The organism is Sinorhizobium sp. 22678 (genome assembly GCF_052044265.1).
Taxonomy (GTDB): domain Bacteria; phylum Pseudomonadota; class Alphaproteobacteria; order Rhizobiales; family Rhizobiaceae; genus Sinorhizobium; species Sinorhizobium meliloti_A.
On record NZ_JBQEMS010000016.1, the window covers coordinates 57,672 to 113,676 of the forward strand.

At 62.8% G+C, this 56,005-nt stretch carries 54 protein-coding genes (2 of these 54 only partly in view); 21 read left to right on the forward strand and 33 right to left on the reverse strand.

Annotated elements, in window-relative coordinates; genetic code table 11:
* The 3 genes from ACTJKL_RS22050 to ACTJKL_RS22060 all read left to right on the forward strand — a co-directional run.
* Positions 1 to 753, forward strand: partial view of a tagatose kinase gene (locus ACTJKL_RS22050; RefSeq protein ID WP_324763693.1) — the 3' portion only. The gene continues 189 nt to the left of window position 1, outside the view; the window shows 753 of its 942 coding nt (coding positions 190–942); its start codon lies off the left edge, out of view; the stop codon is at positions 751 to 753.
* Between the two features lie 2 nt (positions 754 to 755).
* Positions 756 to 2,036: a D-tagatose-bisphosphate aldolase, class II, non-catalytic subunit gene (locus ACTJKL_RS22055; RefSeq protein ID WP_440853794.1), complete on the forward strand. Its 1,281-nt coding sequence runs from the start codon at positions 756 to 758 to the stop codon at positions 2,034 to 2,036.
* A gap of 106 nt (positions 2,037 to 2,142) precedes the next feature.
* On the forward strand, positions 2,143 to 3,201 hold the full coding sequence (locus ACTJKL_RS22060; RefSeq protein ID WP_275599136.1) for a LacI family DNA-binding transcriptional regulator: 1,059 nt from the start codon (positions 2,143 to 2,145) through the stop codon (positions 3,199 to 3,201).
* 3 nt (positions 3,202 to 3,204) lie between these two features.
* Here the strand turns inward: ACTJKL_RS22060 and ACTJKL_RS22065 are convergent, their stop codons facing one another.
* From ACTJKL_RS22065 to ACTJKL_RS22090, 6 genes are read right to left on the reverse strand one after another with little or no spacing between them, the layout of a single operon-like run.
* Entirely contained in the window at positions 3,205 to 3,576 is a 372-nt protein-coding gene (locus ACTJKL_RS22065) for a hypothetical protein (protein WP_440853795.1), read from the reverse strand.
* A 7-nt stretch (positions 3,577 to 3,583) separates the two neighbouring features.
* Entirely contained in the window at positions 3,584 to 6,106 is a 2,523-nt protein-coding gene (gene ctaD / locus ACTJKL_RS22070) for a cytochrome c oxidase subunit I (RefSeq protein ID WP_440853796.1), read from the reverse strand.
* Positions 6,106 to 7,179, reverse strand: a complete 1,074-nt coding sequence (locus tag ACTJKL_RS22075) for a sodium:calcium antiporter (protein WP_100670263.1) — start codon at positions 7,177 to 7,179, stop codon at positions 6,106 to 6,108. Before ACTJKL_RS22075 ends, ctaD begins: the two co-directional genes overlap by 1 nt.
* A gap of 3 nt (positions 7,180 to 7,182) precedes the next feature.
* Positions 7,183 to 8,166, reverse strand: coding sequence for a cytochrome c oxidase subunit II (locus ACTJKL_RS22080; RefSeq protein ID WP_440853797.1), 984 nt, complete (start codon positions 8,164 to 8,166; stop codon positions 7,183 to 7,185).
* Complete coding sequence (locus tag ACTJKL_RS22085) at positions 8,163 to 9,287, reverse strand: c-type cytochrome (protein ID WP_440853798.1); 1,125 nt, start codon at positions 9,285 to 9,287, stop codon at positions 8,163 to 8,165. The genes ACTJKL_RS22080 and ACTJKL_RS22085 overlap by 4 nt, the downstream gene beginning before the upstream one ends.
* A complete protein-coding gene (locus ACTJKL_RS22090) occupies positions 9,278 to 9,859 on the reverse strand; it encodes a cytochrome c oxidase assembly protein (RefSeq protein WP_440853799.1) in 582 nt (193 codons plus the stop codon). Before ACTJKL_RS22090 ends, ACTJKL_RS22085 begins: the two co-directional genes overlap by 10 nt.
* Positions 9,860 to 10,110: 251 nt before the next feature.
* Between ACTJKL_RS22090 and ACTJKL_RS22095 the strand changes: the two genes are divergently transcribed.
* Together ACTJKL_RS22095 and ACTJKL_RS22100 are read left to right on the forward strand one after the other, a co-directional pair.
* On the forward strand, positions 10,111 to 10,560 hold the full coding sequence (locus ACTJKL_RS22095) for a DUF2231 domain-containing protein (protein ID WP_440853800.1): 450 nt from the start codon (positions 10,111 to 10,113) through the stop codon (positions 10,558 to 10,560).
* Positions 10,553 to 12,106 (forward strand): PQQ-dependent sugar dehydrogenase, encoded by a 1,554-nt coding sequence (locus ACTJKL_RS22100; protein ID WP_440853801.1) that lies wholly within the window; start codon positions 10,553 to 10,555, stop codon positions 12,104 to 12,106. Before ACTJKL_RS22095 ends, ACTJKL_RS22100 begins: the two co-directional genes overlap by 8 nt.
* An 8-nt stretch (positions 12,107 to 12,114) precedes the next feature.
* Here ACTJKL_RS22100 and ACTJKL_RS22105 read toward each other — a convergent pair whose 3' ends face one another.
* From ACTJKL_RS22105 to ACTJKL_RS22130, 6 genes are all read right to left on the reverse strand, one after another.
* Positions 12,115 to 13,101, reverse strand: coding sequence for a YihY/virulence factor BrkB family protein (locus ACTJKL_RS22105; RefSeq protein WP_440853802.1), 987 nt, complete (start codon positions 13,099 to 13,101; stop codon positions 12,115 to 12,117).
* Positions 13,102 to 13,640: 539 nt separating this feature from the next.
* On the reverse strand, positions 13,641 to 14,081 hold the full coding sequence (locus ACTJKL_RS22110; protein ID WP_100670255.1) for a DUF421 domain-containing protein: 441 nt from the start codon (positions 14,079 to 14,081) through the stop codon (positions 13,641 to 13,643).
* Positions 14,082 to 14,091: 10 nt separating this feature from the next.
* The gene (locus tag ACTJKL_RS22115; protein WP_100670254.1) at positions 14,092 to 14,592 is read right to left on the reverse strand and encodes a hypothetical protein; all 501 of its coding nucleotides are present in this window, start codon (positions 14,590 to 14,592) and stop codon (positions 14,092 to 14,094) included.
* Between the two features lie 262 nt (positions 14,593 to 14,854).
* Positions 14,855 to 15,373, reverse strand: coding sequence for a DUF2231 domain-containing protein (locus ACTJKL_RS22120; RefSeq protein WP_275599140.1), 519 nt, complete (start codon positions 15,371 to 15,373; stop codon positions 14,855 to 14,857).
* A gap of 98 nt (positions 15,374 to 15,471) precedes the next feature.
* The gene (locus tag ACTJKL_RS22125; RefSeq protein WP_440853803.1) at positions 15,472 to 16,464 is read right to left on the reverse strand and encodes a YihY/virulence factor BrkB family protein; all 993 of its coding nucleotides are present in this window, start codon (positions 16,462 to 16,464) and stop codon (positions 15,472 to 15,474) included.
* Positions 16,465 to 16,558: 94 nt separating this feature from the next.
* A complete protein-coding gene (locus ACTJKL_RS22130; RefSeq protein ID WP_440853804.1) occupies positions 16,559 to 17,578 on the reverse strand; it encodes a Gfo/Idh/MocA family protein in 1,020 nt (339 codons plus the stop codon).
* A gap of 157 nt (positions 17,579 to 17,735) precedes the next feature.
* Here ACTJKL_RS22130 and uxaC point away from each other — a divergent pair, with 157 nt between their 5' ends.
* From uxaC to ACTJKL_RS22170, 8 genes are all read left to right on the forward strand, one after another.
* Entirely contained in the window at positions 17,736 to 19,145 is a 1,410-nt protein-coding gene (uxaC, locus tag ACTJKL_RS22135) for a glucuronate isomerase (protein WP_324763684.1), read from the forward strand.
* Between the two features lie 31 nt (positions 19,146 to 19,176).
* Entirely contained in the window at positions 19,177 to 20,154 is a 978-nt protein-coding gene (locus ACTJKL_RS22140) for a TRAP transporter substrate-binding protein (protein ID WP_100670249.1), read from the forward strand.
* Between the two features lie 203 nt (positions 20,155 to 20,357).
* Positions 20,358 to 20,918, forward strand: coding sequence for a TRAP transporter small permease (locus ACTJKL_RS22145; RefSeq protein ID WP_379942372.1), 561 nt, complete (start codon positions 20,358 to 20,360; stop codon positions 20,916 to 20,918).
* Positions 20,919 to 20,922: 4 nt separating this feature from the next.
* The gene (locus tag ACTJKL_RS22150; RefSeq protein WP_100670247.1) at positions 20,923 to 22,206 is read left to right on the forward strand and encodes a TRAP transporter large permease; all 1,284 of its coding nucleotides are present in this window, start codon (positions 20,923 to 20,925) and stop codon (positions 22,204 to 22,206) included.
* Between the two features lie 8 nt (positions 22,207 to 22,214).
* Complete coding sequence (locus ACTJKL_RS22155) at positions 22,215 to 22,964, forward strand: FadR/GntR family transcriptional regulator (RefSeq protein WP_100670246.1); 750 nt, start codon at positions 22,215 to 22,217, stop codon at positions 22,962 to 22,964.
* 133 nt (positions 22,965 to 23,097) lie between these two features.
* The gene (kduI, locus tag ACTJKL_RS22160) at positions 23,098 to 23,946 is read left to right on the forward strand and encodes a 5-dehydro-4-deoxy-D-glucuronate isomerase (RefSeq protein ID WP_018098824.1); all 849 of its coding nucleotides are present in this window, start codon (positions 23,098 to 23,100) and stop codon (positions 23,944 to 23,946) included.
* A complete protein-coding gene (gene kduD, locus ACTJKL_RS22165; protein WP_440853805.1) occupies positions 23,943 to 24,707 on the forward strand; it encodes a 2-dehydro-3-deoxy-D-gluconate 5-dehydrogenase KduD in 765 nt (254 codons plus the stop codon). Before kduI ends, kduD begins: the two co-directional genes overlap by 4 nt.
* Before the next feature lie 9 nt (positions 24,708 to 24,716).
* Complete coding sequence (locus ACTJKL_RS22170) at positions 24,717 to 25,052, forward strand: cupin domain-containing protein (RefSeq protein WP_100670244.1); 336 nt, start codon at positions 24,717 to 24,719, stop codon at positions 25,050 to 25,052.
* A 95-nt stretch (positions 25,053 to 25,147) separates the two neighbouring features.
* On the opposite strand, the gene ACTJKL_RS22175 is transcribed toward ACTJKL_RS22170, so the two are convergent.
* Positions 25,148 to 26,260: a LacI family DNA-binding transcriptional regulator gene (locus ACTJKL_RS22175; protein ID WP_324763680.1), complete on the reverse strand. Its 1,113-nt coding sequence runs from the start codon at positions 26,258 to 26,260 to the stop codon at positions 25,148 to 25,150.
* A gap of 163 nt (positions 26,261 to 26,423) precedes the next feature.
* On the opposite strand from ACTJKL_RS22175, the gene ACTJKL_RS22180 reads away from it, so the two are divergent.
* From ACTJKL_RS22180 to ACTJKL_RS22200, 5 genes are all read left to right on the forward strand, one after another.
* The gene (locus ACTJKL_RS22180) at positions 26,424 to 27,407 is read left to right on the forward strand and encodes an ABC transporter substrate-binding protein (RefSeq protein WP_100670243.1); all 984 of its coding nucleotides are present in this window, start codon (positions 26,424 to 26,426) and stop codon (positions 27,405 to 27,407) included.
* Positions 27,408 to 27,507: 100 nt separating this feature from the next.
* A complete protein-coding gene (locus ACTJKL_RS22185) occupies positions 27,508 to 29,001 on the forward strand; it encodes a sugar ABC transporter ATP-binding protein (protein ID WP_100670242.1) in 1,494 nt (497 codons plus the stop codon).
* A gap of 1 nt (position 29,002) precedes the next feature.
* A complete protein-coding gene (locus tag ACTJKL_RS22190; RefSeq protein ID WP_275599148.1) occupies positions 29,003 to 30,007 on the forward strand; it encodes an ABC transporter permease in 1,005 nt (334 codons plus the stop codon).
* 12 nt (positions 30,008 to 30,019) lie between these two features.
* Positions 30,020 to 31,012 (forward strand): ABC transporter permease, encoded by a 993-nt coding sequence (locus ACTJKL_RS22195; RefSeq protein WP_018098831.1) that lies wholly within the window; start codon positions 30,020 to 30,022, stop codon positions 31,010 to 31,012.
* Positions 31,013 to 31,061: 49 nt separating this feature from the next.
* On the forward strand, positions 31,062 to 31,910 hold the full coding sequence (locus ACTJKL_RS22200) for a phytanoyl-CoA dioxygenase family protein (RefSeq protein WP_018098832.1): 849 nt from the start codon (positions 31,062 to 31,064) through the stop codon (positions 31,908 to 31,910).
* Positions 31,911 to 31,938: 28 nt separating this feature from the next.
* Here the strand turns inward: ACTJKL_RS22200 and ACTJKL_RS22205 are convergent, their stop codons facing one another.
* From ACTJKL_RS22205 to ACTJKL_RS22220, 4 genes are all read right to left on the reverse strand, one after another.
* Positions 31,939 to 34,224 carry a xanthine dehydrogenase family protein molybdopterin-binding subunit gene (locus ACTJKL_RS22205; protein WP_440853806.1) on the reverse strand — a complete coding sequence of 762 codons (2,286 nt, stop codon included), beginning with the start codon at positions 34,222 to 34,224 and terminating at the stop codon, positions 31,939 to 31,941.
* A 22-nt stretch (positions 34,225 to 34,246) separates the two neighbouring features.
* Complete coding sequence (locus ACTJKL_RS22210; RefSeq protein WP_440853807.1) at positions 34,247 to 35,233, reverse strand: FAD binding domain-containing protein; 987 nt, start codon at positions 35,231 to 35,233, stop codon at positions 34,247 to 34,249.
* A 3-nt stretch (positions 35,234 to 35,236) separates the two neighbouring features.
* The gene (locus tag ACTJKL_RS22215) at positions 35,237 to 35,896 is read right to left on the reverse strand and encodes a 2Fe-2S iron-sulfur cluster-binding protein (protein WP_440853808.1); all 660 of its coding nucleotides are present in this window, start codon (positions 35,894 to 35,896) and stop codon (positions 35,237 to 35,239) included.
* Between the two features lie 125 nt (positions 35,897 to 36,021).
* Positions 36,022 to 36,906, reverse strand: coding sequence for a helix-turn-helix domain-containing protein (locus ACTJKL_RS22220; RefSeq protein WP_411923669.1), 885 nt, complete (start codon positions 36,904 to 36,906; stop codon positions 36,022 to 36,024).
* Between the two features lie 296 nt (positions 36,907 to 37,202).
* On the opposite strand from ACTJKL_RS22220, the gene ACTJKL_RS22225 reads away from it, so the two are divergent.
* The gene (locus ACTJKL_RS22225; protein WP_440853809.1) at positions 37,203 to 38,282 is read left to right on the forward strand and encodes an AI-2E family transporter; all 1,080 of its coding nucleotides are present in this window, start codon (positions 37,203 to 37,205) and stop codon (positions 38,280 to 38,282) included.
* Between the two features lie 97 nt (positions 38,283 to 38,379).
* Here ACTJKL_RS22225 and ACTJKL_RS22230 read toward each other — a convergent pair whose 3' ends face one another.
* From ACTJKL_RS22230 to ACTJKL_RS22250, 5 genes are all read right to left on the reverse strand, one after another.
* Entirely contained in the window at positions 38,380 to 39,162 is a 783-nt protein-coding gene (locus tag ACTJKL_RS22230) for a DUF1236 domain-containing protein (protein ID WP_411923670.1), read from the reverse strand.
* Between the two features lie 155 nt (positions 39,163 to 39,317).
* Positions 39,318 to 39,677, reverse strand: a complete 360-nt coding sequence (locus tag ACTJKL_RS22235; RefSeq protein ID WP_440853810.1) for a hypothetical protein — start codon at positions 39,675 to 39,677, stop codon at positions 39,318 to 39,320.
* 54 nt (positions 39,678 to 39,731) lie between these two features.
* Entirely contained in the window at positions 39,732 to 40,229 is a 498-nt protein-coding gene (locus ACTJKL_RS22240; RefSeq protein WP_440853811.1) for a BON domain-containing protein, read from the reverse strand.
* 309 nt (positions 40,230 to 40,538) lie between these two features.
* Complete coding sequence (locus ACTJKL_RS22245) at positions 40,539 to 40,826, reverse strand: DUF2934 domain-containing protein (RefSeq protein ID WP_440853812.1); 288 nt, start codon at positions 40,824 to 40,826, stop codon at positions 40,539 to 40,541.
* Positions 40,827 to 41,033: 207 nt separating this feature from the next.
* Complete coding sequence (locus tag ACTJKL_RS22250) at positions 41,034 to 41,243, reverse strand: CsbD family protein (RefSeq protein WP_003528984.1); 210 nt, start codon at positions 41,241 to 41,243, stop codon at positions 41,034 to 41,036.
* A gap of 241 nt (positions 41,244 to 41,484) precedes the next feature.
* On the opposite strand from ACTJKL_RS22250, the gene ACTJKL_RS22255 reads away from it, so the two are divergent.
* The gene (locus tag ACTJKL_RS22255) at positions 41,485 to 41,628 is read left to right on the forward strand and encodes a hypothetical protein (protein ID WP_198516656.1); all 144 of its coding nucleotides are present in this window, start codon (positions 41,485 to 41,487) and stop codon (positions 41,626 to 41,628) included.
* A gap of 47 nt (positions 41,629 to 41,675) precedes the next feature.
* On the opposite strand, the gene rfbD is transcribed toward ACTJKL_RS22255, so the two are convergent.
* From rfbD to ACTJKL_RS22310, 11 genes are all read right to left on the reverse strand, one after another.
* A complete protein-coding gene (gene rfbD / locus ACTJKL_RS22260) occupies positions 41,676 to 42,578 on the reverse strand; it encodes a dTDP-4-dehydrorhamnose reductase (RefSeq protein WP_440853813.1) in 903 nt (300 codons plus the stop codon).
* The gene (gene rfbB, locus ACTJKL_RS22265) at positions 42,575 to 43,645 is read right to left on the reverse strand and encodes a dTDP-glucose 4,6-dehydratase (RefSeq protein ID WP_440853814.1); all 1,071 of its coding nucleotides are present in this window, start codon (positions 43,643 to 43,645) and stop codon (positions 42,575 to 42,577) included. The genes rfbD and rfbB overlap by 4 nt, the downstream gene beginning before the upstream one ends.
* A gap of 11 nt (positions 43,646 to 43,656) precedes the next feature.
* Positions 43,657 to 44,220, reverse strand: coding sequence for a dTDP-4-dehydrorhamnose 3,5-epimerase (gene rfbC / locus ACTJKL_RS22270; RefSeq protein WP_275599159.1), 564 nt, complete (start codon positions 44,218 to 44,220; stop codon positions 43,657 to 43,659).
* The gene (rfbA, locus tag ACTJKL_RS22275; RefSeq protein WP_100670226.1) at positions 44,213 to 45,094 is read right to left on the reverse strand and encodes a glucose-1-phosphate thymidylyltransferase RfbA; all 882 of its coding nucleotides are present in this window, start codon (positions 45,092 to 45,094) and stop codon (positions 44,213 to 44,215) included. Before rfbA ends, rfbC begins: the two co-directional genes overlap by 8 nt.
* Before the next feature lie 22 nt (positions 45,095 to 45,116).
* Positions 45,117 to 46,208, reverse strand: a complete 1,092-nt coding sequence (locus ACTJKL_RS22280; protein WP_411923676.1) for a glycoside hydrolase — start codon at positions 46,206 to 46,208, stop codon at positions 45,117 to 45,119.
* A gap of 67 nt (positions 46,209 to 46,275) precedes the next feature.
* Positions 46,276 to 47,448 (reverse strand): galactoglucan pyruvyltransferase, encoded by a 1,173-nt coding sequence (gene wgaE / locus ACTJKL_RS22285; protein ID WP_411923677.1) that lies wholly within the window; start codon positions 47,446 to 47,448, stop codon positions 46,276 to 46,278.
* Positions 47,449 to 47,490: 42 nt separating this feature from the next.
* Complete coding sequence (locus ACTJKL_RS22290; RefSeq protein WP_440853815.1) at positions 47,491 to 48,669, reverse strand: polysaccharide pyruvyl transferase family protein; 1,179 nt, start codon at positions 48,667 to 48,669, stop codon at positions 47,491 to 47,493.
* 34 nt (positions 48,670 to 48,703) lie between these two features.
* Positions 48,704 to 51,385, reverse strand: a complete 2,682-nt coding sequence (locus ACTJKL_RS22295) for a glycosyltransferase (RefSeq protein ID WP_411923679.1) — start codon at positions 51,383 to 51,385, stop codon at positions 48,704 to 48,706.
* Complete coding sequence (locus ACTJKL_RS22300; protein WP_440853816.1) at positions 51,372 to 52,844, reverse strand: DUF6212 domain-containing protein; 1,473 nt, start codon at positions 52,842 to 52,844, stop codon at positions 51,372 to 51,374. The genes ACTJKL_RS22295 and ACTJKL_RS22300 overlap by 14 nt, the downstream gene beginning before the upstream one ends.
* Positions 52,845 to 53,025: 181 nt before the next feature.
* The gene (locus ACTJKL_RS22305; protein WP_440853817.1) at positions 53,026 to 54,279 is read right to left on the reverse strand and encodes a glycosyltransferase family 4 protein; all 1,254 of its coding nucleotides are present in this window, start codon (positions 54,277 to 54,279) and stop codon (positions 53,026 to 53,028) included.
* 139 nt (positions 54,280 to 54,418) lie between these two features.
* On the reverse strand, positions 54,419 to 54,991 hold the full coding sequence (locus ACTJKL_RS22310; protein ID WP_440853818.1) for a MarR family transcriptional regulator: 573 nt from the start codon (positions 54,989 to 54,991) through the stop codon (positions 54,419 to 54,421).
* A gap of 208 nt (positions 54,992 to 55,199) precedes the next feature.
* Between ACTJKL_RS22310 and ACTJKL_RS22315 the strand changes: the two genes are divergently transcribed.
* Positions 55,200 to 56,005, forward strand: the 5' end (the start) of a protein-coding gene (locus ACTJKL_RS22315) for a type I secretion system permease/ATPase (protein WP_100670222.1). The gene runs 964 nt beyond the window's last position; only the first 806 of its 1,770 coding nucleotides appear in the window; it begins with the start codon at positions 55,200 to 55,202; the stop codon falls past the right edge of the window.

Sequence of the window (56,005 nt, forward strand, 5' to 3'; positions counted from 1 at the left end):
GGCACGGTCAACCTCCAACGTCTCGAGGGCGACGGCGTCGACATTTCCGGCGTCGAGGTCGATCCGCTCGCCACGACCGGCAGCGCCTTCGTCCGCTACCGGCCCGATGGCAGCCGCGCTTTCGTCTTCAACATCCGCGACAGCGCCTGCGGCAAGATCATGCTCGACGCGCGAATGACCCGGCTCGTCGGCGAATGCAGCCATATCCATGTCATGGGCTCGTCGCTCTACGCGCCGAGCGTGGTCGAAAGCATTCTCGCCGCGATCGGGATCGTCAAGGCGGGCGGGGGCACCGTCTCCTTCGATCCGAATCTTCGCCCGGAGATCCTCAAAAGCCCCGGCATGCGCGAGGCGCTGCTTACGGTGCTCGCCGAGACAGATCTCTTCCTGCCGAGCGGAGACGAGCTATTCCTCTTTACCGAAGCCAAGACGGAAGGTCAGGCGGTCGCGGAGCTCCTCGCATCCGGCATCAAAGCCGTCGTCGTCAAACGCGGCGCAGCAGGCGCCAGCTATTTCGATACCGTGACGGCGCTATCCCTGCCGGGCTTCCCTGTCGAGGAGATCGACCCGACCGGGGCCGGCGATTGTTTCGGCGCCACCTTCGTCAGCTTCTGGCTCAACGGGGCGAGCCCCCGCGAGGCCCTTGAATTCGCCGCCGCTTCCGGCGCCCGCGCCGTCATGCACTTCGGCCCCATGGAAGGCGCTTCGACACGCGCGGAACTCGAACGATTCATCAGCGAGCAACAGGCCTGATCATGCAAGAGAACTATCTCATCGACATCGCCCGGTGGAGCAAGCGTCCCGGTCCGCGCGGCATACCGTCGATCTGTTCCGCGCACCCGCTCGTCATCGAAGCCGCCATGCTGCGCGCGCGCCGGGAGAATACGCCGGTGCTGATCGAGGCGACCTGCAACCAGGTCAATCAGGACGGCGGCTATACCGGAATGACGCCTGAGGATTTCACCCGCTTCGTCGGCGCCATCGCCGACCGGATCGCGTTCCCCCGGGAGAAGATCCTGCTCGGCGGCGACCATCTCGGCCCCAATCCCTGGAAGCATCTGCCCGCCGCGGAGGCGATGGCCAAGGCAGAGGCGATGATCGCGGCCTACGCGAAAGCTGGATTCAACAAACTGCATCTCGACACCAGCATGGGATGCGCCGGCGAACCGACGGCCTTGCCCGATGCCACGACGGCGGCCCGCGCGGCGCGGCTCGCGGCCGTCGCCGAAGACGCCATCGGCGGCTGCGGGGGCGTACTCCCGGTCTACATCATCGGCACCGAAGTCCCGATACCGGGCGGCGCGCTCGAAGAGCTGGACACGCTCGAGGTGACTGCTCCCGAAGCCGCCATAGAAACCGTGCGCGTCCATCGCGCGGCATTCGAGGAAGCCGGCGCCGCCGGTGCCTTCAGCCGCGTCGTGGGCGCCGTCGTCCAGCCGGGCGTGGAATTCGGCAACGAGAACGTCATTGCCTATGATCGTGCCAGGGCCGAAAAGCTCAGCGCCACGCTGGGCCGACTTGACGGGATGGTCTTCGAGGCCCATTCCACCGATTACCAGATGCCGGATGCGCTTCGCCAACTGGTCGCCGACGGCTTCGCGATCCTGAAGGTCGGACCCGGCCTCACCTTTGCTCTTCGTGAAGCCCTCTACGGCCTCGACCAGATCGCTGCCTTTCTCTTTCCGGCCGCGCGCGAGCGGACGCTTGCCGAAGTCACGGAAGCGGTGATGCGCGAGGAACCGGCGAACTGGGGCAAATACTATCACGGCTCGGCGGACGAGCAGCGCCTTCAGCGGCACTTCTCCTATAGCGACCGCATACGCTATTACTGGCCGCATCCGAAGGCCGCTGCAGCCGTGGACGAACTCATGTCTCTGCTCGACGGCGTTGCGATCCCGGAAACGCTGATCAGCCAGTTTCTCGCCGGCAGCTACGAGCGCGTTCGCAATGGCGAGGTCGCGCCGCAGGCCAAGCCGTTGGCGCTTGCCGCCGTCGACGCCGTTCTGCAGGACTATTTCGCAGCGTGCCGGGTCTAGATCATGACGTCAGAGCGGGATGCGGGCGGAAAGCCGCGCACACTTTTCCTCAACCCGCTCTAGCGGAAGCGCCGTGATCGGTGAATATTCCGAAAGACCAAATCAGATGAGCGGGGACGCTTCGACCGTGACCAGACAGATCAAGACGATGGAGGATTTTTCGGAGTTCGTCGGACTGTCGCGCCCCACCGTCTCCAAATATTTCAACGACCCCTCATCGGTGCGCAAGAAGACACGCGACGCCATCGAGGCGGCGATAAAGCAATCGGGCTTTCGCCCGAACATCTTCGCCGTCAACCTGAACCGCCGCCGCACCAATATCCTCGGGGTCATCGTCCCCAACTCGACGGACCCGTTCTACATGGCGCTGACGCGGCGCATCGAGCATATTGCCGATCAGGCGGGGTTCCTCGCCTTCGTCCTTTCCTCGGACGGCAGGCCCGAGATGGAAGAACGGGCGATCGAAACCTTCAAGTCGATGAACGTCGCCGGCGCGATCATCGCGCCGCTCGGCGTCCAGTCGCATCACCAGAAGCTGAGCGCGCTCGGACAAAGCATACCGCTGATCTATGTCGACTCGCCGCTCGACGACAGTTCCTCCTTCGTCGGAACCGACAACCGGCAGAGCTTCAGGCTGATGGTCGACTATCTCTGCCGTTCGGGTGGCCCGCCCTGCTATCTCGGCATGCCCCCGGTCAACAACAACGCCATGGCGCGCCAGGACGCTTATGTCGAAGCCATGCGGCAGCTGAAGATGAAGCCGGCGGTCGTAGAGACGACGGCATATGCCTCCTGGGACTTCGAGAAGTTCGGCTTCGACGAGACGCTGCGCATCCTGTCCAGTGGCGGTTTCCCGACGCAAACCGTTCTTTGCGCGAACGACCGCGTCGCCTTCGGCGTCATTGCCGCCGCGTTTCAGTCCGGCCTGAAGGTCGGGCGGGATGCCGACAGCGATCTGAGGGTCGCCGGGCACGACGACCATCCCTTGTCCCGCTACACCTGTCCGCCACTGACCACGGTCGCGCAGAACTACAACGAAATCGGCAGGCTGGCGATCGAACTTCTCCTGTTCAAGCTCGGCGAGGCTTCCGGTAACGGTGAAGCCTTTCGCGACGACGAACGCATTTTGCTGAGCGCGGAGATCATGTTGCGCGGTTCGGCTTAGAACTCACCTGAACTGTGCGCATGGCGCAAGCGCGAGCGCCCCAGAGCCGGTCCACAGGACGCCCGTCAGGGCCAGGACCGTCAGAAGGCGCCCCGCGCGGATCAGGAAGGGCTGGTCGTCTCCCGGATCGGCGCAGCGAAGCGTTTGCGCGAGCTTTCCCGGAAAAGAGAAGACCAGCAAGAGTGCTCCGGCCGCGGCGAGTGTGGCCACGACGATGGATCCCGGAACGATGGTGGTCGCCCACGGCCCCGCGGCGGCGCATGCCACGGCGTGGAAAGTATAGACGGCAAGCAGATGTCCACCCCAAAGAATCGGCCCGGCCAGAAGGAAGAGAATTGCGCCGGCAATGGGTGGTTCGCGGACGGGATCGTTCATGACGCACCTATCCGATCAGTCGCGGGAAGCCGTGAATTAGTCCGAGGCCCAGCAGCGACTGGGCGACGGCGTAGTGATAGAGCAGCGCGTAGCTGTCGTAGGTCACCCGCCGTACGGCATCCAGCTTCCCGGCCAGATGCCGCGCCATCGCGAACAGTCCCATGATCAGCAGGGCGAAGACGAGTTGAGCGAAGAGAACGGCGCCGAGATAAACCATGGCTCCGTAAGCGTTCCCATTGGGGCTCAAGCCGGTCGCCAAGTGTCCCCGGAGTTCAAGTGCGAACGCACCCGTCAGGCAGGCGAGCGAAAGAAGCAGGGCGGCCGCCATTGCCAGGCGCGATGCCGAGAACATCCCCAGCCTGCGGCTGACAAGCCATAAGATACCCGAGCCGGTAAGAAGCAGCGCCGCGGACCCCAAGGGCCAGCGAAGCGGCGGTGGTTCCGGAGAACCTGCCGGGGCCCAGACCTCCGGCGAGACGACCCAGAGGAAAAGGTAGGAAAAGACATAGGCGAGATAGAGGGACGCCGCAACGAACATCAGGACCACCATCGCCCACCAGGAATGCGACGTCGGTCCGCTCATATAGGTGGGAAGGCGAACGCCCTTGGCGATTTCGATCATGCCTTTCGAAGGCCCGGGGTCGAGCCCCCAGGCCCAGACGAGGATGAAGGCGATGGCGAGGACTCCGCAGATCGTTGCGATCGTCACCATCTTGACCGTCAGCAGCAGGAAGAACGCCGCCGTGAAGACGGCCGCGAGGAAAGGCGGCCAGCCGGGGCCGGGCATCTGGATGACATATTGCGGACGGGCATGGATCGGCGAGGTCACGATCGTTTCCCGCCAGCCGGTCGGAGCGTTTGGAAGATAGTGATGGCCGTCGCGTACCTCCTGAGGGAGGCTCGGCCGATCCCAGAGCGGTTCGCGACTGGTGATGTGAGGGATGCTTCGGGTGGAGTAGACGTCGTTCGGCAGCCATTCGAGCGTGCCCGCTCCCCAAGGGTTCTCGTGAGGTCCGTTGCCGGGGCGGAACTTCGCGGCGAGATCCACCAGAAACACGAGTACGCCGGCGGCAAGCACATAGGTCCCCACGGTTGAGATGAGGTTCAGCGTGTCCCAGCCCATGTCGCCGGGATAGGTCCAGATCCGCCGCGGCATGCCTCTGAGACCGGTCAGATGCATCGGCAGAAAGGTGACGTTGAAGCCGATGAAGATCAGCCAGAAGACCCACCGGCCCAGCCGTTCAGAGAGCATCCGGCGGCTGAAGAGCGGCATCCAGTAATAGATCGCCGCAAACAGCGGGAAGACGAACCCGCCGATCAGCACGTAGTGGAAATGTGCAACCACGAAGTAGGTGTCGTGTACCTGATGGTCGAAGGGCACCATCGCCACCATGACGCCGGTAAGCCCGCCAAGGGTGAAAATGAACAGGAAGCCGAGAATGAACAGCGATGCGGTCGTTATCCGGAAGCGCTCCCTTCCCGCGGCGATGGTCGCGATCCACGAAAAGACCTGGATGCCCGAGGGAACGGCGACCGCCATGCTGGCGGCGGAGAAGAAGGCGAGGCTCAGCGCCGGAATGCCTGTCGTGAACATGTGGTGCACCCAGAGCCCGAAGCTGAAAAAGCCCGTGCCGATCAAGGCGACGACGATCAGGTGATAGCCCACGAGCGGCGTGCGGGCCATGGTCGGTACCATCATCGAGACGAGGCCCGCGGCCGGAAGGAAGATGATGTAGACTTCCGGGTGCCCGAAGAACCAGAAGAGATGCTGCCAGAGCAGCGGATCTCCCCCCAGCGCGGCGGTGAAGAAGGGCCAGCCGAACGCCCGCTCGATCTCCAGCATCATCGTCGCCAGGATCACTGCCGGGAAGGCGAACATGATCATGCTGGCGAAGATCAGCATCGTCCAGGCGAAGATCGGCATCTTGGCGAGCGACATGCCCGGCGGCCGTGTCCTCAGCGCGCCAACGACGATCTCCACCGCCCCGGCGATCGCCGAAATCTCGATGAAGCCGATGCCGAGCAGCCAGAAATCGGCGTTGTCACCCGGCGAATATTCCATGAGCGTCAGCGGCGGATACATGAACCAGCCGCCTTTCGGCGCGAGGTCGTAGAAGATGGTCGAGAAGAAAACGAGCCCGCCGACCACATAGGCCCAGATGGCGAAGGCGCTGAGGCGCGGAAAAGGCAGATCGCGCGCCGCCAGCATCTGCGGCAGCAGCATGACGCCGAGCGCCTCGACCGCCGGCACGGCAAAGAGGAACATCATCGTCGTGCCGTGGACCGTGAACATCTGATTGTAGAGGTCCTGGTCTATGAGGCGATTGTCGCCGAGGGCGAGCTGCGTGCGCATGACGACGGCGAGCAGACCGGCCATGAGGAAGAAGAGAAACGCGACGCCGATGTAGAGAAGACCGATCACCGTATTGTTGACGGCCGTCACCAGCCGCCAACCGCGCGGCGTCGCCCAGATGCGCTCCAGTTCACGGACCTCGCCTTCGGGCCGGGTATCGGGATTTGGCAGTTCCATCATCCGCCTCCGCCGCCAGTGTCGCGCAGGAAATAGAGGACGACCAGCCCCGCCAGGTAAACGCTGAGGACCGCGAAGGAGTCGTAACCCATCCTGAAGATCGTCCGGTCCCGCCGTTCGACCAGCCCGATGAAGAAAATCGCCGTGACCGTGATCGCGATCAGCGCTGCAAAGGCTTCGAAGCGCCCGGCGCCGTTCATCACCGCGTCGGCACCTCCGGTGATATCGACGATGAAAAGAAGGAAGAGATCAATGAGGTTCGTACCGAAGATATCCGACATGGCCATGGTATAGAGGCCGGCACGCGTGGCGCTGAACACCGTGCTGACTTCCGGCAGCGACGTCGCAATCGCCACGAGGACCGCGCCGATGAAGCTCTGGCCGAGTCCGGTCGCTTCGGCGATCGCATCTCCCGAACGCGACAGCAGATAGCCCGCGACGATGATGACGGCGCCGCAGCCGGCAGTCGCCCAGCCCACCTCGCGCAGCGATTTCTTCTTGCTGTCTTCGGCCTCCTTCCGCGCCCTCTCTTCCTCCTTTTCGGGCGTAACCTCCTCGTCATTCGCGATCCAGGGCTTGTCGCGCTTCGAGCGTGACAAGACCCACATGCCGAAGCCCGTGACCGCTGCAAGCAACCACATCCACACGCCCGAGAAAAGCACCGGCACGTCCCCCACCACGATCGAGGCGGCGACGATCGACAGGAGAAGGATCTTGAAGCCGCCCTGCAGCATGACGACCGGGTCGGGAATGACCGAAGTCAGTGCCTGGCGGCCGATCAGCATGTCGGCAAGGGCAAGGATCGCCACCTGCATGGCGATGCCGCCCAGGATGCTGTTGACCGCGAGACTGGCATCACCGCTGAGCGACGAGGTCACGCCTACCGCCAGCTCCGGGAGCGAAGTGATGCCGCCGAGAAGCACGACGCCGATGAAGGCCTGGCCTACGCCCGTCTTCTCGCTGATCGCATTGGCATAGCCGGTGATCCTGACGCCAGCCATCCAGACTGCCACGGCCGCCCCCGCGAAAATCGCGAGATTCAGCCAAAGTCCGAGGCCGGCGAAGTCAAGCATAGGTCACCTCAACTGGTCCAGATAGGCGGCGAGCTGCCGCAATTCGTCGTCGGTGAAGATCTCGTATGGCGGCATCAGATTTTCCGGCTTCACGTGCTGGCCGTCGCGGATCCAGCGGACGAAGGCGGCGACATCGTTCTCGAGCGTGGCAGCGGCAAGCGAGTGCCGGCTGCCCACATGCGTGAGATCGGGGCCGATCGTACCCCGGGCATCCGTGCCGCGGACCCGGTGGCATGCGGCACAGCCGGAGGAGAGGAACAGCGCCTGCCCTGCGGCCTGATCCTGTTTCGCAGCCGAGGCGTCGCCGGCCTCACCTGCCAGCCAGGAGGAAAACTGATCTTCGGGCATGGCGATCACGTGAAAGGACATGAAGGCATGCGGCCCGCCGCAATATTCCGCACATTGGCCGCGACTGATGCCGGCCTTCGTCGCTTGAAGCGTCAGCGTGTTGGTATGGCCGGGGATCATGTCGAGCTTGCCGGCGAGCCGCGGCACCCAGAAGCTGTGAATAACGTCTGCCGATGTCAGTTCCAATTTCACCGGCCGCCCGACAGGCAGCCTGATTTCGTTGGCGCTCTCGATGCGGCGACCGGTCTCGTCGACATAGGTCACCCGCCACCACCAGCGCTCGCCTACGACCTCGATGCGCAATCCGCCCTGCGAACGGGCCGCAGTGGTGCCGGGCGCCATAAGATAGAAGCCATAGCCCAGCAGGACGCTGAGAGCGAGGATCGGGAAAACGAGACCGCCACTGATGACCACCCTTTCGCCCGCGATGCGGGCACGCCAGCGCTCACCACCGAAAAGCGCGACCGCCGTGATCACGCAGACCCCGACGAGAATGGCGGTAGAGAACAGGATCAGCAACCAACTGAGCGTGCCGATGCGCTCGGCTTCCGCTCCGGAAGGATCGAGCGCGGACTGCAGCCCGGCGCAGCCCTGCAGCGCGAGAGAGCTTGCCACCGCGAAATATCGGGCGAGCCTCATCGGTTCGCCTCCGTCATCGGCGCCGTGGCGCTTCCCGGAGGCAGCGAACCCAGATAGGCGGCGACGTCTTCGATCTGCGCTTCGTCCAGTGCGCCGGCAACCGCCGTCATGATCCTCCCATAGGGGGTCCCGATCCGCCCGCCGCGCCGCCAGAGCCGTATCTGCTCCTCTATGTACTCGGCATGCTGGCCGGCGAGGACCGGAAACTGCTGCGATTGACGTCCGGAATGGCAGCTCAGGCAGGCCGGTACGCCCTGATGCGCGATGCCGCGCCTGGCTATGGCTTCGCCGCGCCTGAGTTGCTCAGGGTCAGGTGGCGCCGATTGGTTTCCGGCGGTTGGCTGAAGCGCCGAGTAATGCGCTGCCAGCTCCCGCATGGCGTCCTCTGACAGAAGGTCGGCGACCGGTTCCATGGCACCGCTCGCCCGGGCACCCTGCGCATATTCCTGGAGACTGCGCAGGAGATAGGCTTCGGGCAGTCCCGCGAGCCGCGGGACACGGTCGCCGTTCGTGCCTGTGCCTTCGCGTTCATGGCAGCGCCCGCAGGCGGTCAAGGCGCTGCCGCTCACGGATCCCTCATCTCTACTCGCCTGGCTGCGCGTGAGGCCTGCCAGGTCGGGATAATTGCCTGCCGTTGCGGGCAGGCTTGCGAGGAATGCCGTGACGGCCCAGACTTCGTCGTCGCGCCGGGTATTCGGCCATGCCGGCATGCCGGTATATTTGAGGCCGTGCTTGACGATCCAGAAGATCTCCTCCGGCGGGCGGCGCTTGCCGATGTCCATCAGATCCGGAGGCGGGGGCAGCATGCCGCTGACGATCGGATTTATCTCTTCGCCGGGCCGGTTGTGGCACGCTACGCACGCACCTTCGAAATGGGATGCCCCGAGTCGGATCATGCCATCGTCATCAAGCGGCGGAACTTCGATCGTAAAGCTTCGGTTGGCGATCGATCGTTCGCGGATCAGCGTCAGGATCCATGTCGTAATCCGCAGGTGGTCCTTGGAGGCCGCGACGTTGTAGACACCGGACCAGACGAACACGACGCCCGCGGTCACGAGCAGCACGGCGCCGACCCCGACGATTTTCGCAACGGCCGTCCAGTGAAGGTTTCTCAGGTCCACGCTGCTGCACCTGCTCTGGATCCGGCCTCGTCTTCCTCCATCGTCAAAAGCCAGCGCGCGGCAATCACGATCCCTGCGAGAACATAGGTCACAGGACAGACGACCAGCATGATAAGCCCCGCGAGCTGCTGATCGGCCAAAGTTGCGTTCAGGGTTCCAGTTGCATGCGCCGTGTGGGATGCAGCGAAAGCGGGGTAGAGCGCTCGCGGCGCGAAGACGAAGAGTACGGCGAGAAGACAATAGAGCTTGCTGGTCATCAGAAGGGCAACGATCGGTTGCCAGGAACGCTTGCCATGAAGAAGCAGGACCGCCCGCCAGAACAGGAATGCGGTCAGGAACAGGCTGGCATTCATGAGCAAATGAACAGTGGGAAATTCCAGGGCCCGCTTGAGAAATGGCGGCGCATGCCAGGCCCAGAGGGCGGCGATCTGCGCAAGTGTCGCAAGCGGCAGAGCCCACCCGGCGATTTCCCGCCGCTGCGGCCGACCCCAAGTCATTGCGACTGCAGCCAAGGGCGCGGCGAGGTTCATCAGCAGGATGTGCACTGCCATATGCGTCGCCAACGGCCCCATCACGCCCCCTAGTCCTCCGAGCGGCTGACCAAGACCCCGCCGGTCAGGTTTCAGAAAGGTCGCCGGCGCAGGCCGCCGGTCGAAACACGGCATCGAATTACTGTGTCGCAAGGCGAAACTGTTTGGGGTGCTTCATGGTTCCAATCCGCACCTCCTGTGGTTGCGTAGACGGTCGAACCGCCCGCCGCGAGCGCTCCCGGAACAAATGGGCGGGCCCGAGGTTTCAACGGTCGACCGAACAGGAGGCGCCGATGAATCTAAATTCCGCATCGACTGCCGCGACAGTCACCACCCCGGTCCATTCGTTGCTCGTGCCGTTTCCGGTCGTCTGTTTTACGCTCGCCCTTCTGACCGATATCGCCTTCTGGCAGACGGGACATATCATGTGGCAGAACTTCTCCGCCTGGCTGCTCTTTGCCGGCATCATTGCCGGCGTGATTGCTGGCGTGGCCGGTGTATTGGAGTTCCTGTTTCGAAGGGAGCGGCGTAGGCAAGGGGCGGTTTGGCTCCATGTAATCGGCTACGTCCTCGTCTTCGGTCTCGCCTTCGTCAACAACCTCGTCCATGCCGCCGATGGCTGGACGGCTGTGGTACCCTACGGGTTGATCCTCTCCGCGGCGACGGTGCTTCTGACGATCCTCTTCGCTTTGCTTGGCCGCGCCACCCTCTACAGGCAATCCGGAGTGAGCGGTTATGAATAGCTCTGCCTTCTTCCGTGCAAGATTCCTCATCGGAACCGGCGTTCTCCTCCTGGCGCTCGCAGGCTGCAGCGATGACGGCGCGGATTTCGATGTTTCGCAGCAGATCGGCCCCGATCCGGTCTTGCCGGAACCGACATCGGAACTCATGCCGGACATGAAGATCGCCGAGGTCGTCGGCTGGCAGGACGGCACGACACCGAGCGTTCCCGACAATCTCGTCATTGCCGCCTACGCGAAGGACCTTGCCAATCCGAGGACCGTCCATACGCTGCCGAACGGCGACGTTCTCGTCGTTCAATCGCGCGAACCCTCGGGCAAGCCGATAGAGCGGCCGAAGGACATGATCCGGGGTTGGATCATGTCCATGGCCCACGGCGGTGGTGCCGGCCCCGAAAAGGAAAGCAATCTGATCACGCTGCTCCGCGATACCGATCGCGACGGAACGGTGGACGAACGCCACGACCTGCTGACGGGGCTCAATTCTCCTTTCGGAGTGGCCTGGCACGACGGAACGCTTTACGTGGCTGCGGCCGATGCGATCCTCGCCTATCCCTATCAGCTCGGGCAGGCGGAGATCACCGGCGAGCCGCGGGTTCTAACACCGCTTCCTGGTGGCCCGATCAACCATCACTGGACCAAGGATCTGGCCCTCAGCCCCGACGGGCGCTACCTCTATGCCTCCGTCGGTTCCAACTCGAACGTGGCCGAGCGCGGGCTCGAGGCCGAAAAGGGCCGCGCTGCGATCTGGCAGGTAGATCGGGAAACGGGTGCGGCCCGCGTCTTCGCGTCCGGCCTTCGCAACCCGAACGGGTTGATCTTCCATCCGGAGACCGGCGTGCTCTGGACGGTCGTCAACGAGCGTGACGAGCTGGGGCCGAATCTGGTGCCGGACTACATGACCTCGGTGCAGGAAGGCGCTTTCTACGGCTGGCCATGGAGCTATTACGGCGCTCATGTGGACGAGCGGGTCCATCCGCCGCGGCCCGACATGGTCGAGAAAGCGATCCCCCCGGACTATGCTCTTTCCAGCCACGTCGCCGCCCTGGGCCTGGTCTTCTCCAACGGCTCCGCCTTGCCGGAGCCCTTCGCCAACGGCGCCTTCATAGGCGAGCACGGGAGCTGGAACCGCAGCAGCTTCAACGGCTACAAGGTCGTCTATGTCCCCTTCGAAAACGGCCGGCCGGCCGGGAAGGCTCAGGACGTCGTGACCGGCTTCATCGAAGGCGATCAGGCACGCGGTCGTCCGGTCGGCGTTGCGATCGACGGGACCGGGGCGCTGCTTGTGGCCGACGACGCCGGCAACACCGTCTGGCGCATCGCCGGAGCCGACGGCAGGGTCACGCCGAGCCCTGTCGGTACGGACGGACAGAGGAATAGCGCGGTCACCAGCGAAGCCAGTCCGCCAGCGGGTGAGACAGGTGGAACATCCGGACGGGCCGCTCCTCCCGCAACCGGTGCCACGCCTCCGGAGCCGCCGCAGACCGATGTCGCGCCGGCTACTCTGCCGAGGGCTACGGAACAGGGATCACCGGAGCCACAGCAATAATTCCCGATCTAATCCTCGGCGTCGCCGACCGTGTCGGCGACATAGGCATCGCGCTTTCCGAGCTCCTTGGGCCGCCCTGTCGTTGAATCCCTCGCCGTCTGATGTTCCAGCTCGGCATTGAGTTCAGCACCGATGATGACGATCATCGTGGATATCCAGATCCAGAGCATGAAGCCGATCAGCGTGCCGAGAGCGCCGTAGGTGGCATTGTAGTTTGCAAAATTGTCGATGTAATACGAGAACGCCAGGGACGCGACGAGCCAGCAGATCGTGCTCAGGGCTGCACCCCAGGTAAGCCACCTGAGTTTGGCCGGCTCCCGGCTAGGACCATAGCGATAGATCAGGGTGATGCCCGCCGCTACGAGCAACAGCATCACGGGCCAGCGCACGAACCTGAGGAGACCTTCCAGTTCCAGGTGGAGAAAGGCCAGCACTGCCGGCAATATGGCAATGGCCGCGATGAGGACGGCGGTTAGGATCAAACCGGCCAGCGTGAAGCCGATGCTTAACAGTGCCAGCCGGACGAAGCCACGCTTTTCCCTCTCGTCATAGGCGATATTCATCGCTTCGAAAAGGGCGCCTACGCCGTTGCGCGCACTCCAGAGAGCGAAGAGCAACCCGCCTATGAAGCCGAGGCTCAGGCTGGACGTTTCCTGGGACGTCAGGGTTTCCAATTGATCGGTCATCATTTGAAGCGACTGCGCCGGGAGCACGGTAGCGAGCAATGTAGCCTGCTCGGCGATCGCGGCCGGATCGGAAACGAGACCGTAGATGGAGACGAGCGAGCCGAGCGCTGGAAATATGGAGAGGAGCACATAAAAGGTGACGCCGGCGGCAACGAGCGAAATCCGGTCCTCGCTGATCTGTGAAACCACCCGCCAGAAGACGTCACGCAGACCCCTCGCTGGAATTTCGCCCGGGCTGTCGGCCGCGCGTCCCCTGCCCTCCTTTTGAGCCTTTTCGTCAGTTCCCCTCTTTGCATCACCGGATTTCATCTGCTCTTCCTCACGGGTTCGAAAGTCCGCCGTGCCGCTGATCGGGCTTGCCGATGGCGGGCGAACGCCGGTGGCATTCGAACACGCCAGGCGATGGCTTGTTCCTTGCGATCCCCCCTATTCGGGCGCGAAGCCCTTACTTCACGGCACGACTTATTTTCTCATAAGAAGTGCTCCATGCTCTCGTGACGCGTTTTCGGATTTGAAAAGAACTGAATCATGAAACTTGCGACGCTGCGCCACCGCCATATTTTTGTCTGCGGCTACTCCGTTTCTTCCGGCGATCGCGGGGAATGTGCAGCACGAAAAGGGAAAAGTTCGAAGTCAAAGCCTGGCCATGAAGAATTTCGTAGATGCCAATCCCGACTGCCTCGAGTTCAATGATCAATGCTCTGTTTGTTCGTTGATCGACGGAGTGGCCGAGTGCTCCTCGCCCAAGATCGCATGTGTCAAGGGGGAGTATCGTTGCACGATGAGATCGAAATAAGTGGCACCTACATTGGCGGACGAACCGGGATTTCCAGCTTGGCACCGCGTTGTCATCTCGGAATGATGCTTATTCCCCCGTCCGCCTCGAGAACAGCGAATTTGATCTGGTCGAGGCGAGCCAGACCCTGCTGCTCTCGGGCCGCGACAAGTATGTCCTCGATGTCGACCCGGGCTCTTCTCACGGCGCGTTCGTCGACCTTCCCGTCGGCGATAAGCACCGTCGGCGTGCCGTCGAGAAACAGAGCGATCTTCGGCGACCATTGCTTGACGTAGGAGAGAACGATATCGACGCCGAAAAGCGTCAGGATGAGCAATGTTGCGTTGACGATGGAGAAGTCGTCGCCGAGCAGCGCCTGCTGAGTCGTCTCGGCGATGATGAGGAGCAGCACGAAGTCGAAGGTGGTCATCTGTGCAACCGTGCGCCGGCCGGAAAGCCGGAGCGCGGCGAGGAGTATAAAATAGATCGTAATACCGCGAACGACGGAGTCCATGACGTATCTCCTAGGGCCAGACGATCGTCCGCACCTCCTTTACCGGCTCGTCATCGATACTTGCCCGGTAGGAAACGACACCCGGAGTTTGGGCACGGAGGTGCAGAGTCAGCACGAGGGGCTGCCGCGAAGCGGACCGGAAGCGGTATACCAGCCCTTCATCGCCTGCTTCAGCAGAGAGCGGTGGCGGATCCATATCCTCCACCTGAAAGCTTTTGAAGAATTCGGGCGACAAGGTCAGGCGACGTTCGTTCTCGCCGCCGGCCAATGAAGCGTTCAGCGTCTCGGAAGCCTCCCAACGGCTGAAACGGGGCATATCGACGGCGCCACCGGCGAACGTCACGGTCTGCCTCTGTAGCCAGCCCCTTGAGCCGGTAACGCCCAGGACGGCGGCAAGCAGCGTCAGTCCAAAAACGATCCATGCGACGCGCTCTACTTTCCAGAAAAACTCCTGGAACGTGCGATGCTCTTCGATCTGCAATCCGTCCGGTCGAACTGGTGGTTGATCCAAAGCTTAGACCTCGCCCTTGAGCTTTGTAGAATGGCTGAACGGGCGGAAATGTTCCGTGAACCACCCTGTATGACGGCCCGCTTCCTTGCGTCGACGTCCGCCGCAGAACTCAAGCAGTGTCCACGCAGAAGGCAGCAGCCCGCGCCGCGCCGGTTCGTCGAAACGGGCGGCCTGGAATCCAGTTCTCCTACGACCGCATCGAATAGAAGGAGACGGGCGGCAACCGGAAATCGGCTGGTTGCCGCCGAGGACGAGAGGGCGTTTAGATGTGCTTCGTCCCGGGCCTGGTAATGGATGGCGTGGCAGCGCCGTCCTCCGCCTCGGGGTCCATGCCGACCCGATGATGATAGACGAGCTCCCCGCCTTTCCAGCCGGTGTAGAGAAGTAGCAGGACGGTGGCGAGAGATAGTAGAAGGCCCCAGGGCCAGACGGCCTCGACGGAACCGTTCGCGTAGCGCAGCCAAAAACTGGCGACCGCGAGGAGTACGACGACAACGTTTCCGATCATGTGCTTCCAGGCGTCGTCGATCGCCCGAATAAGGGCGTTTCCGAGGAAATCCGTCAGTCCGGCGAGAGCGGCCAGGGCTGCCATCACGATGGCTGCACCGAGCGACCACATAGATACGTCTGCCCAGAATGAATTTCCGTTCGCAAGATACACGATGTCACATATGAACGTTGCGACAAGAAGCGCGATTGGAAAGGGAACGAGCATCGGATGGATCGGATGCCCGCCGATCTTCGCGCTGGCCGCCAGACCCAAGAGGTCACGATCTGCCATGGCATAGTCCTCCAGCACCGCAAGTCCCGGTGATCCTGAAATGCGTAAGAAGCGGCGATTGTTCCTTGGCGATGCGAACCGGCGCATGCCGCGGCTGATCAATCAGCCGCCTTGCCGATGGTATCGGCCACATGAGCGCCGCGCTCGCCCAACGGGAGCGGCTTGCCCGTCGTCGAATCTACCGCCGTCTGGTGTTCGAGTTCGGCGTTGATGAGTGCGCCGATGAGGAGAATCATCACCGAGATCCACACCCATGTCATGAGACCGGCAAGCGCGCCGAGAGCGCCGTATGTCGCGTTGTAGTTGGCGAAATGTTCTAGATAGTAGGAAAAGAGCCATGAGGCGTCCAGCCAAAACAAGGTACTGAACACCGCGCCCCAGTTCAGCCACCGCAACTTCGCCCGCTCGCGGCTCGGCCCGAAACGATAGATGAGGATGGTGCCGAAGGTAACGAGGAGGAGTACCACCGGCCATCTCGCCGCTCGGGTCACGAGCTCGACCCAACGATCGACCCACACATAGGCCAGTACGGCCGGCACGACGCCGATCGCCGCGATCAGCGCCACCGCGAAGAGGAGCGCCGCGAAGGTGAACGCGATGCACAGGAGGGTTCTCGACAGAAAGCCTCTCTTTTCCCTTTCTCCATAGGCGACGTTCATCGCGTCGAAGAGGGCGGCAATGCCGTTGGCTGCCAACCACAGTGAGATTGACAGGCTCACGAAGAAACTGATGCCGAGAGTGGAGGGCTTCTGCGTCGTCAGGGTCTCCAGCTGGTCCATGATCAGCCCGTAGGAGTCCGCCGGCAGAATCACCTGCAGGATACCGACATGGGTGCCGATTTCCGACGGGTCCGCGACGAGCCCGTAGATCGAGACGAGGGCACCCATCGCGGGAAAGAGCGACAGCAGAAGGTAGAAGCTTACCCCCGCGGCTATCAGCATGACCCGCTCTTCGCCAATTTCGGAAAGCACCCGCCAGAAGACGTCCCGCATCCCCTTGGCGGGGATATCCGCGGGCGTGTCGGCTGCACGCCCCCTGCCCGGCTCCGCGGCCTCCAGCTTTTCGGCAAGTTCGATTTCGTTCGCACCCATGAATCAACGCCCGCCCGGTGACGGAACCCGGCTTTCGCCTCGCCGCATGCCTATCCAACGCCGCGGAAAATAGCTTGTTCCGGGACGCGACGGCTCAGAGGCGGTGCGCCTGCCCGCTTTCTGAAGCGCCGAGAAGCGCATTGATGAGCCGGTGGACCTTCAGCGCCTCGCGCCCGTTGACGCGCGGTTCGCCATTACCCTCGACGGCATCGAGAAAGTCGGCAAGGACCGCACGGTGATGGTGATGCGGGAATGCCATCGGATCGGCGCCGGCACCACCCGCGGCCTCATCCTCGATCGAGAATTCCGTTCCGTCGTGGAAGGAAACGGCAAGCAGCCGGCCGCCCAGACGCGCCATGCCGCGTGTCCCGATTATATCTATCTCGTCCGGATAGCCGGGATAGGCGCAGGTGGTCGCGCTCACGGTGCCTATCGCGCCGCCCGCGAAGCGGATCGCCGCCATCGCCAGGTCTTCGGTTTCCATGCGGTGGATTCCGCTCGTCGCCGCATAGGCCTTGACCTCTTCCGGCAGGCCAGTGAGCGAAACGAGAAGGTCGAGGGTGTGTATGGCCTGGGTGAGAAGCACGCCGCCGCCGTCGCGAGCCCGCGTACCCCGGCCCGGTTGATCGTAATAGCTCTGCGGCCGCCAGTTGTGCAGCCGGGCCGAAGCACTGACGATTTGGCCGAGGCAGCCTTCATCGATGAGCCTCGCAAGTTCCTGGCTGACCCTGCGAAAGCGGTGCTGAAGCACGATGCCGAGTTTTATTCCGGCGCGCTCGGCCACCGTCACCAGGGCTTCCGATCGCTCCGGGGTGATCTCCAGCGGTTTTTCGAGAAGCACATGCTTGCCCGCTTCGGCCGCCTGCCGCACCAGATCGAGATGCGTGCTCGGCGGCGTCAATATCATGACGGCCGTGATCGACGGATCATGGAAGATCGTCGCGGCGGAGTCGCAAGTCGCGAAACCATAGGCCTCGGAAAAGGCGGCCCGCCTGGCGGCCGTGGGACTGTAGGCGGCAGCGACGTCAACTCTCTCCTCAAGGTCCAGCAGGCTTTTGGCATGCGGGCCAGCCGCCATGCCGAGTCCGATCACGCCGATACGCGTCTTTTTCATTCCGTCACCCCCTCAGCACAGTTCCTCCGGACCTCTCTCTACATCCTGCAGCGATGCGCGGCAAGAAAGTCATCATACAACTTCATGAAGTTTGTATGTTGACAATATATTTTACAAGCCGTAGCCATAGAGCACCTGTTGGAGGAGCGGGAGAGCGATGAGGGGACTGATCGATCCAGATCTGTTGTTTCCGGCCGAAGAGCGCACCCGTGCGCTGGCGCGGAGGCTATATGCCGAAGTAAGCGGTCTGCCGATCGTCAGCCCGCACGGGCATACGGAGCCGCGCTGGTATGCGCTGGACGAACCTTTTCCCGACCCCGCCCAACTTCTCATCGTGCCGGATCATTATGTGTTCCGCATGCTGTTCAGCCAGGGGATCAGGCTGGAAGAGCTCGGCGTTCCGGCGCTCGACGGTTCGCCGGTCGAGACGGATGGCCGCGCGATCTGGCGGCGTTTCTGCGAGAACTACCATCTCTTTCGCGGCACGCCGACGCGGCTTTGGTTCGACTATACGCTCTCCGAGCTTTTCGGCATCGACGAACTGCCCTCCGCCGCCAGTTCGGACCGGCTTTACGACCATGTCGCCGACTGTCTGAGGCGCCCGGATTATCGCCCGCGCGCGCTCTACGAGCGGTTCAATATCGAGGTGATCTCCACGACCGACAGTGCCCTGGACGATCTGGGCTGGCACGGCAAGATACTGGAAAGCGGCTGGAAAGGACGGGTCGTCCCCGCCTACCGTCCCGACGCGGTGGTCGATCCGGATTTCCAGGGTTTCTCGACCAATCTCGACAAGCTCGGCGACATCACCGGCGCCGATACCGCAACGTGGTCGGGCTATCTGGACGCCCATCGCTCCCGCCGCGCCTATTTCAAGAATTTCGGCGCGACCTCGACGGATCACGGCCATGCGACGGCAGACACGGCCAACCTTTCGCAAGCGGAGGCCGCGGCACTGTTCGACAGGGTGCGGCTGGGCAAGGCGGATGCCGACGAGCGGCGCTTGTTCCGGGCGCAGATGCTGACCGAGATGGCGAAGATGAGCCTGGACGATGGGCTCGTAATGCAGATTCATCCGGGCTCGTTCCGCAACCACTCGCCCGCGATCCTGGCAAAGTTCGGCCGCGACAAGGGCTTCGACATTCCGGCACGCACCGATTATGTGACCGCACTCAAGCCGTTGCTCGACGCAGTCGGGCTCGAGCGCGATCTGACGGTCATTCTCTTTACGCTGGACGAGACGAGCTATGCGCGCGAGCTGGCGCCGCTTGCCGGCGTCTATCCCGCGCTGAAGCTCGGACCCGCATGGTGGTTCCACGACAGTGCGGAGGGCATGCGCCGCTTCCGTGAGATGACCACCGAGACGGCGGGCTTCTACAACACCGTCGGGTTCAACGACGATACAAGGGCGTTTCCGTCCATCCCCGCGCGCCACGACATTGCGCGCCGGGTCGACTGCGCATTTCTCGCGCGTCTGGTCGCGGAACATCGCCTGCGGGAGGATGAGGCGTACGAGCTTGCGCGGGACCTTGCCTATGGTCTCGCCAAGGAGGCGTACCGGCTCTGAGAATTCACATCATGCAAACGGGAGGAAAAGCATGAAAATCCTGGTCAAACTGGCGGCCGGTCTGTTGGTCGCCGCTTCTTTCATAGGCAATGCAGCCAATGCTCAGACGGTGCTGCGTTCATCCGATACGCATCCGGACGGCTATCCGACGGTCGAGGGGGTCAAATATTTCGGCGAGCTGGTCAAGGAGCGCACAGCCGGCCGCTACTCCGTCGAGGTCTATCACTCCGCGCAGCTCGGAGAGGAAAAGGACACGATCGAGCAGGTGCGCTCCGGTGTCATCGAACTGAACCGCGTATCGATGGCGCCCTTCAACGGAACGGTGAAGGAATCGATCGTTCCGGCGTTGCCCTATCTCTTCCGTTCGGAAGAGCACATGCACAAGGTGATGGACGGCGCGATCGGCGATCAGATCAAGAAGGCCTTCGAAGGCGCCGGAGTGGTGGTGCTTGCCTTCTATGACGCCGGCGCGCGTTCCTTCTACAACAAGCAGAAGCCGATCAATTCGGTTGAAGACATGAAGGGCCTGAAGTTCCGCGTCATCCAGTCGGACATCTTCGTCGATATGGTGGCAGCACTCGGGGCGAACGCTACGCCGATGCCCTACGGCGAAGTCTATTCGGGCATCGAAACGGGCGTCATCGACGGCGCGGAAAACAATTTTCCAAGCTACGACACCGCCAAGCATTTCGAAGTGGCCAAGAACTTCTCGCTCGACGAACACACCATCCTTCCGGAGGTATTCGTCATGAACAAGGCGGTCTTCGACAAGCTCACGCCGGAAGACCAGGAGATCTTCAAGCAGGCAGCGAAGGATAGCGTTGCCAAGCAGCGCGAGCTCTGGGCTGCCAAGGTGAAGGAGTCGCGTGCGAAGGTCGAAGCGGCCGGCGCGAAGATCACCACACCCGACAAGCAGGGGTTCATCGACGCGATGAAGCCGGTCTACGAAAAGCACGTCACCGATGAGGTCCTCAAGAAGATGGTCGAGGACGTTCGCGCGGTGCAGTGACGAGTCAGACGGGCAGGCCTGCTGTGCCCATGCGCGTTGGAGCGGGATAAGGAAAAGCGTGTGCGGTTCTCCGCCCACATCCCGCTCTAATCAATTGAAATCGGTGACGTTCATGATTTGGATCGACCCGACCCAGGATCATCGTAATCGAGCGCAAAGGCCGCGGCAGAAGCCTGCCCGTCCCTTTCAATAGGAATGAAACCTTGTCCAACGGATTGGCAAAATTGGGCCGGGGCCTCTCGTGGCTGGGCACTCTCTCGCTTTGGATGGCGGGTGTGGGCCTCGTCGCGATGACGCTCATCGTCGCCTGGCAGGTGTTCTGCCGCTACGTGTTAAACGACTCGCCGAGCTGGACCGAACCCGGCGCCGTCATGCTGATGAGCTGGTTCATCTTCTTGGGTGCCGCCGTCGGGGTGCGCGAAAACTATCATCTCGGCTTCGACGTGCTGCTCTATCTCGTGCCGAAAGGCGGCAAGATCTGGCTGCGCATGACATCCGATCTCGTCGCGCTCGCCTTCGGGATCGGCATGATCTGGTATGGGGGGCAGCTCGTGGCTCTCACCTGGAACACCATCCTGCCGTCGCTGCAGATTTCCGGCGGCTGGAGCTATGTACCCCTCGTCGCGGGCGGCGTCCTCATTTGCCTGTTCGCGCTGGAGCGCATCGTCCTGCGCCTTGCCGGAGAGCCGATCGACGATCTTCTCGACGAAATGCCGCCGGCGGAGGTTGCCGCCGAACTCGACCCTGCTGAAATAAAGGCCTGACCCGATGGACATGATGATCCTCTTCGGCGTGTTCACGCTGCTGATGCTGATCGGCACGCCGATCGCCTTCTGCCTCGGCGTCGCGTCCTTCGCGACGGTTCTCTATCTGGGGCTGCCGCCGCTGGTGATCTTTCAGCGGCTCAATTCCGGCATGAGCGTGTTTTCGCTGCTTGCCATTCCATTCTTCATCTATGCCGGCGATCTGATGGTGCGTGGCGGAATCGCCCAGAAGATCGTCGCCTTCGCGGCCTCGCTGGTCGGGCACATCCGGGGCGGGCTCGGTCAGGTCAACATCGTCACCGCAACGCTGTTCGGCGGCATTTCAGGATCGGCCGTGGCGGAAGCCGCGGCTGTGGGCGGGCTGATGATCCCGCAGATGAAGCAGCGCGGTTACGGCGCGGACTACGCCGTCAATGTCACCTCCATGGCGGCCCTGATCGCGCTGATGCTGCCGCCTTCGCACAACATGATCATCTACTCGATCTCGGCAGGCGGAAAGATCTCGATCGCCGATCTCTTCACCGCCGGCATCCTTCCCGGTCTCCTTTACGCTGCCGCACTGATGACTACCGCCTATTTCGTTGCACGCCGGCGCGGCTATCCGACGGAGGTCTTTCCCGGGTTCGCCCGGGTCGGGCGCTATCTGCTGGTTTCGACGCCCGGCCTCCTGCTCATCGGCATCATCTTCGGGGGCGTACGTTCGGGCGTGTTCACCGCGACCGAGAGTTCCTGCATCGCCGTCCTCTATGCACTCGCGGTGACCGTCTTCGTGTACCGGCAGATGACCTGGCAGGATTTCGTCCAGGCAACCTTCGCGGCCGTGCGCACGACGGCCATGGTCCTGCTCATCATCGGCATGGCGGCCGCCTTCTCCTGGCTGATGGCCTTCCTCAGAGTGCCCGCAGCGCTGATCGACTGGATGAACACGATCTCGGAAAATCCGATCATCATACTCCTGTTGCTCAACGTCCTGATGCTGTTCCTCGGCACCTTCATGGACATGGGCCCGACCATCATCATCTGCACCCCGATCTTCCTGCCCGTCGCCATGGCCTACGGCGTCGACCCGGTTCATTTCGGCGTCATCATGATCCTGAACTTCGGCATCGGCCTCAATACGCCGCCGGTGGGCGCCGTGCAGTTCGTCGCCTGTGCAGTCGGGAAAATTTCCGTCTGGCAGGCGATGCGCAGCATATGGCCGTTCTACCTGGCGGGGTTGATCGTGCTCGGGCTCGTCACCTATGTTCCGGCCCTTTCGCTATGGCTGCCGGCCGTCTTCAAAGGGTGACAAACCGCATGGACCTTCTGACCGAACGCAAACCGAAGCTTTCCGAACGCGTCGCGAACGCAATAAGGGAGCAGGTTCTGAAGGGCGAAATACAGCCCGGGCAGAAGCTGCCGACGGAGAGCCGGATGAGCGAGTTCTTCGGCGTCAGCCGCACGGTGGTGCGCGAAGCGATCGCAACCCTTGCCGCGGACGGCCTCGTGGAGCCGCGGCAGGGTGCCGGGGTTTTCGTCATGGACCACCCGACGCTTGCCTTCGGCTCGATCAGCCTCGACGTCGGCAACAAGATCTCCCATGCGCTCAACGTCATCGAGGTGCGGATGGGGCTCGAGATCGAGAGCGCGGGTCTGGCAGCGCTTCGGCGCAATGGCGCCCAGGAGGCCCAGATCCAGGAGGCCTTCTTCGAATTCGATCGCCTGCTCGAGCGCGGCGAGGCAACCGGAAAGAGCGACTTTGCCTTCCACCGGGCGATCGCGGCCGCGACCAACAATCCCTATTACGTGGAGGTTCTCGATGCGTTGGGTCTGCGGGCCATCCCTTGCGACGTCGCTTCCCCCTGGGGGACGGAAAGCGTGCTGTCTCGAGCATATCAGGAAAGCCTCCAGCGCGAGCATCTGGCGATCCTGAAGGCGATTTCCGAAAGCGATCCGGAAGCTGCCCGCGCGGCCATGCGCGCCCATCTGACCGCGAGCCAGGAACGCTACCGTGTCCGGTTGAGCGGACAGCAGGCCGCCTGGGACGCCGCCAAGCGCGGCGTCTGATTGCCCATCTCCAGAGCGTTTTCGCTGCCTATCGAAGCAGCGGAACGCTTCAACACTTTGAAACGACGCACTCCTGGACGGAAACCGTTACACATTTTTCCTGGAAGTGCTCCAATCCGAGGACCGTGAGCCGATGACCGCAAGCCATATCGACTACACCATTCGTTTCGCCGTCGACCCGGCAGCAGCAGCCCGCATGGACACCGATGCCTTGCGCGCGAATTTTCACATTGGCGATCTGTTCCGGCAGGGGCGGATCTCGCTCACCTATAGCCATTACGACCGCATGATCGTCGGCGGTGCCGTGCCGGTCGACAAGCCCTTGGCTCTCGAAACCATCCGTCCGACGGGTACGGCGCGCTTTCTCGAGCGGCGCGAGCTCATCGCCGTCAATATCGGCGGCCCCGGCCTTATAGAGATGAATGGCGAAAGCTTCCGTCTCGAGCCGCGCGACATGGCCTATGCCGGCATGGGAGAGGAGGTCACCTTCTCGTCCGAGGACCCGGCCGCGCCCGCCAAATTCTACCTGCTCAGTGCGCCCGCTCACCAGGCGCTGCCAAGGCGGCATATCCGCATCGGCGATGCCAAACGGCTCGACCTCGGCAGTGCGGCCACCTCGAACGAGCGTTCGATCTTCCAGTTCATCCACCCCGAAGGCGTCAAGACCTGCCAGTTGGTCGTCGGCATGACTCAACTTGCCCCGGGGTCGGTCTGGAACACCATGCCGTGCCACGTGCACGACCGGCGAATGGAGGCGTATCTCTATTTCGACCTCGATGACAGCGCCCGCGTCCTGCACCTCATGGGCGAGCCGAGCGAAACCCGGCACATCGTGATGGCCAGGGAGGAGGCCGTGCTTTCTCCGCCCTGGTCGATCCATTCGGGCTGCGGAACCGCAAACTACGCCTTCATCTGGGCCATGGCCGGCGACAATGTCGACTATACCGATGTGGAGATGGTGGCGATGGAGACGCTGCGATGAGCCTACCGTCGCGCTTCAGCCTTGCCGGCCGCCGTGTCGTCGTCACCGGTGCCAATACCGGGATTGGACAGGGTATCGCGGTGTCGATCGCGAGGGCGGGCGGCACGGTCATCGGCGTGGGCCGCTCCGCCATGGACGAGACCGAAAAGAAGGTCACCGACGCCGGCGGAACTTTCATTGCGGCCCATGCCGATCTTGGCGATCGCGAAGCCACCCGCTCCCTCATCGACGGGTTGTGGAACGAGCACGGCCCGCTGCAGGGCCTGGTCAACAATGCGGGGATAATCCGTCGCGCCGACGCGGTGGATTTCACCGAGGTCGACTGGGATGATGTCATCGATATCAATCTGCGTTCGCTGTTCTTCCTCAGCCAGGCCTTCGGCCGCCGGATCATTGCCGAGGAAAGCCGCGGCAAGATCGTCAACATCGCTTCGCTGCTGTCATTTCAGGGCGGCATCCGCGTCGCTTCCTATACCGCGTCCAAACACGGAGCCCTCGGCATCACCCGATTGCTGGCATGCGAATGGGCTGCCAAGGGCATCAATGTGAATGCCGTGGCCCCCGGCTACGTCGTCACCAACAACACGGAAGCTCTGCGCGCCGACGAAAAGCGCAGCGCCTCCATTCTGGAACGTATCCCTGCCGGGCGCTGGGGCACGCCGGACGATATAGGCGATGCGGCGGTCTTCCTGCTTGCACCGGCCTCCGACTACATGCATGGCGCCGTCGTTCCGGTCGACGGCGGCTGGCTCGCCAGATAGGAGAAAACGATGGACACGAAACTTTTTGCCCGTGGCGACGACGGCGAATGGACAGAGCTCGGACAGGGCAATCGGCGCCGGGTGATCCTCCATACCGACGAGCTGATGCTGGTCGAATTCGCCTTCGAGAAAGGCGGAATCGGCGCACTCCACTCACACCCTCATGTGCAGGGAAGCTATATCGCAGAGGGCAGGTTCGAAGTCACCGTCGGCGAGCACACGCAGGTTCTTTCGACCGGCGACAGTTTCATTGCTCCATCGGGCGTGGTCCATGGCGTAAAGGCGCTGGAGGCCGGCCGGCTGATCGACAGCTTCACGCCGCACCGCGCCGATTTCCTGAAATAGACTTCAAGGAAGCGGTTTTCCGTCTGCAACCGCGCAGCCGCAAGACTTGAAGCCGTCGCGTCCCACCTGCGTCGGGCATTCCGGTTCGACGCCGCTCACCCCTCGCGCAAGGCAAGAGCACGTCCAGTCATCCTCTCGGGGATGGCTGCCGTCGTTCCCCGTTCTACCAGAGGGCCATCCACCTTGATCGTCATCGGGCGCGGGTTCTTTCCGTGTATCGCCATGTCGATCAGCATTTCCGCCGCCTTCTGACCCATTTCATAGTTCGGCAGCACCAGCGTCGAAAGCGGCGGATGCGTGTAGCGGGCGAGTTCCTGGTCGTCGTAACCCATTACCGACAGGTCCTGCGGCACGCGAAGCCCGCGTTCCGAAGCTGCCTCGAGCGCCCCGATCGCCATCAGGTCGTTGCCGCAGAAGATGGCGGTCGGCGGATTGTCGATGGCAAGCAGCTCGAGTGCAGCCTCGTAGCCGCGCAAGGGCAGCCAGTCGCCATTGCGCACCAGGGATTCGTCATAGGCGATATCGGCGGTGGCCAGCGCCTGCTTGTAGCCTTTGAGCCGATCGATTGCGGCATCCATCCACGGTTCGCCGTTGATGAAGCCGATACGCCGGTGTCCGAGAGAAGTCAGATGCGCCGTCGCCGCGAAGCCTCCGGCGACCTCTCCGGGTACGATCGCCAGGTGCTGGCGCGGCTCGGCATAGCAGTTCAGCAGAATCGTCGGAATGTTCGCCAGTTCGCGCGGAACGCTCACCTTTCGTGTGAAGATTGTCGCATAAATCACTCCAGCGATTGCCGGATCGCGCAATACAGCGCGCAGCACGGCGCTCTCAAGGTCGGGGTTGGAACGGGTCGCGTGCGCGGAAACGAGCAGGCCCTGTTCGAAGGCGTAGTCGCGAATTCCGTCGAGGCTGACCACCGGGTGCGGACTGGTCGATATCTCGTCTACTATAAAGGCTATCGTATCCTTTTCGATCGCGGGAGCACGGGCGAGATCCTGCCGGGTATTCGGCAGCCTGTACCCGATCTTTCGCGCTGCTTCCCGCACGCGCGCCCTTGTTTCGGCCGAGATGCGGGCTCCGGACATTTCATTCAGAACGAGGGAAACGCTCGATTGCGAGACGCCGGCGATACGCGCCACGTCGGTCATGGTCGGCCGGCCGCCGCCCGCTTCCTTAGTCGACGCACCGCCCCCATTGCCCTTTGCCATTTCGTTCCCCAGTCCGGCGCTGCAACGCCGCATTCAATTTGTGCATGTGCTAATAACTTTAGCCTTGACTGCTAATAATATTAGCGCAAGGTTTTCCCCTGTGAAGCATAAAGTTGCTCGCAGCCGGTAGAGGAGTACCGGCAAACCGGGAGGAGAGAACACGATGAACAGGATTTCACGTCGCGCGTTCATGCTTGCGGCCACGGCGGCCGGCGCAATCGCCGTCGCCGGCACCGTCGCTTTCGCGGAACTGCCCAAACTGGCGCAGAAGGAGACCTATAAGGTCGGTTTCGCGCAAACGGAATCCAACAATCCCTGGCGCATCGCCCAGACAAACAGCATGAAAGCCGAGGCTGAGAAGCTCGGCCATCAGCTCGTCTACACGGACGCCGCCGGGTCCGCGGCCAAGCAGGTGGCCGACGTCAACTCGATGATCGCCCAAGGCGTGGACCTGATCTTCCTGGCGCCGCGCGAAGAGAAGCCGTTGATCCCCGCCGTCATGGCCGCCAAGAAGGCCGGCATTCCCGTCATCCTGCTCGACCGCAGCGTCGATCCGTCGCTTGCCAAGGCCGGCGAGGACTACGTGACCTTCATCGGCTCGGATTTCATCGAAGAGGGCAGGCGCATCGCCGAGTGGCTCGTCAAGAATGCCAACGGCAAATCGAAGATCATCGAGCTCGAGGGTACGACCGGCTCGTCGCCGGCCAACGACCGGAAGAAAGGTTTCGACGAGACGATCAAGGCGGCAGGCGGCTTCGAGATCGTCGCTTCGCAGTCGGGCGATTTCGCACGCGACAAGGGCCGGCAGGTCGCCGAAGCCCTGTTGCAGGCGCATCCGGATGCCGACATCGTCTATGCCCATAACGACGAGATGGCGATCGGTGCCATTGCCGCAATAGAGGCGGCGGGCAAGGTCCCGGGCAAGGACGTCCTGGTCTTGTCGATCGACGGCGGCAAGGAAGCGGTGCAGGCGGTCATCGATGGAAAGATCGCCGCGGTGGTCGAGTGCAATCCACGCTTCGGACCCAAGGCCTTCGAGACAATGCTGCGCTATGCCAAGGGCGAGAAGATCGATCCCACGGTCATAAACGAGGACAAGTTCTACGACGCGTCAAACGCGGCTGCCGAACTCGCCAACGCCTACTGACATCCTTCGCCACCCGGCCGGGTCGCTCCGGCCGGGTGGCGAAGTCCGCAATCGCTGCGAAATCGGCCGCGAAAAAGACAGATCGGCATCGGGAGGACTTATGCTTCTGTCCATGCAGGGCATCTGCAAGTCGTTCAACGGCATTCCGGCGCTCCGCGCGGCTTCTCTCGAAGTCGGCGAAGCCGAGGTCATGGCACTCGTCGGGCAGAACGGCGCGGGCAAGTCGACGCTCATCAAGATATTGACCGGCGCGTACCGCCGCGACGAGGGTGCGGTCGTCTTTGCGGGAGAGGACGTATCCTTCAGCATGCCGGCGGAGAGCCAGGCCCGAGGCATTGCGACGATCTACCAGGAGATCAACCTCGCCCCGCAGCGCTCCGTCGCCGAAAACATCTATCTGTCGCGCGAACCCCGCCGCTTCGGCATGATCGACCGGGCCGCGATGCGACAAGGCGCCGCCGACGTGCTGCGGACCTTCAATCTGGAGATCGACGTCGATCAACCCGTCGCCGGCTTCAGCGCCGCTACCCGGCAGATGGTTGCCATCGCGCGCGCCGTGACACAGAAGGCACGGCTCGTCATCATGGACGAACCGACCTCTTCCCTCGACGAGCGGGAAGTCGGCATCCTTTTCGACACCATAAGGACGCTCAAACGCGGCGGCGTCTCGGTCGTCTTCATCGGCCATCGTCTCGACGAGCTCTACCGGATCTGCGACAGGGTCACCATCATGCGTGACGGCAAGACCGTGGCGACGGCCGCAATGGCGGACATGCCGAAGCTCGCACTGGTGCGCCATATGCTGGGCAAAGAACTCGCGGCCTTCGAAGCGATCGCCAAGGACGCCGACGAGGGCGCACAGCGACCGGTGCGGCTATCGGTCCGGAATGCGGGCGCCGGCGTCCGCGTGCGGGATGTGAGCCTCACGGTGCGCGAAGGCGAGATCTCCGGGCTTGCCGGCTTGCTCGGCTCCGGCCGAACCGAAACGGCCAACCTGATTTTCGGCGCCGAGCGGTTGCAGCGCGGCGAAATTCGCTACGATGGCGAAGCCCGCTCCTATCGCCAGCCCGCGGACGCAATTGCCGACGGCATCGGGCTCGTCGCCGAGGACCGGAAGGTCGACGGCATCATTCCCGATATGAGTATTCGCGAAAACATGACGCTCGCGCTTCTGCCGAAGCTCGCCCGCGCCGGTATCGTCGATCGCGCCCGCCAGGATGAAATCGTGGTTCGCTACATCGCGGCGCTGGGCATCAAATGCACCTCGCCGGACCAGCCTATCAAGGAACTTTCCGGCGGCAATCAGCAGAAAGTCCTGCTCGGCCGGTGGCTCTGCACCGATCCCAAGCTCCTGATCGTCGACGAGCCGACCCGCGGCATCGATATCGGCGCCAAATCGGAAATCCTCCGCCTCCTGCGCCGGCTCGCCGACGAGGGCCTCGGCGTGCTGATGATTTCGTCCGAACTCGAGGAATTGCTGGCGGCGGCCGACCGGGTAACCGTGCTCAGCGACGGAACCTCGGTCGCCGTGCTGCCGCGCAAGGAATTGAGCGAGGCTGCGCTCTTTGCCGCCATGGCACATCAGGTGGAGTAGCATGACGACGATCGAGACCCAGGCGACCGCAGGCACCGTCCCCTCCGGCAAACGTTTCTTTAGGCTCGCCGGGCGTTACGGCACCGTCGCCGCCTTCCTCGCCCTGATCCTGTTCAACGTCGTTTTCACTCCGAACTTCCTGTCGCTGCAGACGCTCAACGTCAATCTCACCCAGGTCGCTACGATCGTGATCGTCGCCATCGGAATGACGCTCGTGATAGCCACCGGCGGCATCGATCTTTCGGTTGGCTCCCTGATGGCGATCGGCGGTGCGCTTGCGCCGATGATCTTCATGGGGACGCTGTTTCCGGTCTCCTCCATGCCCGTGGCCGTGGCGCTGGCCTTCGTTCTGCCGGTCGTCGCCACGGGGCTGCTCGGTCTTTTCAACGGCCTGCTCGTGACCCGTTTCGCCATCCAGCCGATCATCGCGACCCTCGTGCTGTTCATCGCAGGCCGCGGCATCGCCCAGGTAATGACCAACGGCAACCTGCAGGTCTTCCGGAACGAAGGTTTCCAATTCATCGCCCTGGGGCGTGTCGCCGGCATTCCCGCCCAGGTGATCCTGATGATTGCGATCGCAGCGATCGCCTGGGCGGCAATCCGCTACACGGTGTTCGGGCGGCAGGTCATCGCGGTCGGAGGCAACGAGAAGGCCGCACGCCTCACCGGCATACCCGTCCACCGCGTCAAACTGCTTGTCTACACGATCAGCGGCGCGCTTGCCGGGGTGGCGGGCCTCATCGTCGTCGCGCGCAACTCCGCAAGCGACGCGAACCTCGTCGGCCTCGGCATGGAGCTCGACGCGATCGCCGCAGTCGCCGTCGGCGGGACGCTTCTGACCGGCGGGCGGGCAAACATCGTCGGCACCGTGATCGGCGCCCTGGTCATCCAGCTGGTGCGCTACACCCTGCTGGCCAATGGCGTGCCGGACGCGGCCGCCTTGATCGTCAAGGCTGCACTGATCTTACTTGCGGTGTTCATCCAGCAGCGCGCCGGAAAGTCGTGAGGGAGAATGCCGATGAACTCACTCCTCAAGGCTCTTGCCCTCAAGTCCCCCGGCGATATGGCCCGCCTCGGCGTCATCCTGGCACTGTTCGGCCTCATCCTGTTCGGAGCGCTGCGCTACGAGAACTTCCTGTCGCAATACAACATCCTGAGCTTCCTGCGTTACAACTCCATGTTCGCGCTGATCGCGCTGGGCATGGCCTTCGTCATCATGACCGGGGGCATCGATCTCTCCGTCGGCGGTACCGCAGCCATGGCGAGCGTCGTCGCCGCGCTTCTGTCGCCCTATCATTGGGCCGCAGGTCTCTTCGGCGGCATCGCGGCGGGTCTTGCCGTCGGAGCATTGAACGGTTTCACCGTGACCGTCATGCGCATCCAGCCTTTTATCGCGACGCTCGCAACAATGCTGGCGGCCTACGGCACCGGCTTGCTGCTTGCGGGAAACCAGTCCGTCTCCGTTTCCTACGACAGCGGCTTCACGGCGATAGGCCAGGACGACTTCCTTGGCTTTCCGATTCCCGCCTGGATCGCCCTTCTCGTCTATGTTGCCGGCTGGCTGGTGCTCGAACGCCTGCCTGTCGGCCGCCATGTGCTGGCGATCGGCGACGGCGAAGCGACGGCCGCATTGATGGGCCTCAAGGTGAGGCGGACGCTCGCCGCCGTCTATGTCGGCTCCGGCGCGCTGGCGGGGCTCGCAGGCGTCATCCTCGCCTCGCAGTTCGGTGCCGGCCAACCGACCGAGGGAGTCGGCTGGGAACTCTTCGCGATCGCCTCCGTAGTCGTCGGGGGTACGCTTCTGACAGGCGGTTCGGGCTCTGTCGGGGCGACGCTTGCCGGCGCCCTTCTGCTCGCGATGGTGTTCAATATCTTGAATTTCGAGAACGGCCTCGGGTGGATTTCCCTTTCGGCCTATTGGCAATCCGTCATCCGCGGCGGCTTCCTGCTGATCGTCGTCGTTCTTCAGGCGCGATTGATGTCACGCCGAACAGGCGAGGAACGCATCTGAGATGCGGCCATGGTGAAGCCCGCGACAATGCGAAGCAAGAGGAGATGTGATGACTACGACAGCAACACATGAAAACCGGTCGGGCTACGATTTCAGCGCGTCCGTCGAAGCCTTGCAACGGGAGGGCATTACCGGACTGAAGAGTGCCTTCTCACGCGAATGGGCCGAAACGATGCGTGAGGACATGATGACGGCCTTCTGGTCGGCCATTCAGCGGCCGGGTGGCGCCGTCGGCCGTGGCCCGCGCCGCTGGTACGTCGAGATCCATCCGCAGGATTTTTCTGGCTTCGTCGACCTCGTCACCCATCCGTGGGTGGCCGGCATGTGCGAGGCGGTGCTCGGTCCCGACTATCAGATCGTCGAGATCGGTTTCGACGTGCCGTTCCAGGGGGCGAAGTACCAGCCCTGGCACCGCGACTTCCCCTCGCCGCCCGAAACGTATGTCGAGCGCCGCATCACCTCGCTTGCCTTCAACCTCACCGGCGTGGACGTAACGGAGGACATGGGTCCGTTCGAGATCGCGCCCGGCACCCAGTGGCTCGACGGCAGGGAGTGGAAGCATGAAATGTTCCCGCCCAAGGAGAGGTGGCCTGAGTTTCAGGAGCTCGCGACGCGCAAGTATCCGAAGCTGGGGGATGTTTCGTGCCGCTCCGCGCTTACCATCCATCGGGGTACGGAACATGCTTCGCCGATCGCCCGTCCGGTCATGGTCCTCGGCGTCGACGCGCCCGGCGCCGGCCACGCCGAACTGCACGACATGATGGTGACACAGGATTACTTTGATGCCCTGCCCGTTCTGGTGAAGCAGCACCTCGTCTGCAGGGTCGTCGAGGAACTGATCCCCGTCACGCAGAAGCACGACATCGAAGGTCTGGTGATGGGCTCGACACCGACCTGAGAGTCCCACAGCTCGCTTTCGCCGGAATTCAAAGCGCAACCGTCGCCAGGCCCGGCAGGACCTTGTCCAGGGTCAGCGGGAACTCGCGAACCCTTACTCCGGTGGCGTTATAGACCGCATTGGCGATCGCCGCGCCGGCACCGCAAACGCCGAGCTCTCCGAGGCCCTTTGCGCCGAAAGGGTTGGCCTTGTCATCGCTCTCCTCCATGAACACGACATCGAGGTCGGGAACGTCGCTGTTGACCGGAACGTGGTACTCGGCAAGGTCATGATTGACGAAACATCCGTGGCGGCGGTCAAGGACGGATTCCTCCATCAAGGCTGCGCCGAGACCCCAGATCATACCTCCGAGTATCTGTGAACGCGCCGTCTTGGCATTGAGAATACGGCCTGCGCCGATCACGGCGAGCAAGCGCCTCGCACGAACCTCTCCCGTGTCGCAATCGACGCTCACCTCGGCGAAATGCGCGCCATACGAATGCTGCGAGAATGCGCGGTAGCTCTCGGTGCTCGCACCGGCCTCGACCGAGCCCGTGGCATCGAGCCCTTCGGGTGCGACGCGCCGCATAAATTCCGGCAATGCTTCCGTCCGTTCGCCGAAGCGGACCGTTCCTGCGACCATCGAGACGTCGTCAGTCCCGGAATTCTGTTCGGGTGCACCCTTTTGCGTGCGCAGCGCGGCCACGATCTTGCGTTTCAGTGCCTCGCACGCACGCAAGAGGGCCGTCCCGGCACTTGCCGCTCCCCAGGAGCCGCCGGAGCCTGCGGTCAAGGGAAAGCGGCTATCTCCAAGCTCGATCGTGACTGCCGCAATCGGAACGCCGAGGGCATCGGCGGCTATCTGCGTCAGGATGGTGTAGGTCCCCGTACCGATATCGGTCATGTCGAGGCGAGCGGTCACTCGCCCCTCCGCATCGATCCGAACCGAAGCCGCCGCCGCTCCGATGTAGTTCGGCCGGATCGCAGCCGCCATGCCGAGGCCAACCAACTTCCGCCCTTCGCGCAGGCTGCCCGGTTCCGACCTGCGCCGCTCCCAATTGAAGCGCCGCGCGCCCTCCTGCATGCATGCCACGAGGTTACGCGTGGAAAACGGCACCCCGCGCTCGGGATCGAGATCGGGCTCGTTGCGGATCCTGAGCTCGATCGGGTCAAGACCCAGCCGCTCGGCCAGCTCGTCCATGGCGCATTCCAGCGCGAGCATGCCTGGCGCCTCGCCCGGAGATCGCATCCACTCGCCTCTGTTGAGGTCGACTGGAACGAGCCGGTGGCGGGTCAGGCGACTGGGCGCGGCATAGAGCGAACGGGCGAAGACCGCCGTCTGCTCGCAGAATTCCTCGACGCGAGAGGTTGCCGACCAGACATCGTGTCCGAGAGCAAGCAGTTTTCCGTCGGGGCTCGCGCCCAATCGAACGTTCTGGAGCATTTCCGCACGGTGCCCGGCATTGGCGAACATCTGCTGGCGCGTCAGGGCGACCTTGACGGGTCTTCCGAGAATGCGCGCGGCCAGAGCCGCGAGCACCGAATCGGCATGGACAATGAGTTTGGAGCCGAAACCACCGCCGATGTAACGGCTGATCACGCGCACGCGCTCGAGAGGAATGCCGAGGGTCGCGGCGAGACCGGCACGAAAGTTCGAGAGGGTCTGGGCCGAGGTATGGATCGTCACGTCGTCGCCCTGCCAGATCGCCAACGTCGCATGGGGCTCCATCGGATTGTGGTGCTGATAGGGCGTACGGTAGGTCATGTCGATCCGCACCGCCGCCTCGGCAAAGGCTGCATCGAAATCGCCCACTGCACTATCCGTATCAAAGCCTGCATTGGTCCGCTGCGGTGCGTAGGCCGCTCCGCGGCGCTCTTCGAGGCCGAAGTCGCCGGCTGCTTCGTCGTAACGCACCTTGATGAGGGCCGCAGCGGCGCGTGCTGCCTCGAAGGTCTCGCCGACCACAAGAGCGATGGGCTCGTCATAGTGGCGAATGCGGTCGTCGCGGAGCACGGGTCGCGCACGGGTGAAAACATCGCGCACGGACGGCGTGACGGCTGGACCAAATTCCGGTTGCGGCGGTGCATTCAGATGCGTCATCACGTGAAGGACGCCCGGCGTTCGTTCGGCCTGGCCGGTTTCGATTTCCAGAATGCGACCCTTGGCGATGCCCGCACCCAGCACAAAACCGAAAGCCGGAGGCGGGCCCTCCGCAACTTCGTAGGCATAGGTGGCGGTGCCGGTAACCTTGACCGGTCCATCGACGCGGTCGATGGGTCTGCCTATGAGGCTGCCGCCACCGCTTGTGGTATTTCGCTGCGCCTTATCCGTCATAGTGTCCACCAGTTTGCTCGGATCATGCTTGTTCGGCCAGGGAAGCGAGCGTGTAACGCACCGTCCGCTTGCCCAAGGGAATCTTGAAGTCGTTCCCGCCATACCCGGCGGCTCCCGCCAGGGCGGCCTCCGCGGCGTCCGTCAGCACATGGTCCGATAGTGCCGCACCCGCGAGCCTGCTCTCGGTTTCCAGGGCCCGCCAGGGTTTCGGCGCAACGCCGCCCAAGGCGACACGAGCGGTTCGCACCCGATTGCCGGAAACCTCGATGATCGCTGCAACGGAAACGAGGGCGAACGCGTAGGAGGCGCGGTCGCGCACCTTGCGATATGCCTGCCGGCCCGCCGGTGGTGGCGGCAGTGTGACGCCGGTGATCATTTCGCCGTGGGCAAGCACGGTCTCCTGGTGCGGCGTCGTGCCAGGCAGCCGGTAGAGATCTCCGATCGGGATCGAACGCGTTTCACCTCCCGGTGAGACGGTTTCGACTGCAGCGTCGAGCACCGCCATGGCGACCGCCATGTCTGAGGGATGCACGGCAATGCACGCCTGGCTCGTTCCGATGACCGCATGCATCCGGTTGAAGCCCTCGAGTGCGGCGCAACCGGCGCCCGGTTCTCGTTTGTTGCAAGGCATGTTGCGGTCGTAAAAATAGGGGCATCGCGTACGCTGGAGAAGGTTGCCGGCTGTCGAAGCCTTGTTTCGTATCTGGGCGGAGGCGCCCGCCAGCAGCGCCTGAGACAGAGCCGGGTAGCGTGCCCTGACGATCGGATCGGCGGCGAGATCGCTGTTGCGGACCTGAGCGCCGATATGCAATCCGCCCTTCTCGGTCGGCTCGATACGGTCGAGTTCCAAACGGCCGATGTCGACGAGATGATCCGGGCGCTCGATACCCAGCTTCATCAGATCCAGGAGATTGGTGCCGCCGGCGATGAAACGTGCCGCCGGCCGACCCGCCACAGCCGCAACGGCTGTCTCCACTGTGTCGGCCCGCTGATAGGAGAAGGGCTGCATGCTTCAAGACCTCTCTGCCGCATCGCGAATGGCGGCTACGATGTTGGGGTAAGCGGCGCAACGGCAGAGATTGCCGCTCATGCGCTCGCGAATTTCGGCATCGGTGAGATTGGCGGAGGCGGCCGCAACATCGGCGGTTGCGTGGCTCGGCCAACCTTCGCTGACCTCACGCAGCATTCCGACTGCGGAGCATATCTGTCCGGGTGTGCAATAGCCGCACTGAAAACCATCGTGTTCGATGAATGCTGCTTGCATCGGATGAAGTTCGTCCTCACCTGCAAGGCCCTCGATCGTGGTGATCTCATCGCCTTCATGCATTGCGGCGAGCGTCAGACAGGCATTGATCCGGCGTCCGTTCACAAGAACGGTGCAGGCTCCGCATTGACCATGGTCGCAACCCTTTTTCGAACCGGTGAGACCGAGATGGTTGCGCAGGGTGTCGAGCAGCGTGGTCCGCGGATCCACTTCCACCGCGACGTTAGTGGAATTGATGTTGAGCAGCACCGGCAGCGTGGACGCCGGGCCTGCTGACGGTGCACCGGCAGCACCGATTGCAGCGGCACGCCCGACGGGCAGGCCGGCGATGAGGAGCAGGGTCGTGGCTGCACCGCCCTCGAGCACCGCCCTTCGCGTCGGCCCATTGCCCTTTTGCGTTTCGTCCATGAGTCATCTCCGGATTCGACTGCGAGGTGGATTCCCGCCGCCTGGAAGCGCCGAGCGGCGCGCATCGACAGGAGACAACATGGCCTCCCGCGCCTGCCATTTCTTTCAGGAAATCGGCGGGGTTATCAGGATTCCGGAATAACTTTCGACCGATAGGCGTGCGGGGTGACACCTCGCAGGCGCTTGAATGTCGTGGTGAAGTGGCTTTGGCTCGAGAAACCGCAGCTCAACGCGATCGCGCTCAGCGTCGTGTCGGTCTCGCACAGGAGCACTTCCGAGCGCCGGATGCGTTCCTCGAGCACATAGGCGTAAGGCGCGAAGCCGGTCGTGACTTTGAAGCGACGCGCAAAAGAATCCGAGGCAACACCGGCGACCTCGGCCAAATCGCCGAGGGAAATGTCGCCGTCCAAGTGTGCGTCTATATAGTCACGGACCCGTTTGACGACGCGGCTGCCGAGGGAGCCATGGCGGGGAACCGGTACGGGCTCATCAGCGAAGCCACGTATCCGCAAAGTGACGAGTGCAATCAGATGTTCCATATAGGCCGAGTCGGGGATATGGCCGCTGGATATCTCGCTGCTCAACGATTGCAACAGCGCGCAGATCACATTGTCGCTCTTGTTTATCAGAACCGGCAATTCCTGCAGGTGATCACTGGCGGGAGAGATAGACCGGGGTTTGATCCACAGGGCGGAATAGATAAGGTCGACGTCGCGATAGGCACCGAGGCGTTCCACCCCCGCGGGCACGAACGTTATCGCACCAGATCGGTCCCGCCCCTCATAAACCATCTTTCCATCGGATCGGATGGAGGTCTGGGATGTGGCGCCTTCCTCCGTCAGGACGAGTACGTGATGCGGCGCCGTCCAGCGAAGTTCGGCTTCCCGGCACGCCCACCGCCGACGATCGAAAACGACCGAGGAACCGGCCCAGGAAGCTGTCGTGGGCTGCGCCGGCTGCTCTCCGGCAGCCCGGATTCGCCCACTACCGAAAAGCGGCCTGAAAGACATATCTATCGTCCTGTGTTCTACCGAACCAAAACCGCGCCATCGCCACCCCCCAGGGTCCTCACCTTCTCGCCCGCACGAACTCTCCAGCATCCACGCCGGTTGCGCCACCAAACCATGTTCAAAGTGTCGTGTAGTGGCTCCCACCAGCCGAGACCAACGGGAACTGCCGGGACAATTGCTCGCTTGGTGCGCCCGTTTGCATCTGGCTGTCGCAACGTCTTTCGGTGAGATGCGTTATCTTTTGACAAGTCTGTCCGACTGGACCCGAACTGCCCCAAACGAGCGAAGAAAACGCGATGGCGAAGAGTGTTTCCGTAGCTGAGGAAAAGGATGCTCCAGACCGCCTACTGACGCCGCGGCGGTCGCGGACATTGGCAATCCTTGTCGCGCTCGCCGTGGGATTGGTCGTCTGCTACTTCCTCGCGGTGCCCTTCCTGCCCGCTCTCACATGGGCGCTCGTGCTCACTGTGATGTTCCGGCCGCTGCATCGTCGGATCGAAAAACGCTTCCGCTACCCGGAAGCCGCCGCCGGGGCGACCGTGGCGATCGCCGTCTTCGTCGTGGCTGTTCCGCTCACCTTCATGGCGGAACGGTTGGTAAACGAGGCTGCCAAGGGGGCACAGATCGTCGAGGAAGCGGTGAGGTCGGGTAAATGGAGCGATGCGCTCGCCAACCATCCACGCCTTGCACCGGTCGTCGTCTGGGTCGAAACGCAGCTCGATCTGGCCGGGATCGCAGGCAGCGCGACCAGTTGGCTTACCAACTTCAGCGCCTCGTTCGTGCGTGGGTCCGTTGCCCAGATCGTCGACGCCATCCTGACATTCTATTTTCTGTTCTATTTCCTGCGTGACGGCCAGCAGGCACTGGGCGCGCTGAAGGAATATTCCCCTCTCAGCTCGCAGGAGATGAACCGGCTGTTCACGCGGGTAAACGAAACGGTGCAGGCCGTCGTCTTCGGCACGGTGGCCGTTGCTGCCGTACAGGGCGCGATGGGCGGCCTGATGTTCTGGTTGCTCGGTCTGCCGGCGCCCGTAGTCTGGGGCCTCGCCATGGGCTTGCTCGCCGTCGTGCCGGTGCTCGGCGCCTTCATCGTCTGGCTTCCGGCCGCGCTGTCGCTGGCCCTGGGCGGCGAGTGGGGAAAGGCGCTTATACTCGTCGCCTGGGGCGCCGGAGTGGTCGCGACCATCGACAATCTTCTCTACCCCATCTTCGTGGGAGATCGCCTGAAGCTCCACACGCTGACGGCGTTCATGAGCATGATCGGAGGCATAATCGTATTCGGGTCGGCTGGGCTGGTGATCGGCCCGGTAGCCTTCACGGTGACGCTGCTGCTCCTGGATATCTGGCGCCGGCACAATTCGAACCCCGAGGTTTGAGGCCCCGGAAAGGATCGAAACCCCACGGCGCACGACCGTGGGTCGAGGAGAATGGCCCGCCTGAAGAATCAGACGGGCAGCTTCATCAGGCAAGCTGTCAGGCGAGGATTACCACGATCTCCAGCGACGAAGGTTCGACGATGACGATCCGACCATCGGCGAGGATGAAGAACAGGTAACCTTCATATCTCGGCACGATCTTCACGATGCGGGTCGGAAGCGGCTTCAGCTTGACCTTGACGGTTTCCGGTACTGCCACTCCGACGGATACGTCGAAGTCGACGTCGATCGGCTCGACGTTCTCTTCCTTGATGATCTGCGTGATTTCGGTTTTCTGCTCTACCGTCACGTCGACATCTCCGGAAGAGCCGGAGGACTGACCCTGCTCGGTCGACTGGGACTGGCCTTGAGCGGGTTCCTTGGTTTCGCCCTGCGCGGGCTGCTGCTCGGAGTCCTGCTGCTTGGTCTGCGTGTCGGTTCCCGTCTCCCCGCTTTGCGAGCCGCCTTGATCCTGCTGCGTGCCTGTTTCCCCCTGCTGGTCCTGCTGCTGTTGGTCAGGCTGCTTCTGTTGATCTTGCTGATCCTGCTGCTGGCCCTGGTCGGCCGGTTGCTGCTGATCGGCGGGCTGTTGCTGCTGATCGGCGGGCTGTTGCTGATCTGCCGGCTGTTGCTGGTCCTGGCCCGTCTGCCCGTCCTGCTGTGTCGCACCCCCTTGAGCGTCAGGCTGCTGATCCTGTTGCGCGCCGCCCTGCGGACATTCCGTCCCGGCCGGGCAATCGGTGGATTGGCCCTGTGCCGGCTGTTCCGTCTGTGCAAAGACCGGGGTGGACGCAACCCCGAGGCTCAAAGCGAGCGCACTCTTGATAAGGATACCCTTCATCGGATGTTCTCCATTCGAACGTCCCTTCGAGTAGCCAACTGCGGATTGACAGGATTGTTCCCTGGCAACCCCGCCTGTGCAGAGTAGGAGCGGGATGAGGAAAGTGTGTGCGCACTTCCGGACGGGAAGACGCTACACACTTGCCTTGAAGCACTCTAAGCCTGGATGCCGCCCGCCCCGGCCCCACCGGAACGGACAGGTCCTTCGAACAGTCCCAAATCGTCGCGGCTGAACGCGGCAAGCGTCCATCCCGAAGGATCGGCTGCGTCTCGCGGGTGATAAACCAGCCTGTCCGGACTGTCGATCCGGCGCATCGCCTCATGGTCGATCACGCCGGATCTTGCTGCTTCAGCCGCCCGTCCCCGGTCACCTTCGAACGCGTCGTCGACGAGTTCGTGCGTGAGCATTATCCCTTTGCGGGGGAGACCACGGCCATCCTCGCGGGTCAACATGACCACGGCGACACCGAGCTCTTCGGCCACTTCCTGCTCGGCCAATACCTCGAACACTGACATTGGACCCTCCATCGATGTCCCGGCGGCGGCGGCGCTACCGCAAAGGCGTCGTCGCTAGCCGTCGTCAGGCATGTGGGAATCGACGCCAAGGGTTTGAAGATTGTTGCGAACCTCCAGCACCCCGGGCAAGGCCTCCACCGCTGCCGCGAGCCGGCGCGCCATCGCCAAGGTTTCGACAGCACCCTCCAGGGTTACGATGCCCTTGTCGGCGCGCACGTCGATGCTGTTGGGCTCGGCTTCACCGCTTTGGCTAAGCAGATCCGTGATCACCGCTTCCAGTTCGTCGCTGTCGATGCGGTCGGGCGGCAGAGGACGACCATTGTCCGGGGAATTTTCCTCAAGACCGTCTGCGCCGGCCTCATCCACGATGAAGCCCTTTCCGCGGTCCTCATCGAAATTCGCGCCGGTAGCGCCGTAGCTTCTGTTTTCGGGGCTGCTCGATGTACTGCCGCTGCCATCCGCGTAGGGCCATCCTTCGCGAAGATCGCGCTCCTCATAGTCGCGATAATCCTCGTCGCGCGAGAGCGCCTTATCCTTACGGGGCACTTTCATTGCGATCTCCTTTCATTTTGCAGAGGTCAAACAAAACCGGCAGGCTTTTGTTCAATCCGGCTTGCGGTGACATGACCCATTGGCGAGTGCGATCACTGGTAACCAACCCGGGTTCTCGTTGTTCCGCTCCGGGTCAGATCCACGACAGACCGACCGTGACGGCACGGTCGACGAGCCGAGGCCTGAACAGAATTACGAAGGAGAGCTGAACTCGGTCTGATTGGCTACGCCGCAGGCGCCGTTGCAGGGCCGTCGGGGACACACAGCCTCAGGGGCCCGTGGCCTTCCCCAGCTGCACCGAAGCCTTCTTTATAGTTTCTTCGCCGTGCCCCGCCGCGGGCCGGCGCCGCGGGGCGGAGCCTTGGCCTTATCGGGGCCTTCATTTCCGATGCTCCCGACGCTCCCGGCCGGTCCGCCGTCGGGCTGCATTCCACCGGCCTGCAGGTCCGAGGCAAGATCCGACTGAGCCTCCGCATCGATCTCCCGAGCGGCTTCGTGCCAGTACCGCTCATGGTCTCCGTGACGTCTTCCGTCATTTTCCCACAGCTCATAGGCGCGTGCGCGGATGCGCTTGTCCCGTTCATTGTCGGTGGTCATGGCTGAGCCTCCTGAGCGAAACGCAGGTTAGTGCCGATCTGCCGGCTTCGGACTCCCATCGCGAGCATAGGCGCATAGCTCCGGCGGCGGAAGCCAAGATCGACTATCCGTGGTTTGTCGGGCAAATATCTTCGCCTTCAGCAAGGGGAACAATCGTTGGGCATGGATCGAGACCCGTCAAGGCGGGTCTCGACCGGCGTCTGCTGATCACCAATTCCACGTCTGGCGGCCGTACCAATCGTCTATGTCGCGCCTTACGCGGTCCTTCTCGATTCCGTAACGCTCCTGGATCTTTCCTTCGAGCTGCTCGCGGCTGCCGGAGATCTGGTCCAGATCGTCGTCGGTGAGCTTGCCCCACTGCTCCTTGACCTTGCCTTTGACCTGCTTCCAGTTACCTTCCACACGATTCCAGTCCATGAGTAGTCCTCCTGGTTCAATTGTATCGAAGATGGAACTCATGAGAACGCATTTGGTTCATCGAGCCCGCCGCGATCGTGCTTTCCGGGAGACCGGCCGTCGGCCGTGACGTTACAGACACAAAGTTGTGTTACCCAGGGAACTCGACCTTGCGGGGCTTCTCTGCTTCTATCACGCGAGGACTGTTTCCAATCTATCCAAAGCGGGGCGGACGATGGTTTACGATCGGGATAAGCAGCGCATGCGTCGCCGTCACGTGCTCCGGTTTTTCGCGGCGCTCGCTCTACCCGCCCTCCTGCTCGGCTCCGCCATCGCGGCGGCGGAATGGGCCGCGCCCGATCCGCCCGCGCGTGCCGACGCCCAACAGGCGGCAGCCCGGCAGTAGATCGTTTCGGCCTGAAAGTGCGTGCGGCTTTCCGTCCGCGCTCCGCCCTAACGGGTTTCACTCGAAATGCTCCCGACAAGCCGCCTTACGGTTCGCTCCACCGAATCCTGCCAGGCAGGCATGGCCCGGCCGAACGCCGCGGTGAATTTGGCGCTTGACAGCGAGGAGTTCGGAGGGCGGGTTGCAGGTGTCGGAACCGCCCCCGTCGCGATCTCCCGAACATGCGCCCAGGGACCGCCTTCGGCACGGCTCGCCGAAAGAGCATGCCGCGCGAAATCGGCCCGGCTTACGACGCCCGTGCCAGCGAGGTGGTAGAGGCCGAAGGCGGCGTCCTGATCGGATTTCGTCAGGCGCGCCGAAATATCGAGGATGGCATCCGCAAGGTCGATCGCCGATGACGGATTTCCCTGTTGGTCCGCGACGACCGCGATATCCTCGCGCTCCTCTGCGAGCCGCAGGATGGTCTTGACGAAGTTCTTCCCGAAGGAGCTGTAGACCCAGCCCGTGCGAAGGATGAGATGGCGGGGCGTTGCCTCGGCAACTGCGGTTTCTCCGGCAAGCTTGGATGCGCCGTAGACGCTGAGCGGAGCCGGTGTGTCGCCCTCCACATAGCTCCCCTGTTTGCTCCCGTCGAAGACATAGTCCGTCGAGATATGGATGATCGGCACTTCGAGGCATGCGGCCGCCTCAGCGACCGCGCCGGCCCCGAACGCGTTGGTCGCGAACGCCGCCTCCGGTTCGCTTTCGGCCTGGTCGACGGCCGTATAGGCTGCTGCGGAGACGACGAGGTCCGGCCGGCACCGCTCGATCGCCGGCAGGATCGTTGCCGGCTCCTTGAGATCGAGATGCGGCCGCCCGATCGTAACGACTTCCACGCCCGGCCAACGACCAGACCGTTCCACCAGGCTGAGGGCCAACTGCCCCTCGCAGCCGGTCACGGCAATCCTCACGCGACGCTCCGATGCTGCTCGCCGATGCGGGCGCCGGAATAGCGCTCGCGCCGGATCGGCTCCCACCACCACTTGTTTGCGAGGAACCAGTCGACAGTCTCGCTCAGTCCGCCCTCGAAGCTCCGCTTCGGCCTCCAGCCAAGCTCACGCTCGGCCTTCGAGGGGTCGATCGCATAGCGCCGGTCGTGACCGGGCCGGTCCGGAACAAGGGTGATGAGGTCCCGATAGCTATTACCGCCCTTTCGCGGCGACCGGGCGTCGAGCAGATCGCAGATGCATTCCATGACCGACAGATTGTTGCGCTCGGCACGGGCGCCGATATTGTAGCTCTCCCCTGGCCTGCCCCGGCTTATGACCAGTTCCAGCGCAGTCGCATGATCGTCGACATGGAGCCAATCCCGCACATTCGCTCCCGAGCCGTAGAGCGGCAACGGCTTCTCCTCGATGGCGTTGATGATCGTCAGGGGGATCAGCTTCTCGGGAAAATGGAACGGGCCGTAATTGTTGGAGCAGTTCGAAACGACCACCGGAAGGCCGTAGGTGTGGTGCCACGCACGTGCGAAATGATCAGCTGCCGCTTTCGAGGCCGCGTAGGGGGACGAAGGTGCGTAGCGCGTCTCCTCGGAAAAAATCCCGCGGTTGAACGGAAGGTCGCCGAAGACTTCGTCGGTCGAGACATGGTGAAACCGGAAGCGCTCTCGCTCCTCGGTGCCGAGCCCCGACCAGTAGGCCAGTGCGGCGTTGAGCAATCGCACCGTGCCGAGGACATTCGTCTCCATAAACGGGTCGGGGCTCTCGATCGAACGGTCGACATGGCTCTCGGCAGCAAGATGCATGATCGCATCGATCCGCTCCCGGCGCATGATCTGCAGCAGAACCTGTTCGTCGCGGATATCGGCCCGGTAGAAAGCATAGTGCGGATCGCTTTCCACCGCCCGTAGCGATGCAAGGCTGCCGGCATAGGTCAGCTTATCGACATTGACGACGCGCTCGGCCCCGCTTCGGATCAGATGCCGGCAAACCGCCGATCCAATGAAACCCGCGCCACCCGTTACCAAAACTCGCATGGTTTCTCCCCTCATGCGGTGAACTCGAAAACAATGGATTCGTGGAGCAATGGTGCGTTCCTGTCCTTCGCGGACAGTTGCAGATGGTCGGTAGCGGCAGGCCAGCCTATGCCGATCTCGGGATCGTCGTATCGGATCGACCGCTCATGCTCGGCGCTGTAATGCTCGCTCACCTTGTAGAGGACTTCCGTTTCCGGCTCGAGCGTGACGAGGCCGTGGGCGAAGCCGACAGGCACCAGAATCTGGTTCCATTTTTCGGCCGAGAGTTCGAGACCGACCCATTTCGCGAAGGTCGGCGAACCTTTGCGAATGTCGACCACGACATCGAACACCCTGCCTCGAACGACCCGAACGAGCTTTGCCTGCGCCTTGGGCGGGAGCTGATAGTGCAGGCCGCGCAGCGTGCCCGCAGCTGCGGAATAGGAATGGTTGTCCTGTACGAAGGTCTCCGCGACGCCGTTGGCGGCGAGGGTCTCCGCATTGTAGGTCTCCGAAAAGAAGCCCCGCTCGTCGCCGAGCCTGTGCGGGACGATCTCCAGGACCCCGTCGAGGCCAAGGGGCCTTACCTCAAGCATCCGAGAGCTCCCTGACCCGTCGCCGGAGATAGATCGCATAGTCGTTTTTACCGAGCAGGGCGGCACGCTCGAGCACCTGATCCGCCGAAACATAGCCGAGCTCGAAGGCGATTTCTTCCGGGCACATGATCTTGACGCCCTGCCGGTGCTCGATCGTGCGTACGAAGGAAGCGGCATCGTGCAGGCTGTCGTGCGTGCCCGTATCGAGCCAGGCATAGCCTCGCCCGAGGCGGCAGACGTGAAGGTCGCCGCGCTCCAGATAGGCCCGGTTCACATCGGTGATTTCCAGTTCGCCCCGCGCTGAAGGTTTGATTGAAGAAGCGATGTCAAGCACGCTGTTTTCATAGAAATAAAGGCCGGTCACCGCCCAGCTGGATTTCGCCCGCTCCGGTTTCTCCTCGATCGTCACGGCCCGTCCGGTCTCTCCGTCGAAACTGACGACGCCGTAGCGCTCGGGATCATCCACACGATAGGCGAAGATCGTGGCACCGCTCGACCGGGCCGCGGCATCGCCGCAAAGCTCGGGCAGGCCGGCACCGTAGAAAATATTGTCTCCGAGGATAAGCGCCACCGAGCTGTTGCCGATGAAATCCCGGCCGATGACGAAGGCTTCGGCGAGTCCGTTCGGCTCCGGCTGCTCGGCATAGGAGATCGCGAGGCCGAACTGGCTGCCGTCCCCCAGCAGCTCCTCGAACAGCGGCCGGTCCCTGGGCATGGTGATCACCAGTATCTCGCGAATACCGGCCAGCATCAGCATGCCGAGCGGGTAATAGATCATCGGCTTGTCATGGACAGGGAGCAGTTGCTTCGAAACCGAGATCGTCACCGGGTACAGCCTGGTTCCCCGGCCGCCCGCAAGGATGATGCCCTTCATGCGCCCACTCCGGTCGAGGCCATCATCTTGCTTGCGCTCCTGCGCCGTCGCCCGGTCCGATCGCCGCGGCGCCGACGGGACTGAGCCTGCCGCAGCGCCAGAGGCTATAGGAAGGCTCGGTGTCCCAGTCGTAGTAATAGGCAGCCGTCAGCCGGCCTGCCTCGATCAGTTCGCCGAAGGTCGCGCGCATGACCTGGATCGCCTCCCCTCGCGATCGATCGTCCACCGGGCAGGAGCGCGCCTTGTTTGCGATTCCCCATTCCGTGACCCAGCAGGACTTGCCGGTTCCCGCGGTCCGGCAGAAATCGAGAATGCTTCTGACCCGCGCTGCAATCGCTGGCGCGGCTTTCCTTCCGGGGTAGATGTGGATGCCATAGGCATCGACCAGACTGTCGATGCCGCGTTGACGAAGGAGCGCGACGAATTCGCCGGGATCGAGCCTTTCCATCCCGCGCCTGTCGGCTTCTGCGGCGCTCATATCCGAGAGACCGGCGGAAATGACGGCTGCGTTGCGGCTGTGTACGGTTTTGCGCAGCTCCGATCGGCTGATCTCCAGCGCCTTGACGTAGTTATCGAGGCCGCGTTCAAACCTTGTCCGCTCCCGTAGCTCGGCGATGCTGCGCGGTGACCGGACGCCCGGCTCTCGATAGACGGCAAGATCGCCGTTGTAGCCGGCATAGTTGATTTCATTTCCCGGCTCGATCGCCACAAGACGCACGCCGAGGGCATCGATGCGTTGAAGCGCTTGCCGCAATTCCCTGCGATAGCGGGCGAGATCCAAATCCGACAGTCGAAAGACGTCCCAGATACGGCCATGGCCCGTTCTCGGTCTGAGGCTCTGGGGATAGTAGCTTTTGTTTCCCAACTGAATCTCGAGAAGGATGCGCAGACCCAGGCGGTGGGCGATTGCCAGCGCCTCTATGCTCTTGTCCACCGGACGCGAAAGCGAAAGCCGGACATCCGTCGCGCCGCTGGCGGCTATGTCCGTCAGTATTCTCTCCTGGTCGCCCCGGGGCAGCCAGGCGAGATTCATCCGATTGACGCCAATGCGAGCCGCCGAAGCTTCATCGGCATGCGCGGGTGCGGAAAGCGCCAGCAAGGCGCCGAGGAGCAATGCTGCTGCTCCTCGCTTCGCCGAAGTTCCGGGCCGCAAACCGCTGCGCACTATCCCCGGAATTGCTCTAGAGCCCGACATGCGCCAGAGCATTGCGGAAGTTGGTCTCACAGGCCGAGTACCGGTCGATGACAGCCTGCGAATCGATCTTGGAAAGGAAGCTGGCAAGATAGGCCTTCCTGTCCGGCTCCCGGTTCCAGACTGCCGCCTCCATGTAGGGGAAGCCGATGAATTCCAGCATTTCCCGCATGCGATCGTCGACCGCGATCATGAGCGACGGTACGCCCGCCTGCATGCCGATGATGCAGCCGTGAAATCGGCGCCCGAAGCAGAGATCGCGCGCGGAGACCCAGCTTCGCCATTGATTGGTGTCGAAGAACACCAGAAGCTCGTGTTTGCGCTGCCATTTCTCCGAATGCTTGTAGGCGGTCTGGCCGGTGATGCGCCCGCTTGCTCGGTCGTAAACGGGCAAGTCGTCGTCCACGGGAAGGGAGAGATTGTAGGCGACCACCTCGTCCTGGACGACGTAGCTCGCGACGCTCTCCGGTCTCAGCAGCGCGTGGGCATCGACGATCGTATCGGCCACGCTTCCGAGATAGCCTCCGAAGGCGATCTTCTGGGAGGAAGCGAGATCCGGATTGGCGAGCGCGGCGAGCGAACGCTTCATCTCGGCCGGCGCGAAGAAGAGCGAGGGGCAACCCGTCGGCTTGACGAACTTCATCCCCTGCTCTCTCAGGAACTCGGCCGTGAAATAACCGCGCGTGAGGAAGAAGCTCTCTTTGTTCCTCAGCACTTCCAGGAACTTGAGCGTGCCGGCAGGCAGGTTTTCCTTGAGCCCTTCCCGCCGCTGGATACCAATCCCCATGATCACCACCGGCATCTTCAGTTTCTCGAACACTTCCGCTTCGAGATCCGCCGAGTAGCCCGGGCGCAGGAGGTTGGCCGACGCGAAGACGCAGATGTCGAATTCCTCGTTGAGGCTTTCATAAGCCTCGTCGGAATTCCTGTTGTTGACGAGATGCCAGAAGGGCAAATAGGTGACGTCATGCCCGCGCAGGGCATGGGCCGCGCCCTCGCCGATCAGATAGTTGCCGGTATTGGCGATTTTCTTGACCTGATCGATCAGTTCCTTCTTGGTTCTGACCTCGTCGAAATAGGGCCTGTGCCGAACCTCCGCGCCGGACACGCCCGAGACGGTTCGCTGCAGATAGGACGGGATTCCCGTAAGCAAGATACGCATCGATTACACCTGAGATTAGAGCCTGCAAACGCTCGCGTAGATTTATTGCCCGATCCCGATCTCCCGGAGAGCCGAGCGGAACGTGCGCTCGCGATCGGAATATCTGTCGACCAGTTCGGAAGCATTGAGCCCGGCCAGGTGGTCGGCGACGAATTCGGCCCGGTTTTCCGCCTTGTCGACCTCGACTGCGTCGATCGCCGGCAGGCCCGTGTAGCCGAGCATTTCGCGCATCCGGTCGTCCACCGCCACCATCAGGCTCGGCACGGCCGCCTGCATCGCGATGATCGAGCCGTGAAAACGCCGGCCGAAATTGAAATCCATGGAAGACGCCCAGGCACGCCACTGGTTCGTATCGAAGAAGGTCCGCACGTCGAAGGGCGTTTTCAGTCTTTCAGTGCCCGGATAGCTCAGTTCCCCGAGCATCGTGCCGGAGGCGGAGTCGTAGACCCGGCCGTCGCCGTTCGCTTCGACGTTCATGTCGAAATGGAGGAACTCGTCCTGGATGACGTATTGGGGCCGCGAACCCTCGGGCGCCAGCGCCGCGGCGTCGACGATGCAATCGTGGTTGGCACCCAGATAGCCGGAGAAGATGGTCCGCGCATTGCCGACCGGTACATTGGGCAGCTTCTTCAGCGAGGCGCGCATATTGTGCGGCATCAGATAGATGGAAGGGCAGCCCGTCGGCTGCACATAGGAGAAGCCCTGGTCCTTCAGGAAACCGGCGGTTTCGAACCCGCGCGTCAGGAAATAGTGCTCACGCTCCTTGAGAACGTCCAGAAGCCGCTTCGTACCTTCCGGCAGGCTGTTTTCAAGGTCTCGGCGGTTCTGCAGGCCGATACCGAGCATGACGATCGGCATCTTGAGCTTGCCAAGCACTTCCGCTTCGGCATCCGCAGACAGGCCCTTGCGCAGAAGGTTCGCGCAGGTGAAGACGCAGATGTCGAAATTGGCGTTGAACTCGTCGAGTCCGACGCCGTTCTGGCTGCAATTATAAAGGTGCCAAAACGGGACCTGCTTCGCATGCGGGGCAATCGCGCGCAGCGCCCCCTCGCCGATCAGGTAATTTCCCGTATTGCTGATATTGCGAAGCTCCTGGAGAAACTCCTCCTTCGTCTCGGGCTGTTTCTGTCGCTCCGAATAGGAGACGGACAATCCCTGGGCGCCGTTGGCGAGGCGCGTGTAATGACCAGGAATTCCCGTCACGAGGATCCGTGGACGCATGCAATCGACCCTTCTTCTTGAAACCGGCGGGGCCTCAGCCCACGGCCGCAACTCCGGGATTGGATGCTTCGCGCCCACGGATGACCGTTGCGCGCGAAAGCGACGAATTGTTCACGGAACGGTCGCACCAGCCGAGGAACTCGGAGAAAGAGGACGTCCATGAGCGGCGTGCCGCCGTTCTCAGGCACCCCTCCATGAGGGGGTCGAGCATCTGACGGTTGTGGGCCACCTCCTCGATGGCCTTTGCCATGTCCCGGACCACCTGCGGATCGGCGGCGGCCTCGATGAGGATGCCGTCCTCGCCGTCGGTTATGAGTTCGTCGACGGCACCGACCGACGTCGCGATCGGCACGCAGCCGAGCTGCTGCGCCTCGGCGATCATCAAGGGAGCGCCCTCCCAGCGCGACGGCATCAAAAGGACATCCGCCCAACCGAGTGCCTTGATCAGATCCTTGCTTGCGAAGACCGGCGGGCGCACCTCGACGCCGAGGTCCCTCAGGCGATCCGTCCACGACAAGGTGGCATCCGCGAGGATTTCCCCGCCGATCGCCCGGGCATCGAAAGGCACGCGCGAAGCCCGCAATTCGGCGAACGCCGCAGCGAGACGGTCGATCCCCTTCTGCTGATCGAGCCGGCCCATATAGAGGACCCGAAGCCGATCGTCCTTGCGTTCGATGCGCCTGACCGACAGCACCTCCGCGAGCACCTTGGGCGGCACGGAGAAGCTCGCGCCGTTGGGGACGGCGAAGATCTTTTCATAGGGAACGCCGAAGCTGTGCAGATAGATCTTGAGTTGCTCCGAGCAGGTCAGGAAGGCATCGTAGCAATGCTCGTGGGCTATCGCCGCGAAGGGCTGGCCGGCGGGCCTTTTGAAGCCGGTATTGTCGACCACGTGAAGGTAGCAGGCCGTGCGCGTCCCCTCCGAGCGCAACCGTGCGATAAGCGGATGCACCGCCATGACGTGATTGTTGATCACCAGGTCGAAGCCGGAAAGCTGACCCTTGAGCGCGGCCCAATCGACGTCGTGGCCCTCGGCGATGAAGTCCTGCCCCAGGAAAGAGCCGGAGCCACCCCAGGCGGGAATGCCCTGGTCCCAGAAGTGAATATAGTCGAAGCTCTGATCGAACTCATCGATCACATCCATCCTGGATGTGCCGAGCACGAAGAGATGGGTCTCGTAGCCGGCGGCCTTCAGCTCGCGCGAGGCCGCATATACGACCTTCTCGGCGCCGCCGAAGGATGCATTCGGAACAAGCAGGGCTGCGGTCTTCCTGCCCCCCTCGCTATGACCGAGCGGCAACACCGGCGAGCCACCGATCTCATGGCGAAGCGCCTTGTGGAGGTCGGAATAGGGAACGAGCCGTGCCGGACGCCAGGTCCAGCGTTTGCCGGCGGTCCGCCGCAGCGGACTGGTCGCGATGGCGTTGACGCAGTTGATCATCACCTGCTGGGGCGTGATGAGCGAGCGTCGGGGCAGGCTTCTCGGGAAAGGGAAGCGGACTTTCAGAATTGCCGATGTCGGCCATACCTGCTGGTTGCCGATGGAGGCAAACCAGTCCAGCGCCTTGTTGTGAATGACATCGCGCACGAGCGAAGTGGACAGGAAGATGAGGTCGGCCGGCGCGTTGTGCTGGGCGCCCGCCTCCAGGAATACCGGCTCGATCTTGCGCTGCGCCGCATCGTTGCCAAGCTGGACGAAGACCACGTTCGCCTTCTCGCTCAGGCGCTCCAGGTGCGAGAGCACGTTCGGCAGCATGCGTGAGCGCAGCAGCAGGTCGAGGGTGGCGCCGCTTCCGGCGATCAGGAAGGGCGGGAAGTGAACGTTGTCCGGCTCGCCGATGCTCGCCCAGAAGGCTGGAATGATATCGTCGAGACGAAGCCGCTTGGCCGTTTTGGTCGGATCCGTGAAGAACGAAATGGCGGCGTCTTCCGTCCGTGCGAAAAGATAGCGCGGGCATTCCTCGTGCTCGAAATCGACCAGCATTGGCCGCTGGAACAGCGCACGGTGACGCTTTCTGAGGAAGCTCACCGAGGCGGCGCGATCGCGATTCGCCTCCTTGAAGCGGCTTTCCGCCCTCAGCCGGTATTCGAAGGTCGTGTCGTGGCACGGCGCCCCCACGAAGCCCTGCTCGATGCAGGACAGCCAGAATTCCCAATCCTCGAAACCGTTTTGCCTGTCGTCGTCGAAGCGGACCCCCGCCCGGAACACGTCGATCGAGATCATCGAGCCGGTGTCGCAAATATTGTCCGTGACGCAGTGCAGGAGCCGCGAGTAGCGATTGCCGTAATGAGCGCGCCAACTCACCGAGAACGTGTCGATATTGGTATAGATCCAGCCGCAGCCGCTGGCGCGCAGTTGCCGGTAGAGAGTCTCGATGGTCCCGGGCAAGACGCGATTGTCGGCGTCGAGAAAATAGACCGCCTCGGCTTCCGGCAGATTCGCGAGCACGTAGTCGATCGCGCGATTGCGCGCCCCGCCCGGCCCGGCATTGGCCCCAAAAAGCACATGAACCGCAGGATGGGCCGCCGCATAGAGCAGCAATTGATCGAATGTCTCCTGCCGCGGATCACCATCGACGGACACCACGACTGCCACCCTGCACCCGGCAAGCTTCGAAGCAAGCACGGACTCGATCGCCTCCAGGACGAGGGCCGCATGGCCATAAAGCGGCATTGCCACCACGATCAGGTCCGAGTTTTCCTTATTTCCGGACATTGGACGCCCCTGCGGACTGCTTTACCAATCGGAAGCCGGAGACCTTGAGCCAGGAGAAATCCACCGTATCCGTCACCGCTCGGCTGAGGATCATGAGGTCCATCGGCTCACGCACGGGCTTGTCCAATTGAAAGTTCACGTTGACCGCCTGCTCGGCGGTGACCTCGCGCCAGCCGCTGAAGAAAGCCGACGGCTTGGCAGCCCCCTTGCGTGCGAGCTCCGCCACTTCCGAGCGCGCATTGGAGTTCGCCGGAGCGAGCAGGAAGCTCACGGCCGCGGGTGCGCCCTTCGGGTGATCGATGATCGCGCTTGCGGAGAAGGAGATGGTGCCGGGTTCCACGGCGCGGCCGATCGTGCCGGCGGAGATTCCGCTCGGCAGCGGGTGGCAAACGACCGCATTCTCGTGTTCGAGGAAGCGGACGGTCTGGAACTCGGGAACGACCGGCGTGACCGATACGTCGACGATCTGGCTCAGCAATTCGACCGCCACGCGATAGTCCTCGATGAAATGGCCCTCGAGCAAGGCGGTGGGAGCGATCATGTTCGGCATGCGCGTCGGTTTGACGCCGGGCAGTCCCGTAAAGACGCGGAACGCCAGGGGCCGGAGATCGAGATCAGGATGCGGGGTTTCCGATCTGGCCGTGTACCGCTCGCTCGCGATCGGATATCCGAGTGAAAGCCCTACAGTCTCCGTGCCGGTCGTGGAGATTCTGAGCCGCAGCGTTCTCGCTGCGCCGCCGCAAGCGCGTGGCAGGGCGAGGAAATTCCAGTTTGCCGCGAGCTGTGCATAGGGGACGGTCCATTCGGCCACGCCCTCGCCGTTCTCGACATAGCCCAGCATGACGATCAGCTCGCCGCCGTCCCTGGGCACGGAATGAAGGTGCAGCGCGATCCCGGCCACGCCGAGACTGGAGACCGGAAGAAGCTGCTCGACACATCCGGTCGCAAGGAGCTGCCCGATGCCCTCGTCCTTCGGGTCGGCATAAGGATCATGGGCGAATATCTCCGCGACCGGCTCCCAGTTGCGGGCCTGAAAGGCATCCTCCAGCGCGCGGTAATTTTCGAGCAGCGTTTCCCGCTCACGCCGGAGAATGGCGAGCTCGGCGGTTACCGACGACGTGAAGCGGGAGAGCCGGCCCACTCCACCCTCCACCAGCGACTGCACGAGCGCAAGGCTCTCCGCCTTACCGCCCACGTCGATCCGCTGAAGCGGTATTTCGGGAATGGTGCCAAGAGCATTGATCGACGCAAGCGCCTCCCGCAGATCGGCCTCACCCTCATCCGAGAAGGCAAGCGCGATCAGAGGAAAGGCGTTCTGCAGGGGGGATCGCGACGCTGCATCCGGATCGAGAAAATGCACCAGATGCTCGATGTCGCTCCCTTCGAAATTTTCCCGGTCCAGACCGGACGCCACAACGAGCCTTCGCTTCGCCGGCGACTGCCTCACGTTAGAAGACATCAACTCTTGCACGCAGCGACCCCAGAATAAATCGATTTATCCAGAAGATGAAATTGATGGCCTGGAAATATTCTTGCCCCAGAACCTCACGGAGAAAACCATATCCGTGGATTCCGCAGTGCACAACAATAGATTCTTGGGGTTTTACCCGGTATTTATACTTCAAAAATTGAAGCAATATTCAGACAAACTGCGTTTCTTTCGCTTGCGCAGCATTTCGACCGGTGAGGTTGCCGATCAGCGTCAACTGACGTGCGAGGCAGTCGTCCAACCGGAACCTCTGCTCGACCGTTCTGCGCGCGGCGCCGCGCAGTTCGCGAAAGTTGTCCGGGCGGTTCAATGCCCCGACGATCGTCTCGGCGAGCGCATCCGTATCGAAGAACGGAACGAGAAGACCGTTGCGGCCGGACCGGATGACTTCCTGAACCGGCGCGGTATCGGAGCCGATGACAAGAGCGCCGCAGGCCATTGCCTCCAGCACCGACCAGGAAAGCACGAATGGATAGGTGAGGTAGAGATGCGCCGCCGATATCTGAAAGAGCTGACGCAGCACGGAATGCGGCACGACGCCGGGGAAGATGAGCCTTTCGCGCGGGACATCCAGAGACGCAAGCAGATGCTCCTTCCACGATCCCCCGCCAGGGGGCGGCGCGCCGTAACTCACCCCATCGCCGCCGACGAAGACGAACAGCGCGTCCGGATGCCGCCGGACGACCTTCGCCGCCGCCTCCAGCGCCTGGGGAAAGCCCCGGTAGGGCTCGAGGTCCCGTGCCACGAAGGTGACGACGGGATCGCCGGCCTTGAGGACGCGCCCGTCCGGCAGCTTCAGCGAAGCCGCCGGGTCGGGGCGGAAACGGCGCGTGTCCACCCCCTCATGGCAAACGGCGATTCGTTGCCGCGCGTCGGCTGGATAGAGGCTCTTCTGCCAATTGGTCGGGCTGATACCGCCATCCATCGCCTCCAGCGACAGCAGCTGCGCGATGTTGCGGAGGCGCAAGCGTTTGCGCGTCTCCGGGTCGGGGCGGTCGTCCGGCGCGAAGCCGACATCCGCCCCATCCGACCGATAGAAAAACTCGCAATAGCCGAGTGCCGGCACGCGCGGCAGGACATCCTTCACGAACATCATGCTGCCCCAGCCTATATGGCCGAGAACGAGGTCGGGGGTCTGTCCAAGGCGGCCCATCGCCTCGAAGGTTTCCGCTACCCTGTGCCCGATCCGCACATGATGGTCGGGAACGGCAAGATGGCGCGCTATCTGGGGATTCGGTTGCGGACCGGGTTCCGCCCGATGCCGTACGACCCGGACGGAAGGTATCCGCTGGTCCACGGTCTCCGTCACGAGCGTCACCTCGTTCCCCGCCTCAGCCAGATGTCTTGCCAGGGCGGCGAACTGGCCGAACCCACGGCGGTGTACGAATGCTACATGCATCTTCATAAGCCACTTGTCAGTGATCGATCACACCTGCAGCGCCGCGCGTCCGAACGGACGCGCAAAGCTCGTTGCAACACTTGGGTTTCCTGCATGTTATCGCCCTTGCTCGGTTGCGCTTTGAGGAACATGCAGTGATGGAGCGTCAGATGCCGTAGCGTGCGGCATTCCCCCAGACGAGTTCGAGGCGGTGCAGTGTCTGGAAAGCGGTCTCCAGATTCCGCCGGTCCTGATCGCCATGGCTGAGGGCGCGTTCGTAGCCCTTGGCGGCCTGTCGCAGGCCGGTGCAAAGCTGGCTGCCTTTCTCTGAAAGCCGGATGCGGGCCGAACGCTTGTCACGCTGCGATGCGATCCGGTCGATGTAGTCGCCGTCGGCAAGCTGCTTCAGATAATAGGAAATGTTCGAACCCACATAGTGGCCCCGGTCCAGAAGCTCTCCCACCGAGAGCTCCGCCTCGCCTATGGCCAGAAGAACCATCGCCTGCGCGGGACCGATATCCTCGACCCCGAGTTTCGTCAGTTCCGCACGCAACAGGCCGGAAAACCGGCGGCTTGCGCGCTCCATCACCCGAGCCAGCTCGAAATAGGTGACGAGCGAATCATCTCCGTCACGATCGTCTACAGAGGTATCGAGGCCTTTCCGCTGCGTTTCATTCGCGGGAAGGATTGCAACAGTGTCTCCAAAGTCTGCGAACGGATAGAGTATCCTGTGGTTCATCCCTCTCTCCATTGGGAACGTACTTCCAATTCCGGAATTTACTTCAAAACTTGAAGTAAATTTCACAGCACCCCTGCCCCGAAATTGCGTGCTCTTGAGCTGGCGATGTTTATTGTGTCACACTTATCGCAACAATACTGTGATTTGAGTGAATCTGGACCAGATCGCCCCATGAAACCCGCGAATGCGCTAATTAGAAGATCGCCACATGCGTGATACTGTTCGAAATCGTTTGATTAGCAAGGGCCCCAATCGGCCAACACCGGCGCAAAACGGAACAATCGCGCCGAAGCTCCTGGTTCTGCGGGCCCGGCGCGTGTTCGTGGTGACGCTTCTTTATGCAGCCCTGCTCAGCGCCTGCATCAACCTCCTCCAGCTCACAATGCCCCTCTATATGATGCAGGTGCATGACAGGGTGTTGAACAGCCAGAGCATGGATACGCTCGTCATGCTGACGATTCTCGCCCTGGGTGCGCTGATCGTTCTGGGCGTGCTCGACTACATTCGCGCCCTCACCTTTCAGGCCATGGGCAGCGCCGTGGTCCGCTGGCTGAACCTGCCGGTCCTGACCGCCGCCGTCCAAGCCTCGGCCGATCAGGGACTTGCGCGCGCGACGCAGTCCCTGCGCGACCTTACCGAGCTGCGCGGCTTCCTCACCTCTTCGGCGGTGAGCGCCCCCCTCGACGCCGCCTGGTCGCCCATCTTTCTGGGCGTTCTATTCCTGCTGCACCCCCTCTTCGGGCTGATCGGTGCGATCTCCGTCGTCGTACTCGTCTGTTGCGGCCTTCTCAACGACCTTCTGACGCGCCAGCTCATGAAAGAGGCAAGCCAGGCTAATATTGAGGCAGTGTCGAAAATCGGTGCGACATTACGTCACGCCGAGGCCATCGAAGCCATGGGAATGCTGCCGGCGCTCGCCCACAAATGGCGCGCCGCGCAACTGCACGCGCTCAGCGTGCTGGAGGCCAGTGGGATCAGAAGCAGGGCGATGGCCTCGATCACCCGCTCGCTGCG

Excerpts from the sequence above, each read along its gene's own strand:
- rfbB (WP_440853814.1), bottom strand. The coding sequence starts at position 43,645 with ATGCGAGTTTTGGTAACGGGTGGCGCGGGTTTCATTGGATCGGCGGTT.
- wgaE (WP_411923677.1), bottom strand. The coding sequence starts at position 47,448 with ATGCGTATCTTGCTTACGGGAATCCCGTCCTATCTGCAGCGAACCGTC.
- ACTJKL_RS22075 (WP_100670263.1), bottom strand. The coding sequence starts at position 7,179 with ATGCTTGACTTCGCCGGCCTCGGACTTTGGCTGAATCTCGCGATTTTC.
- ACTJKL_RS22215 (WP_440853808.1), bottom strand. The coding sequence starts at position 35,896 with ATGGACGAAACGCAAAAGGGCAATGGGCCGACGCGAAGGGCGGTGCTC.
- ACTJKL_RS22105 (WP_440853802.1), bottom strand. The coding sequence starts at position 13,101 with ATGAAATCCGGTGATGCAAAGAGGGGAACTGACGAAAAGGCTCAAAAG.
- ACTJKL_RS22185 (WP_100670242.1), top strand. The coding sequence starts at position 27,508 with ATGCTTCTGTCCATGCAGGGCATCTGCAAGTCGTTCAACGGCATTCCG.
- kduD (WP_440853805.1), top strand. The coding sequence starts at position 23,943 with ATGAGCCTACCGTCGCGCTTCAGCCTTGCCGGCCGCCGTGTCGTCGTC.
- ACTJKL_RS22110 (WP_100670255.1), bottom strand. The coding sequence starts at position 14,081 with ATGGACTCCGTCGTTCGCGGTATTACGATCTATTTTATACTCCTCGCC.
- ACTJKL_RS22295 (WP_411923679.1), bottom strand. The coding sequence starts at position 51,385 with ATGTCCGGAAATAAGGAAAACTCGGACCTGATCGTGGTGGCAATGCCG.
- ACTJKL_RS22150 (WP_100670247.1), top strand. The coding sequence starts at position 20,923 with ATGGACATGATGATCCTCTTCGGCGTGTTCACGCTGCTGATGCTGATC.
- ACTJKL_RS22240 (WP_440853811.1), bottom strand. The coding sequence starts at position 40,229 with ATGAAAGTGCCCCGTAAGGATAAGGCGCTCTCGCGCGACGAGGATTAT.
- ACTJKL_RS22175 (WP_324763680.1), bottom strand. The coding sequence starts at position 26,260 with ATGGCAAAGGGCAATGGGGGCGGTGCGTCGACTAAGGAAGCGGGCGGC.
- ACTJKL_RS22220 (WP_411923669.1), bottom strand. The coding sequence starts at position 36,906 with ATGTCTTTCAGGCCGCTTTTCGGTAGTGGGCGAATCCGGGCTGCCGGA.
- ACTJKL_RS22210 (WP_440853807.1), bottom strand. The coding sequence starts at position 35,233 with ATGCAGCCCTTCTCCTATCAGCGGGCCGACACAGTGGAGACAGCCGTT.
- ACTJKL_RS22205 (WP_440853806.1), bottom strand. The coding sequence starts at position 34,224 with ATGACGGATAAGGCGCAGCGAAATACCACAAGCGGTGGCGGCAGCCTC.
- ACTJKL_RS22090 (WP_440853799.1), bottom strand. The coding sequence starts at position 9,859 with ATGGGGCCGTTGGCGACGCATATGGCAGTGCACATCCTGCTGATGAAC.
- ACTJKL_RS22140 (WP_100670249.1), top strand. The coding sequence starts at position 19,177 with ATGAAAATCCTGGTCAAACTGGCGGCCGGTCTGTTGGTCGCCGCTTCT.
- ACTJKL_RS22230 (WP_411923670.1), bottom strand. The coding sequence starts at position 39,162 with ATGAAGGGTATCCTTATCAAGAGTGCGCTCGCTTTGAGCCTCGGGGTT.
- ACTJKL_RS22245 (WP_440853812.1), bottom strand. The coding sequence starts at position 40,826 with ATGACCACCGACAATGAACGGGACAAGCGCATCCGCGCACGCGCCTAT.
- ACTJKL_RS22170 (WP_100670244.1), top strand. The coding sequence starts at position 24,717 with ATGGACACGAAACTTTTTGCCCGTGGCGACGACGGCGAATGGACAGAG.
- ACTJKL_RS22065 (WP_440853795.1), bottom strand. The coding sequence starts at position 3,576 with ATGAACGATCCCGTCCGCGAACCACCCATTGCCGGCGCAATTCTCTTC.
- ACTJKL_RS22095 (WP_440853800.1), top strand. The coding sequence starts at position 10,111 with ATGAATCTAAATTCCGCATCGACTGCCGCGACAGTCACCACCCCGGTC.
- ACTJKL_RS22250 (WP_003528984.1), bottom strand. The coding sequence starts at position 41,243 with ATGGACTGGAATCGTGTGGAAGGTAACTGGAAGCAGGTCAAAGGCAAG.
- ACTJKL_RS22310 (WP_440853818.1), bottom strand. The coding sequence starts at position 54,991 with ATGAACCACAGGATACTCTATCCGTTCGCAGACTTTGGAGACACTGTT.
- ACTJKL_RS22155 (WP_100670246.1), top strand. The coding sequence starts at position 22,215 with ATGGACCTTCTGACCGAACGCAAACCGAAGCTTTCCGAACGCGTCGCG.
- ACTJKL_RS22060 (WP_275599136.1), top strand. The coding sequence starts at position 2,143 with ATGAGCGGGGACGCTTCGACCGTGACCAGACAGATCAAGACGATGGAG.
- ACTJKL_RS22125 (WP_440853803.1), bottom strand. The coding sequence starts at position 16,464 with ATGGGTGCGAACGAAATCGAACTTGCCGAAAAGCTGGAGGCCGCGGAG.
- uxaC (WP_324763684.1), top strand. The coding sequence starts at position 17,736 with ATGAGGGGACTGATCGATCCAGATCTGTTGTTTCCGGCCGAAGAGCGC.
- ACTJKL_RS22195 (WP_018098831.1), top strand. The coding sequence starts at position 30,020 with ATGAACTCACTCCTCAAGGCTCTTGCCCTCAAGTCCCCCGGCGATATG.
- ACTJKL_RS22100 (WP_440853801.1), top strand. The coding sequence starts at position 10,553 with ATGAATAGCTCTGCCTTCTTCCGTGCAAGATTCCTCATCGGAACCGGC.
- ACTJKL_RS22255 (WP_198516656.1), top strand. The coding sequence starts at position 41,485 with ATGCGTCGCCGTCACGTGCTCCGGTTTTTCGCGGCGCTCGCTCTACCC.
- ACTJKL_RS22200 (WP_018098832.1), top strand. The coding sequence starts at position 31,062 with ATGACTACGACAGCAACACATGAAAACCGGTCGGGCTACGATTTCAGC.
- rfbC (WP_275599159.1), bottom strand. The coding sequence starts at position 44,220 with ATGCTTGAGGTAAGGCCCCTTGGCCTCGACGGGGTCCTGGAGATCGTC.
- ACTJKL_RS22055 (WP_440853794.1), top strand. The coding sequence starts at position 756 with ATGCAAGAGAACTATCTCATCGACATCGCCCGGTGGAGCAAGCGTCCC.
- ACTJKL_RS22120 (WP_275599140.1), bottom strand. The coding sequence starts at position 15,373 with ATGGCAGATCGTGACCTCTTGGGTCTGGCGGCCAGCGCGAAGATCGGC.
- ctaD (WP_440853796.1), bottom strand. The coding sequence starts at position 6,106 with ATGGAACTGCCAAATCCCGATACCCGGCCCGAAGGCGAGGTCCGTGAA.
- ACTJKL_RS22180 (WP_100670243.1), top strand. The coding sequence starts at position 26,424 with ATGAACAGGATTTCACGTCGCGCGTTCATGCTTGCGGCCACGGCGGCC.
- ACTJKL_RS22080 (WP_440853797.1), bottom strand. The coding sequence starts at position 8,166 with ATGAGGCTCGCCCGATATTTCGCGGTGGCAAGCTCTCTCGCGCTGCAG.
- kduI (WP_018098824.1), top strand. The coding sequence starts at position 23,098 with ATGACCGCAAGCCATATCGACTACACCATTCGTTTCGCCGTCGACCCG.
- rfbA (WP_100670226.1), bottom strand. The coding sequence starts at position 45,094 with ATGAAGGGCATCATCCTTGCGGGCGGCCGGGGAACCAGGCTGTACCCG.
- ACTJKL_RS22130 (WP_440853804.1), bottom strand. The coding sequence starts at position 17,578 with ATGAAAAAGACGCGTATCGGCGTGATCGGACTCGGCATGGCGGCTGGC.
- ACTJKL_RS22235 (WP_440853810.1), bottom strand. The coding sequence starts at position 39,677 with ATGTCAGTGTTCGAGGTATTGGCCGAGCAGGAAGTGGCCGAAGAGCTC.
- ACTJKL_RS22190 (WP_275599148.1), top strand. The coding sequence starts at position 29,003 with ATGACGACGATCGAGACCCAGGCGACCGCAGGCACCGTCCCCTCCGGC.
- ACTJKL_RS22225 (WP_440853809.1), top strand. The coding sequence starts at position 37,203 with ATGGCGAAGAGTGTTTCCGTAGCTGAGGAAAAGGATGCTCCAGACCGC.
- ACTJKL_RS22300 (WP_440853816.1), bottom strand. The coding sequence starts at position 52,844 with ATGTCTTCTAACGTGAGGCAGTCGCCGGCGAAGCGAAGGCTCGTTGTG.
- ACTJKL_RS22290 (WP_440853815.1), bottom strand. The coding sequence starts at position 48,669 with ATGCGTCCACGGATCCTCGTGACGGGAATTCCTGGTCATTACACGCGC.
- ACTJKL_RS22305 (WP_440853817.1), bottom strand. The coding sequence starts at position 54,279 with ATGAAGATGCATGTAGCATTCGTACACCGCCGTGGGTTCGGCCAGTTC.